The organism is Jatrophihabitans sp. (assembly GCA_036389035.1).
Taxonomy (GTDB): domain Bacteria; phylum Actinomycetota; class Actinomycetes; order Mycobacteriales; family Jatrophihabitantaceae; genus Jatrophihabitans_A.
Genome location: DASVQQ010000007.1, coordinates 461374 through 516287 on the forward strand (window position 1 = coordinate 461374; position 54914 = coordinate 516287).

Genomic DNA, 54914 nt, shown 5'->3' on the forward strand with positions numbered 1-54914 from the left:
AGAAGTCGCTGGTCCGACCGCTGCACAACCGCGGCGGCCGCAACAACACCGGCCACATCACCACCCGTCATCAGGGTGGTGGGCACAAGCGCGCCTACCGGCTGATCGACTTCCGCCGCAACGACAAGGACGGGGTGCCGGCCAAGGTCGCGCACATCGAGTACGACCCGAACCGGACCGCGCGGATCGCGTTGCTGCATTACGCCGACGGCGAGAAGCGCTACATCCTCGCGCCGCGGACGTTGAAGCAGGGCGACCAGATCGAGAACGGCCCGGGCGCTGACATCAAGGCGGGCAACGCGCTGCCGCTGCGCAACATCCCGGTCGGCACCACGGTGCACGCGATCGAGCTGCGGCCCGGTGGCGGCGCCAAGATCGCCCGCTCCGCCGGCGCCAGCGTGCAGCTGGTGGCCAAGGACGGCCCGTACGCCCAGCTGCGGATGCCCTCCGGTGAGATCCGCAACGTTGACGTGCGCTGCCGCGCCACCGTCGGCGAGGTCGGCAACGCCGAGCAGAGCAACATCAACTGGGGCAAGGCCGGCCGGATGCGGTGGAAGGGCAAGCGCCCGACCGTCCGAGGTGTGGCGATGAACCCGGTGGACCACCCGCACGGCGGTGGTGAGGGCAAGACCTCAGGTGGCCGGCACCCGGTCAACCCGGCCGGCAAGCCCGAAGGCCGTACCCGTACCCGCAAGGCGAGCGACGCGATGATCGTCCGCCGCCGCAAGTCAAACAAGAAGCGTTAGGACCAGCCATGCCTCGCTCGCTCAAGAAGGGCCCCTTCGTCGACGACCACCTGCTCAAGAAGGTGGATGTCCAGAACGACAAGGGCAGCAAGAACGTGATCAAGACCTGGTCGCGGCGCTCGACGATCATTCCGGACATGCTCGGGCACACCATCGCGGTGCACGACGGCCGCAAGCACGTCCCGGTGTTCGTGACCGAGGGCATGGTCGGCCACAAGCTCGGCGAGTTCGCCCCGACCCGCACCTTCCGGGGTCACATCAAGGATGACCGCCGGTCCCGCCGGTAGTCGCGCGCAACAGATCCGACAGTTCACCACCGATCAGCCAGATTTAAGGGATATCGCAGATGGCAGCCAACGAACCCGACGCAGATGTGCGGACCGCCTTCGCGCGGGCGTCGCAGGTCAACGTGACGCCCATGAAGGCGCGTCGCGTCATCGACCTGATTCGCAACAAGCCGGCATCGGACGCGCTCGCGGTGCTCAAGTTCGCACCGCAGGCAGCGTCGGAGCCGGTGGCGAAGGTTCTGGCCTCCGCGATCGCCAACGCCGAGAACAACTTCAACCTCGATCCCGAGACGCTGATCGTCTCGCGCGCCTTCGTCGACGAGGGTCCGACCCTCAAGCGGTTCCAGCCGCGGGCGCAGGGCCGGGCCTATCGGATCCGCAAGCGCACCAGCCACATCACCATCGAGGTCGAGAGCGTAGAGAGAGTCGCGAAGACCGGCTTGTCCTCGCGCACCACCGCCAAGAAGGGGAGCACCCGCTAATGGGGCAGAAAGTAAACCCGAACGGGTTCCGCCTCGGCATCACCACCGACTGGAAGAGTCGCTGGTTCGCCGACAAGAACTACGGCGAGTACGTCAAGGAGGACGTCGCGATCCGTCGCCTGATGTCCAAGGGGATGGAACGCGCCGGGATCGCCAAGGTGGAGATCGAGCGGACCCGCGACCGGGTCCGGGTCGACATCCACACCGCGCGGCCGGGCATCGTGATCGGCCGCCGGGGTGCTGAGGCCGACCGGATCCGCGGCGAGCTCGAGAAGCTCACCGGCAAGCAGGTCCAGCTCAACATCCTCGAGGTCAAGAACCCCGAAGCCGATGCCCAGCTGGTCGCCCAGGGTGTGGCCGAGCAGCTGTCCAACCGGGTCAGCTTCCGTCGCGCGATGCGCAAGAGCATGCAGTCGACCCTGAAGAGCCCGGGCGTCAAGGGCATCAGGGTGCAGTGCTCGGGCCGCCTCGGCGGCGCTGAGATGAGCCGCTCGGAGTTTTACCGCGAGGGCCGGGTGCCGCTGCACACGCTGCGCGCCAACATCGACTACGGCTTCTACGAGGCCCGTACCACCTTCGGCCGGATCGGTGTGAAGGTCTGGATCTACAAGGGCGAGGTTCCCACCGGTTCGCGTACCGAGCGCGAGGCCGCGGTCGCCGCCGAGGCCCTGCGCCAGCGTCGTGACCGGCCGGCTCGTCCGCGTCGTTCCGGCTCGCAGGGCACCACCGGCGTCTCGACCGAGGCAGGACGGGCAGCGGACGCCGGAGTCGAGACGCCGGCTGCCGCTGTCGCGGTTCAAGACACCGAGCCGGTTGACTCCCCGGTGGTCGACGCGCTGGCCGTAGAGGGCCGGGCCGTCGAGGCTCCGGTGACCGACACCGCCGAGACGCCGGCCGCCGGCAGTTCCGAGCCGGCAGCTGAGAACACCGAAAAAACTGAGGGCTGACATATGTTGATCCCACGGCGGGTTAAGCACCGCAAGCAGCACCACCCGGATCGCACCGGGCCTGCCAAGGGTGGCACCCGTGTCACCTTCGGCGAGTACGGCGTTCAGGCGCTCGAGCCTGCCTACATCACCAACCGGCAGATCGAGTCGGCGCGTATCGCCATCAACCGGCACATCCGCCGTGGTGGCAAGGTCTGGATCAACATCTACCCCGACCGGCCGCTGACCAAGAAGCCTGCCGAGACCCGGATGGGCTCGGGCAAGGGCTCGCCGGAATGGTGGATCGCCAACATCAAGCCGGGACGGGTGCTCTTCGAGCTGTCCTACCCGGATGAGAAGACGGCCAGGGAGGCCCTGACCCGGGCCATCCACAAGCTGCCCATGAAGTGCCGGATCGTGAAGCGGGAGGAGTTCTGATGGCTACCACGTCCAACACCAGCGAGCTTCGCGAGCTACACGACGAGGAACTGCAGACCCGGCTGCGGGAGTCCAAGGAAGAGCTGTTCAACCTGCGCTTCCAGATGGCTACCGGGCAACTGGACAACAACCGGCGGCTGCGCGTCGTGCGCCACGACATCGCTCGGATCTACACGATCCTGCGTGAGCGCGAGCTCGGCCTGTCGGTAGCACCTGAAGGAGGCGCTGCATGAGCACGGACGCAACCCCGGCCACCACCGGATCCGTTCGCGACGCCGACCGCAAGGTCCGTGAGGGCCTGGTCGTCAGCGACAAGATGGACAAGACCGTGGTGGTCGCGGTCGAGGACCGGGTCAAGCACCCGCTCTACGGCAAGGTCATCCGGCGCACCAACAAGCTCAAGGCTCACGACGAGGCCAACTCGGCCGGCGTCGGCGACCGGGTGCTGTTGATGGAGACCCGCCCGCTGTCGGCCACCAAGCGCTGGCGCGTGGTGGAGATCATCGAGCGCGCCAAGTAGTAAGGCTCGACGTCCTGCCCGGCTACCCGGGCAGGAGCAAGACGGCATAGTAAGGGCCCGCCACGAGGCCTGGTTAGCCACGATTTTGGGAGTAAGGCTGTGATTCAGCAGGAGTCGCGACTGCGCGTCGCCGACAACACCGGTGCCAAGGAGATCTTGTGCATCCGGGTGTTGGGCGGCTCGGGCCGTCGCTATGCGGGCATCGGCGACATCATCGTCGCGACCGTCAAGGACGCGTTGCCCGGCGCCGGTGTCAAGAAGGGTGACGTCGTCAAGGCGGTCATCGTCCGGACGGTGAAGGAGCGTCGGCGTGCTGACGGCTCCTACATCAGGTTCGACGAGAACGCCGCCGTGCTGATCAAGGCCGACGGCGAGCCGCGCGGCACCCGCATCTTCGGCCCGGTCGGGCGCGAACTGCGCGACAAGAAGTTCATGAAGATCATCTCGCTGGCTCCGGAGGTGCTGTAGCCATGAAGATCAAGAAGGGCGACGAGGTCGTCGTCATCGCAGGTAAGGACCGCGGCAAGTCCGGCAAGGTGATCGCGTCCTTCCCGGCTGAGAACAAGATCATCGTCGAGGGCGTCAACCGGGTCACCAAGCACACCCGGGTCTCGGCCAACGCCCGTGGCGCCAAGACCGGCGGCATCGTCAACCAGGAAGCCAAGGTCGACGCCAGCAACGTGATGGTGGTCGTGGACGGCCAGGCCACCCGGGTCGGATACCGCCGAGACGAAGAAACCGGCCGCAACGTCCGCGTTGCCCGCCGTACTGGAAAGGACCTGTGATGAGCACCGAGGCAAGCACCACCGAGGTGCCGGCGCCGCGGTTGAAGCTGCGTTACCGCAAGGAGATAGCGCCCGCGCTGCAGTCCCAGTTCTCCTACGCCAACCCCATGCAGATTCCCGGCGTGGTCAAGATCGTCGTCAACATGGGTGTCGGGCAGGCCGCCAAGGACGCCAAGCTGATGGACGGCGCGGTGCGCGACCTGACCCTGATCACCGGCCAGAAGCCGCTGGTGCAGAAGGCCCGGGTCTCCATCGCCCAGTTCAAGCTGCGCGAGGGCATGCCGATCGGCGCCAAGGTGACCCTGCGCGGTGACCGGATGTGGGAGTTCCTGGACCGGTTGCTGAGCCTGGCGCTGCCCCGGATCCGTGACTTCCGCGGGCTCTCGCCCAAGCAGTTCGACGGCAACGGCAACTACACCTTCGGTCTCAACGAGCAGTCGATGTTCCACGAGATCGACCCCGACACGATCGATCGCCCGCGTGGCATGGACATCACCATCGTCACGACGGCGACCAACGACGACGAGGGCCGCGCGCTGCTTCGCGCGCTCGGCTTCCCGTTCAAGGAGAACTAAGCCATGGCCAAGACTGCACTCAGGATCAAGGCGGCAGCCAAGCCGAAGTTCGCGGTTCGCGGGTACACCCGGTGCCAGCGCTGCGGCCGGTCCCAGGCCGTCTACAAGAAGTTCGGGCTGTGCCGGATCTGCCTGCGCGAGATGACCCATGCCGGCGAGCTGCCCGGCATGACCAAGTCGAGCTGGTAGCCCCAGACCTTCGCCTTCGCTGGCACCGCTCGATTTCTCAATCGAGCACCGATCAGGCAAACTTGTCTGGTTGTCCATGTTGCTTCGAAGCAGGCCCCGTCCGGATGCCGGATCGCAGGGGAACCGCTCCGAGAGAGGTAAGACCTTTGATGAACACGCTCTTCGCCGGCCCGAACCGCGAGGCCGCCTCATGACCATGACGGACCCCATCGCCGACATGCTGACCCGCCTGCGCAACGCCAACTCGGCGTTCCACGACACGGTGTCCATGCCGCACAGCAAGCTCAAGGCCCACATCGCCGAGATCCTGCAGCAGCAGGGTTACATCTCGGGCTTCCAGGTGACCGACACCGAGGGCGACCTGCCCGGCAAGGTGCTGACCCTGAACCTGAAGTACGGCCCCAACCGCGAGCGCAGCATCGCCGGCGTGCGCCGGGTGTCCAAGCCTGGTCTGCGGGTGTACGCCAAGTCCACCGGACTGCCGCGGGTGCTCGGTGGCCTGGGCATCGCCATCATCTCGTCCTCGTCCGGTCTGTTGACCGACCGGCAGGCCGCCAAGCGTGGAGTGGGTGGGGAAGTCCTCGCCTACGTCTGGTAGGGGAGCCCCACATGAGTCGCATCGGCAAGCTGCCGATCCCGGTCCCGAGCGGGGTGGAGGTCGCGATCGACGGCCAGCACGTCACCGTCAAGGGTCCCAAGGGCAGCCTTTCGCACGTCCTTTCCGAGCCGATCACGATCGCTCAGGAGGACGGCACGTTGAATGTGGTCCGTCCCGACGACGAGCGCGTGTCCAAGTCACTGCACGGGCTGTCCCGGACGTTGATCGCGAACATGGTGGTCGGAGTCACCTCCGGCTACATCAAGAATCTTGAGATCGTCGGCACCGGTTACCGGGTCGCGGCCAAGGGCGGTGACCTGGAGTTCGCTCTCGGGTTCAGCCACCCGGTCCTGATCACGGCGCCGGAGGGCATCTCGTTCAGAGTCGACTCCCCGACCCGGTTCGCCGTCGAAGGCATCGACAAGCAGAAGGTCGGCGAAGTGGCCGCCAACATCCGTAAGTTGCGCAAGCCTGACCCCTACAAGGGCAAGGGCGTGCGTTACCAGGGTGAGGTCGTCCGCCGCAAGGCCGGAAAGACGGGTAAGTAATGGCTGCCTCAGGAATCGTCAAGCGCGCACGGCGTTCGGCCGGAATCTCGGCCGGCCGCCGCACCAGCAAGGCCCGCCGGCACTTCCGGCTGCGCAAGAAGGTCGTGGGCACCGAAAGCCGGCCCCGGCTGGTCGTCAGCCGCTCGGCCCGGCACCTGTACGTGCAGTTGGTCGACGACAGCAAGGGCATCACGCTGGCCTCTGCCTCGACCTTCAAGCTGACCGAGGGTGACAAGACCGCCCAGGCCCGCCAGGTCGGCGCCGCCGTCGCCGAATCGGCCAAGGCGGTCGGCGTCACCAAGGTGGTGCTCGACCGTGGCGGCAACACCTACACCGGCCGGATCGCGGCGTTCGCCGACGCCGCCCGTGAAGGCGGCCTGGATTTCTGATGAGCCGCATCCTGAACAGCAACCCCATGCACATGTCCAGCAACAGTGAGGGAACAGCCTGATGGCCTCCGCAACCCAGGGAACGCAACGCGGCCCCCGCACCGGCGGCAACGAGCGCGCCGGCGGCAACGAGCGGGGTGGCCGCGACCGCCGGGACGGCCGTTCGGCTCCTGAGAAGAGCGCGCTGCTCGAGCGCGTCGTCACCATCAACCGGGTGGCCAAGGTCGTCAAGGGTGGTCGCCGGTTCAGCTTCACCGCACTGGTCGTCGTCGGCGACGGTGACGGCACCGTCGGCGTCGGCTACGGCAAGGCCAAGGAAGTCCCGGCCGCGATCGCCAAGGGCGTCGAGGAAGCCAAGAAGAACTTCTTCAAGGTGCCCCGGATCGCCCTGACCATCCCGCACCCGGTGCAGGGTGAGAAGGCCGCCGGAGTGGTGCTGCTCAAGCCGGCCAGCCCCGGTACCGGGGTCATCGCCGGTGGTCCGGTGCGCGCCGTCCTGGAGTGCGCGGGCATCCACGACATCCTCAGCAAGTCCCTCGGCTCGGACAACCCGATCAACATCGTGCACGCCACCGAGGCGGCCCTGAAGCAGCTGGTCCGTCCCGAAGAGGTGGCGGCCCGTCGCGGCCTGCCGCTGGAGGACGTGGCTCCGGCCGGTCTGCTGCGCGCCCGTGCCGGACAGGGGGGCTGAGCGATGGCCCGTCTGAAGATCACCCAGCTGCGCTCGGAGATCGGGTCCAAGGACAACCAGCGCCAGACGCTGCGCTCCCTGGGGCTGAAGCGAGTGCGCGACGTCGTCGTCAAGGAGGACCGGCCCGAGATCCGCGGCATGGTCCAGACCGTGACCCACCTGGTCTCGGTCGAGGAGGTTGAGTAGTCATGAGTGACGGTTTGCTGAAGGTTCACCACCTGCGTCCGGCGCCGGGGTCGAAATCGGCCAAGATCCGGGTCGGCCGCGGTGAGGGCGGCAGGCGGGGCAAGACCGCCGGGCGCGGCACCAAGGGCTCCAAGGCCCGGTACCAGGTCCCGGCCGGCTTCGAAGGCGGCCAGATGCCGATCCACATGCGGCTGCCCAAGCTCAAGGGCTTCCGCAACGCGTTCCGGGTCGAGTTCCAGGTGGTCAACGTCGCCAAGCTGGCCGAGCTGTTCCCCAACGGTGGAACGGTCTCGCCCGAGGCGATGGTCGAAGCCGGAGCCGTCCGCAAGGGCGCTCCGATCAAGGTTCTGGGCACCGGTGACCTCGGTGGCGTCAAGCTCGACGTGACCGCCCACGCCTTCTCGGCCAGCGCCGCGGAGAAGATCGCCGCGGCCGGCGGAAGCACGAGCACCCTGTAGCACCGGCGGCGCCGTCGCCGAATGGGCCCGGTTGCGCACCCGTAGCAGGGCCGGACAGGCAACTGTCCGGCCCACTGCGTATCGTTACCGGCTGCTTACGAACCGGTGGTAGAAAGTGCTCGGCTGTTAGGCTCGCACCCGAGGACACCGACTCGGCGCCGCACAGCAAGCCCCGGGGCCGGCGGCCGGCTCGGACCCACAACAGATAGACCTCGACCCACGCGCAGGAGGATGTGTGCTCAGCGCTTTCGCGTCTGCTTTCCGGACGCCAGACCTGCGTAAGAAGCTGCTCTTCACCCTGGCCATGATCGGGCTGTACCGGCTGGGTGCCGCCATACCGACGCCCAACACCGACACGGTCGCGATCAACCAGTGCATCAAGACGGCCAGTGGCGCCAGCCAGACCGCATACGCGCTCATCAACCTGTTCTCCGGTGGAGCGCTGCTGAAACTGTCGGTGTTCGCGCTGGGCATCATGCCCTACATTACCGCCAGCATCATCATCCAGCTCCTGGTCGTGGTGATCCCCCGGTTCGAGGCGCTGAAGAAAGAGGGCCAGTCCGGTCAGCAGAAGCTGACCCAGTACAGCCGGTACCTCACCATCGGCCTGGCGGTGCTGCAGTCCGCCGGTTTCATCGCCCTGGCACGCTCGGGCCAGCTGTTCTCGGGCTCGGTCAACTGCGAGCCGCTGTACCGCGAGTCGATCTTCGCCATGGGCACCATGGTCGTCATCATGACCGCCGGCACCGCGGTGGTGATGTGGCTCGGCGAGCTGATCACCGACCGGGGCGTCGGCAACGGCATGTCGATCCTGATGTTCGCCTCGATCGCCGCCCGGATCCCGTCCGAGGGCCAGGCGATCCTGAAGAACTCCGGCGCCTTCGCCTTCGTGCTGATCCTGATGCTGGGCTTCGCGATCATCGCGGCCGTGGTGTTCGTCGAGCAGGCGCAGCGCCGGATCCCGGTGCAGTACGCCAAGCGGATGATCGGGCGCCGGATGTACGGCGGCACCTCCACCTACCTGCCGATGAAGGTCAACATGGCCGGTGTCATCCCGGTCATCTTCGCCTCGTCGCTGCTCTACATCCCGCAGCTGCTTTCCCAGCTCAACGGCAACAGCACGTCCGGCCTGCAATTGTGGATCACCAACCACCTGCTCGATCAGCAGGATCCGATCCACATCATCATCTACTTCCTGCTGATCATCTTCTTCACCTACTTCTACGTCGGCATCACCTTCAACCCGGAGGAGCGGGCCGACGACATGAAGAAGTACGGCGGCTTCATCCCCGGCATCCGCCCGGGCCGCCCGACCGCGGAGTACCTGCAGTACGTGCTGTCCCGGATCACGCTGCCCGGCGCCCTCTACCTCGGCATCGTCGCCGTGATCCCGAACTTCTTCTTCTCGATGACCGGCGGCAACAACCAGAACTTCCCGTTCGGCGGCACCGCTGTGCTGATCATGGTGGGCGTGGCCCTGGACACGGTCAAGCAGATCGAAAGCCAGCTCATGCAACGCAACTACGAAGGGTTCTTGCGTTAATGGCAGGGCGTCGGCCCTGCCGGCAGCCGCGCCGGCCAGCGCGGACGCTGACGAGGCGGAGCGGGCCGGTGAGAACCTAGTGCGACTCGTCCTCGTAGGACCTCCGGGCGCGGGCAAGGGCACCCAGGCCGGCTTCATCGCCGAGCGCTTCTCCATCCCCCAGATCTCGACCGGCGACATCTTTCGGGCCAATGTCTCCGGCGGCACCAAACTAGGCAAGCTCGCGAAGTCCTTCATGGACGCCGGTGACCTGGTTCCCGACGCGGTGACCATCGCGATGGTGCGGGACCGGCTGGACGAGCCGGACACCGCCGCCGGCTTCCTGCTCGACGGTTTCCCGCGCAACGTGGCCCAGGCCTACGAACTCGACTCGGTGCTCGGTGACCTGGGCGCCTCCCTCGACGTCGTCTTAGAACTCGAGGTCGACAACGACGAGGTCGTGCGGCGGCTGTCCGGACGCCGGATGTGCCGCAAGTGCGGTCACATCTGGCACATCGAGTACGACCCCACCCAGTCCGGCGGTCGCTGTGACCTGTGCGGCGGCGAGCTGTTCCAGCGAGACGACGACCAGGCCGACACCGTCCGGCACCGGCTGGACGTCTACGCCGAGCAGACCGCGCCGCTGATCCAGTTCTACGACGGCCGCGGTCAGCTGGTGGTCGTGGACGCCCTGGGCCCGGTCGAGGATGTCACCGAGCGCGCCATCGCGGCCCTGACCAAAGCGATATCCTGACCCATCGTGCGCCGCCGTCGGGACGACATCGAGCTCAAGACCCCTGACCAGATCAGGTCGATGCGGGCGGCCGGCCTGGTGGTCGCGGCCGGCCTGGCGGCGATGACCGAGGCGGCCAAGCCCGGGGTGTCGACTCACGAACTCGATCAGATCGCCCGCCGGGTGCTGGCCGAGGCCGGAGCGGTGTCCTCCTTTCTCGGATACTCCGGCCCGCCGCCGTTCCCCGGCGTCATCTGCTCCTCACGCAATGCGAACGTGGTGCACGGCATCCCCAGCCAGGACGACCTGCTGGCGGACGGCGACCTGATCTCGCTGGACTTCGGGGCGATCGTCGACGGCTGGCACGGCGACGCCGCGGTCACCGTCGCGGTCGGCGAGGTGGTCGCTGACGCGCGGGCCCTGTCCGAAGCCTGCCGTACCGCGCTGTGGGACGGCATCGCCGCCGCCCGGGTCGGTGGCCGGCTCACCGACATCTCCCATGCGGTGCAGACCTCGGTGGGCAGGTCGGGCGAATTCGGCATCGTGGCCGGCTACGGCGGCCACGGCATCGGCACCTCGATGCACATGGACCCCCACATCCTCAATTACGGCAAGCCCGGCAAGGGGCCACAGCTGGTCGCCGGGATGACGCTGGCCATCGAGCCGATGATCACCCTCGGCTCGGCCCAGACCCGGCAGCTACCGGACAACTGGACGGTGCGAACCGCCGATGGCTCGCTGTCGGCCCACTGGGAGCACACGGTCGCGTTGCTGCCGGACGGGCTGTGGGTGCTGACCGCCCAGGACGGCGGCCGGGCCGAGCTGGGCGCCCGCGGCGTACCGATCAGCGCCCTTGCCGATTGAGCCCTGCCAGCTTCCGCACGGTGGCCGTTGTCAGGGTCGCGCGATAGGTTGGCTCTACCATCCGCCCAGCGAACGGAGACGGCCATGAGCATCGCCACGCCCGGCATGCAAGATCCTCAGCCGATCCGGACCATCGCCGAAGCAGGCAGCTACATCACTCGCGTCTGCTTCAAGCACGGTCCTCCCGCCAAGACCGGCATCGAGCTGGAATGGCTAGTGATCGACCCGCACGACCCCGACCGGCGACCGGACGCTCAGACGCTCGCGACGCTGCTCGGCCCGCACGCCCCCACCACCCTGGTTGCGAACAGCCCCGCCACGGCGCTGCCCCACGGTGGCTCGGTCACCGTCGAACCAGGCGGTCAACTCGAGATCTCCTCGCTTCCCGCAGCTTCGGTCACCGACCTCATCACTGCCATGTGCGCTGACATCCAGGCCCTGCGCGGGTTGCTGGCCCCGGCCGGGTTCGAGCTCTCCGACCTGGCGACAGATCCGTACCGGCACCCGCACCGCATCCTCCGGACCCCCCGCTATGACGCGATGGCCGACCGCTTCGACGAGTTCGGCCCGGCCGGACGGGTGATGATGTGCTCCACCGCGGCCACCCAGGTCTGCCTGGACCTCGGCACCCGCGCCGACGCCGCCGATCGGTGGCGGGCGGCCCACCAGCTCGGCCCGGTGCTGCTGGCCGCCTTCGCCAACTCCCCTCGAACGGCTGGTGAGCTGGTGCCCGACGCGGCCTCGACCAGGATGTCGTCCTGGTGGCAGCTGGACCCCGAGCGCACCCAGCCGCCGAAGTCGGCAGAGCTGGACGGCTATGCCCAGCGAGTCCTGGACTCCCGGGTGCTGGCCCGGCGGCGAGTGACCGGCGACTGGCGTCTGGAGCAGCCGCTGACACTGCGGGAGTGGATCGAGTCCGGTGAGCTGCTGAGCACCGCCGACATCGACCTGCACCTGTCCATGTTGTTCCCGCCGGTGCGCCCGCAGGGGTACCTGGAGATCCGCTATCTCGACGCCCAGCCCGGTGACGAATGGATAGCGCCGCTGGCGCTGCTGGCGGCGCTGTTCGCCGGTCCGCAGTCAGTCCGGCAGGTGCTGCGCTGCTGCGCCGAAGGAGCTGATCGCTGGCAGCAGGCCACCGAGCACGGACTGGCCGACCCGGTGCTGCGGGACAGTGCCGCTCGACTGCTCGACATCGCCACTCCGGGCCTGGACGGCCTCGGCCTGCCACCGGCGGTCCGGCAAAAGGTCGACCGGGTGCTGCACCGCCGGCTCTGCCAGGCGATCAGCCCAGCCTCGGAGGCGCTGGTCGCGGAGGGCCGCCGATGACCCCGCCGACCGGCGGCGCCGACCTGAGCCTGCTCAGTGACGCCGCCCTGCGTGAACACATCGCCGCCGAGCTGACCCGGACCAGGCTGCGCAGCGCGGCGCTGACCGAGGCGGTGGACGAGCCGGAGCTGGTCAGCCAGCACTCGCCGCTGATGTCGCCGCTGGTGTGGGACTACGCCCACATCGCCAACCAGGAGGAGATCTGGCTGGTCCGCGACGTCGGCGGCCGTGAGGCGGTCCGCGCCGACATCGACCAGATGTATGACGCGTTCAAGAATTCCCGCGCCGACCGTCCGTCGTTGCCGTTGCTGTCACCCACCCAGGCCCGCGGCTATGCCGGCCAGGTCCGGCAGAAGGTGCTCGACGTCCTGGATCGGGCGCCGTTGAACGTCAGCCGGCTCACCGAGTCCGGTTTCGCGTTCGGCATGGTGGTGCAGCACGAGCAGCAGCACGACGAGACCATGCTGGCCACTCACCAGCTACGCCGCTCCGGGCCGCCGTTGCAGGCCGCGCCGCCGCCGCGGCCGGCTGTCGCGCCGGCGCTGGCTGAGGAGGTGCTGATACCCGCGGGTGAGTTCACGATGGGCACCTCGACCGAAGCCTGGGCGCTGGACAACGAGCGACCGGCCCATTCGGTGCACGTCGACGCCTTCTTCCTCGACACGACTCCGGTGACCAATGGCGACTACCTGCGGTTCATCGACGCCGGCGGCTATGACCAGCGGCGCTGGTGGACCGCGCCGGGTTGGGAGCATCGTCAGCGGGCGGGGTTGACCGCGCCGCTGTTCTGGAGCAGGGACGGCAGCGGCTCGTGGTGGCGGCGCAGCTTCGGCAACCTGATCCCGGTCGGCGACGACGAGCCGGTGCTGCACGTGTGCCTGTACGAGGCTCAGGCCTATGCCGCGTGGGCCGGCCGCCGGTTGCCTACCGAGGCCGAGTGGGAGAAGGCGGCCCGGTGGGATCCGGTCTCGCAACGGTCGCGTCGCTACCCCTGGGGCGATGAGGACCCGACGCCGGAACGGGCCAACCTTGGCCAGCGGCATCTGCGGCCGGCGCCGGCCGGCAGCTATCCGGCAGGCGCGTCGGCCTATGGAGTGCACCAGCTGATCGGCGACGTCTGGGAATGGACCTCCTCCATCTTCGCCGCCTATACCGGCTTCGAGGTGTTCCCGTACGCCGAGTACTCCGAGGTCTTCTTCGGCGAGGACTACTACGTGCTGCGGGGGGGCTCGTTCGGCACCGACCAGGCGGCCTGCCGAGGCACCTTCCGCAACTGGGACTACCCGATCCGGCGGCAGATCTTCGCCGGGTTTCGGACTGCCCGCGACGCCGAGCCGAGCTGATCTCCAGCGATGTGTCGTCATTTCGGTTATCTCGGGCCGCCCGTGAGCTTGGCAGAACTGGTGCTGGACCCGCCGCACTCGCTCGCCGTGCAGAGCTATGCCCCCACTGACATGCGCGGTGGTGGCAAGGTCAACGTCGACGGCTTCGGAGTCGGCTGGTTCAGCGCCGAGGCCGAGGCGCCGCCCGGCGCCCGGCGTTACCGGCGAGCGGTGCCGATCTGGCAGGACGCGGCGTTCGCCGAGCTGGCGCGGGGCACGGTGGCCGTCGGCGCGCTGGCCGCCGTCCGCAACGCCACTGCCGGCATGCCGGTCGCCGAGGCCGCCTGCGCCCCGTTCACCGACGGGCAGTGGCTGTTCAGCCTCAACGGCCGGATCGCCGGCTGGCCTGACACCGCGGTCTGGCTTGCCGACAGCGTGCCCCGCCGCGAGCTGCTGGGCATCCAGGTGCTGACTGACGCCTCGCTGCTGTGGGCGCTGCTCCGCCAGCGGCTGGCAGCCTCCCATGATCCGGCTGCGGCGCTGGCCGGCCTGATCACCGAGGTGCTGGCGGCGGCGCCGGGCTCCAGGCTGACCACCCTGCTCACCGACGGCCGGCAGATCCTCGGCACCACGGTGACCCATTCGCTGTGCTGGCGCCGCTCGTCAGCGGGCGTGCTGGTCGCCAGCGAACCGTTCGATGACGACCCGGGATGGCAGCCGATCCCCGACGGCCAGCTGGTCGTGGCCGACCGGAGCGGGGTGCGATACCGCCCGCTCAAGTCCGATCGTGACGACACAAGCAGTGACGACACAAGCAGTGACGACACAGAGAGTGAGAGCCATGTCCATCAGCGTCGATGACAGCTTTCTCGATTCGGCTGGCGCCACCGACGAGCTGGCCTCCGATGCCCGAACCGGGCTCACCAGCATCCCCAAGTCGTTGCCGCCGCGGTGGTTCTACGACGCCCGCGGCAGCGAGCTGTTCGAGCAGATCACCGAGCTGCCGGAGTACTACCCGACCCGGACCGAGGCGCAGATCCTGCACGCCCACGCCCGCGACATCGCGGCGGCCGCACCGGTCGAGACCGTGATCGAGCTGGGCTCGGGGTCATCGATCAAGACCCAGCTGCTGCTGGACGCCTGGCAGCAGGGCGGCACGCTGCGTCGGATCATCACGGTGGACGTCTCGGCGAGTGCGCTGGCCGAGGCCGCGGTCGGCCTGGCAGATCGCTATCCGGCGGCCGACGTGCTGCCCATCAGGGCGGATTTCACCCGGCATCTGGACGGGTTGGCCAAGTCCGGGCGCACCGCCATCGTCTTTCTCGGCTCCACCATCGGCAACCTCGACCCAGCCGAGCGGGCCGCCTTCTTCAGTGGTGTTCGAGCGGCACTCGAGCCCGGTGACGTGCTGCTGCTGGGCACCGATCTTGTCAAGCCCGCCGAGATCCTGGTGCCCGCCTATGACGACGCTGCCGGTGTCACGGCGGAATTCAACCTCAATGTGCTGCGGGTGCTCAACCGCGAACTCGACGGCGACCTGCCGATCGAGGCGTTCCATCACCGGGCGGTGTGGAATCCGGTGGCCGAGCGGATCGAGATGCGCTTGCGAGCCGCCCGCGAGATCCAGGCCCGGTTCCACGCGATCGGCTTGGACGTGCACTTCGATGCGGGGGAGGAGTTGCTCACCGAGATCTCCTCGAAGTTCCGCCGGAACGGCATTACCGCTGAGCTGGCCTCGGCAGGGCTTGACCTGACGCACTGGTGGACCGACCCGGCCGATCTTTTCGCCCTGAGCCTCTCGCAGTGACCATCGGCCCTGAGCGCACCCCACCGGCCCGGTAGCGGGCGGCATGGCACCGGCGGCCGATCGTCGCCCGCCCGCGATCGACGCCACTCAGCGCGCCGATTACCACCATGCCGCCCGGCCCTCCCCCGAGGCTGGTGACGCATCCCCGCCGCTATCGGGGACTGCTGCTGTATGACATCTTGTCATCCAACAGACATAAGATGCCTGGTGGACGTGGCGTTGTCAAGCTCATGACCCTAGCTGCCCAGGCCATCGACCACAGCCGCTAGACCACAGCCGCTAGGCCCGACCACAGCCGCTAGACCACAGCCGCTAGGCCCGACCACAGCCGTTAGACCACAGCCGCTAGGCCACCGACCACAGCAAGGTCTGGCGGGCCAGTGAACGGCGCAGCGCCGTGCGTTCGGAGCTGCTCATCCGGCTGAGGCGGATCGTCAGCGTTTCGCTGTCCACATCGAGCCATTGCGCGAGCGCCGCCCGATCGTCGGCGCCGCCCAGTGCCCGGATCGCGGCGGTGAGGCTGGCCAGCGGGATCAGGCGCCGGCTCACTTCGGCGTGCACCAGCCCCTCCTCACGCTGGAGCCAGGGACCGCAGTCGAGGATGCCCCGCTCGAGGTGGACCAGCTCATGGGTCAGGGTGCACCTGCGCTGGGCCGCCGAGGTGTCGGCGCGCAACGCGATCAGCCGGCCGTCGTCACGCACCTCACCCAGCAGATCACCGGTCATCTCTTCGATGACGACCCTGACGTGGGGCCAGTTCTGCCGGAGATCGGCCCACGGGTCGTAAGGGCAAGCCAGGCGGGCGGCGCTACTGGGACGAGGTGGGCTGCCGGGGTGCGAGGTCATGCGGGCAGTATTGAGTAGGCCTCTGACGATCCTGTGGGGTCGTGGGGCTCAGCGTTGAGGTGGCTCCACCGTGCCGCGCCGGGCTGCTCGCGGCGTTGCCTTCTTGGCGCGTGAGGTGTCGAGGTCGGTGACCCGCTTGCTGGCCGTGGTCGGCTGCAGCATCGCCCGGATGATCTCGTCCACCGCGCGTCGTTGCCGGCGGCTGAGCCGGCTGGACTCCGCCGGTGGCCGGTAGGGCTCGGTCACCTCGTTCGGCAGGGCGGCCGCGGCCCGGAGCTTGGTCATCGGCACCTTGAGGACCTTCGACAGGGCCAGCAGCGTGGATTCGTCCGGGCTGCCGTGGTTTCCCCTCAGGTACCTGGCCGCGGTGTCATGGTTGAGGCTGAAGCCGAGTTCGCGGGCGTTTCGAGCGATGGTGCGGGCGCTCAGGTTGGTGCTGTTCGAGGCCTGTAACAGTTCGGACAGGGCGGTCACCGGGCGGCTCCGAGCGTGATCGCCCTGCTCGGCCTACCGCCGCTGACATCCGTTAGCGCAGCCATGCTGTAGACAGTAGCTGTTCAGCTGCTCCTGGATGTGCGCGATCCAGCGATCCGCGGCGTCAGCCCGTGTCGCCGCGGCGCAGACGCCGGCAGGCCCGCCGAAGGGGCGTTACCGCAAGCGCGGTCAGCGCCCGGGCGGCTCGGCCGGACCACGCCTGGCGGCCTTGCCGCGCGTCGGCTGCTTGCCGCGACGAGTGGCGAGGTCGGTGATGGGCTGGCTGGCCGGCGGGGCCTGCAGCATCGCCCGGATGACCTCGTCGACCGCCCGGCGCTGCCGGCGGCTGAGCCGGTCGGCCTCGGCCGGCGGCTGGTAGGGCTCGGTGACGTCGGCGGGCAGCGAGGCAGCCCGGCGCAGCTTGGCGAGTGAGACCCCCAGCACGGCGGAGAAGGCCCGCAACGTCGACTCGTCCGGCTTGCCGTGCTCACCTCTCAGGTAGCGCGCGGCGGTGTCATGGTTCAGGGTGAATCCGAGCTCTCGCGCCGCCTGTGAGATGGCGCGGGCGCTGAGGCTCTTGGAGTTCTCGGCCTGCAGCAGTTCCGACAGCGCGCTCATCGCGGTCCGGCGGGGTGCGGGGGCGCGGCGCGGCCGGCGGGGGATCCGGTACCTGCAGACATGATGTAGACACTATCCGCTCGTGCTGACCGACGATCCAGTGGGCGACCGCCCAGCGGACCGGCGTCGGGGTGGTGGCGGGATGGGTGCGGGGGGCAGGGCCAGGTTCGACACCGGAAATCCGAGGGGGTGACGGTCAGGGCGCGGGTCGCGCCCGTGCGCGGTGGAGCTGGTTATTGATCAGCTACCAGTGACAGACCATTTGCCGTGATGTACCGTCGGTCCCACTTCAAAACCTACCGCTCGGAATTTTCTCAACATTTTCTCAACCGGAAGCAGGGGTAACGGTTGGAATGACCACGCACCCCCGCCACCGGGTCCGTCAGATCAGGGCCATTCGATGCTGTTCATTCTCGCCACCTCCCTTGGTTAGCGCCCCGTGCTGGCCGGCATGACCCTCTATCAGCTAGGTGTGTTCGCCCTCCTGGCCGGGCTCAGTGTCTCCTACTCACTGTCAGCTCGGCATGTTGAGCGGCTCCGGCGCGGGTTCACCGGGGGCAAGGCGCACAACCTGCTGGACGTGTGGACCATAGCGGGAGCGCTGCTGCTCCCGGTCCCGCTGGTCGTGCCGCTGGTCCTGGTCTGCTACGCCGCCGAATGGCCCTCCCGCAAGAGCGTCAGCGGTGGCCGGCCCATGCGTTATGTCATCACTGTTGCCATCGTGGCTGCCGCGGCCAGCACCGCCTCGGCCGTTCACCGGCAGGTCGGCGGGCCGCTGGGCATCCTGGCGGCCGTCCTGTCGTGGGTCGTGATCAACTCGGCGTTGATCGCGGCAGTGGTCTGGCTGTTCGACGATCGCCGGGTGATCCGGCAACTCCTGGGTCCCCGCAACCAGGTGGCGGACTCGATCACCAAGGTGACCGGAGTCGCCGTTGCCGTGCTGGCGAGCTGGCGTCCGGCCGCAACCCTCGTGGTGCTTCCGATCGTCCTTGCCGGGCACCGGCTGGCGCTGTGGGACTCGATCAGGACCACGGCGGCCTACGACTCGGACGCGGGCATGTGGGCCGAGCCGGGCTGGCGGGTGCAGGCCACCGAGAGCATCGCGACCGCGCCGGGCTTTGTGGCGCTGGTGCTGATCGATCCCGAGCGACCGCACAGCGAGGTGTCGATCGCCCGGTGCCTGACCGGGGTGCTGCGCCCCACCGATCCGGTGGGCCGGTACGGGACCCGCCAGGTCGCGGCGTTGATCCAGGTGGATATGGCGGCGGTCGGCGTCATCGTCGCCGAGCGGGTTCGCGCCAGGCTGGACCGGGCCGGCATCGTCTGCGTGGTCGGCGTCTCGATCAGCCTGGGTGAAGGTCTGGACGAGCTGCTGATCCGGGCGGGATCAGATCTGATGGCACGCCGGGAATCGGCGGGCATATCCGCCCGGTGGTGAACTCAGGCCCGCCTGGCGGTGACCGCGGGTGGGGGCGCGCCGATCGGCCTGATTCGCCGCCGGTAGTGGACGAACCGTCCGCCACCGATAGCCGAACTGCTGGAATCTTGGACTGTCCGCCCGTCACATAAGGGGGCAGCCGCAGACGACACGGCCATAGTGTCTGATAACTGACAGGACGTCAGACATTTCAGGTAGCTTGAGTCCCGAATCCGGCCGGTGCCGGATGCATTGTGTCGAACGGGGGATTCATGCAATTAAGAAGCCGGCGAGCACTCGCTGACTACATCGATCTGTTGGGGGTTTCGGAGCGGCAACTGGCGCGCAGCGCCGGCTTGAGCCATTCCACGGTGAACCATCTCGTGACCGGTCGGCGCAACAGTTGCTCACTGCGCACCGCCGTTGCCATCGAACGAGCATTGGACTGCCCGCCCGGCCTGCTCTTCTCGCCGGACACCGACGCAGACCGGTTGGCGATGTATCGGCTGTGGGCCGACTCCGAAGCCAAGGCGGGCGAGCGGGCCGGAGGGCACGGTGACCACTGATCGACAGCAACCACTGACGCGCGGCGTCGACCCCGTCACCGGCCGGTGACATCACAAGGCACTCAGCGACGTCACAAGGTACTCAGCAGCGGCATCACAAGGTAAGGCACAGCGAACCGGCGGGACCGACGGCCGGCCGCTCGCTCAGCTCAGCGATCAACTGGTACGAGCGAAGCCGGTCGGCCAACTCGTAGACCTGGTTGGTGAGCATCAACTCGTCGGCGCCGGTGCGTCCGAGCAGCTCGCTGAGCTGGCCGGCCACCGTCGCCGGCGAGCCGAGCGCCTGACCGATCCGGCGCTGCTCGACGAAAGCGCGCTCGGCCGGACTGAATTGATAGGCGGCGGCCTCCTCCGGGGTGGGTAGCCGGATCGGCGCACCGGCGCGCAGCCGCAGGAACGCCAGCCAGCCCGGCTTGGCCAGGTACTCGGCGTATTCATCGGTGTCGGCGCAGGTCGCGCTGACCGCGACCATGGCGTACGGCTCGTCCAGCCACTGCGAGGGCCGGAAGCTCTGGCGATAGACGGCCAGCGCCGGCTCGGTGCTGGCGGCCGAGAAGTGATGGGCGAATGAGAACGGCAGACCCAGCAGCCCGGCCAGCCGCGCGCTGAAGTCGCTGGAGCCCAGCAGCCACACCTGGGGCAGCCCGGCCGCGGTCGGCACGGCCTGCGGCCTGGTCGGGTCGCCGGCCAGCATGGCGATCAGCTCGGTCAGCTCGGCGGGGAAGTCCTCGGCCGACAGGCCCTGCATCGTGCGGCGCAGTGCCAGGGCGGTCCGCTGGTCGGTTCCCGGCGCCCGACCGATCCCGAGGTCGATCCGGCCGGGGTGCAGCGACTCCAGGGTGCCGAACTGCTCGGCCACCACCAGCGGCGCGTGATTGGGCAGCATCACGCCGCCGGAGCCGACCCGGATGGTGCGGGTCATCGCCGCCAGGTGGGCCAGCAGCACTGCCGGTGACGAGCTGGCGATCGCCGGCATGTTGTGGTGCTCCGCGACCCAGAAGCGCTGGTAGCCCCAGGCCTCGGCCCGGCGCGCCAGTTCGGTGGTGTTACGCAGGGCTTCGGAGGTGTCGGCGTTGCTGCTGACCGGCGCCAGATCCAGGATGGACAACGGAACATGCTTCACACTGGTTGCAACTCCGGGGCCCGCGGTGATCTTCCCGCCGGTTGAGCATCGCTCGCCCGTTTTGGTATCGGGCTGACTCGTGAGTAAACTCAACCGGTGGCGCATGCCGCCGGTTTCCATGCCCAGAAATCTTGGGTGTCTCGCTGTGGCCGCGAGTGGTGATCGGCCCTCATCGACAAGCGCCGGACGCAGTTCGTCGATGCGGTGATTTCCGTGCCTGCTGGCTGCGCCCGAACTGAACAGACGATACATAACGAAAAGCGGAGGACATGGCCAAAAAGGACGGGGCCATCGAGGTCGAGGGCAAAGTGGTCGAGCCACTGCCCAACGCGATGTTCCGGGTGGAGCTGAGCAACGGGCACAAGGTGCTCGCTCACATCAGCGGCAAGATGCGCCAGCACTACATTCGCATCCTGCCCGAAGACCGGGTCGTGGTGGAGCTATCGCCCTACGACCTCACCCGCGGGCGGATCGTCTACCGCTACAAGTAAGCCGACCGATGAAGATGGCCGCGCCGGGTGCGGCGGCCATCGCGTTCGAAACCAGGAGTACAGGCGTGAAGGTCAAGCCCAGCGTCAAACCGATCTGCGACAAGTGCAAGGTCATCCGTCGCCACGGTCGGGTCATGGTCATCTGCGAGAACCTGCGCCACAAGCAGCGCCAGGGCTGAGCGGTAGCACCCAAGCAGTACCGGCATCACCCAGCACCACCCCAGCACGCGCAATCCTCCCCGCTGAAACCGGTGTGAATCCGGCGCAGTGGGGCCACCCCCGGTCGGAGGCCGGGGCCGCTACATCGGAGCTGAACCCAGCCCCGAGTGGGCAGTAGCGGACGGATGCGCACAAGACCTCCGAAGGAACGAAGGAGAACGCCCCGAATGGCACGTCTTGCCGGCGTTGACCTGCCCCGCGAGAAGCGGATGGTCATCGCGCTCACCTACATCTACGGCGTCGGACCGACCCGCGCGAAGGAAACCCTCGAGGCCACCGGCATCAGCCCGGACCTTCGGGCCCGTGACCTGAGCGACGAGGACCTGGTCAAGCTGCGCAACCACCTCGAAGGCAATTACAAGGTCGAGGGTGACCTGCGCCGTGAGGTGGCCGCCGACATCCGCCGCAAGATCGAGATCGGCTGCTACCAGGGTCTGCGGCACCGCCGTGGCCTGCCGGTGCACGGCCAGCGCACCAAGACCAACGCGCGTACCCGCAAGGGCCCGAAGAAGACGATGGCCGGCAAGAAGAAGGCCAAGAAGTAACTCGTCGCCGGGTCCCCGGCCCACGCCGGGCGTCACGCAGTTCACACTTCGTTCCGAACAACCCTCAGGAGCTAAAGGCAGATGCCTCCCAAGACCCGCGCCGCAGGCGGCGTGAAGAAGGTCCGTCGCAAAGAGAAGAAGAACGTCGCGCACGGCCACGCTCACATCAAGAGCACGTTCAACAACACGATCGTGTCGATCACCGACCCCCAGGGCAACGTGATCAGCTGGGCCTCGGCCGGCCACGTGGGCTTCAAGGGCTCCCGCAAGTCGACTCCGTTCGCCGCCCAGATGGCCGCCGAGAACGCCGCCCGCAAGGCGCAGGAGCACGGCGTCAAAAAGGTCGACGTGTTCGTCAAGGGCCCGGGATCAGGCCGTGAGACCGCGATCCGCTCGCTGCAGGCCACCGGGCTCGAGGTCGGCACCATTTCTGACGTCACTCCTCAGCCGCACAACGGTTGCCGTCCGCCCAAGCGCCGCCGGGTCTGACGAGAATCACGTAAGGGAGAAGAACTGAAATGGCTCGTTACACCGGACCCGCGACCCGCATCTCGCGTCGCCTCAACGTCGACCTCGTCGGTGGTGACGCCGCCTTCGAGCGTCGCCCCTTCCCGCCCGGCCAGCACGGCCGCGCGCGCATCAAGCAGAGCGAGTACCTGCTCCAGCTGCAGGAGAAGCAGAAGGCCAAGTACTCCTACGGCGTGCTGGAGAAGCAGTTCCGCAACTACTACCAGGAAGCCACCCGCCGCAACGGCAAGACCGGTGACAACCTGCTGCAGATCCTCGAGTCCCGGCTGGACAACGTCGTGTACCGGGCCGGTTTCGCCCGGACCCGGCGCGCGGCCCGCCAGCTGGTGAATCACGGGCACTTCCTGGTCAACGGCCACAAGGTCGACATCCCCAGCTACCGGGTCTCACCGCTGGACATCATCGACGTCCGGCCGAAGTCGCTGGAGACCACCCCGTTCCTGATCGTCCGGGAGACCCTGGGCGAGCGGCCGACGCCGGCCTGGCTGCAGATCGTGCCGTCCAAGCTGCGGATCCTGGTCCACCAGCTGCCTGAGCGCTCGCAGATCGACATCCCGATCACCGAGCAGCTGATCGTCGAGCTCTACTCGAAGTAGCGATTCGGCCGGCAGGGCGTCTCAGTTCGGAACGAGACGCCCTGGCCGGCTCGTGCCCGGCAAGACCCGCGTGACCACAACTGAATACCTCACCCGAGCGTCATATAGCGGTCGCTCACGAGTGTGCGAAGGAGCACCACCTTGCTGATTTCACAGCGCCCGGCCCTGACTGAAGAGGTCATCGCCGACAACCGTTCCAAGTTCGTCATCGAGCCCCTCGAGCCCGGCTTCGGCTACACGCTGGGCAACTCGCTGCGGCGCACCCTGCTGTCCTCCATCCCGGGGGCGGCGGTGACCAGCATCCGGATCGACGGCGTGCTGCACGAGTTCACCACCGTCGAGGGTGTCAAGGAAGACGTCACCGACCTGATCCTGAACCTCAAGGAACTGGTCGTCTCCTCCGACTCCGACGAGCCGGTCGTGATGTACCTGCGCAAGCAGGGCCCCGGCGAGGTCACCGCGGCCGACATCGCGCCGCCGGCCGGTGTCGAGGTGCACAACCCCGACCTGAAGATCGCCACGATCAACAAGAAGGGCCGGCTCGAGATCGAGCTGGTCGTCGAGCGGGGCCGCGGCTACGTCACCTCGGTGCAGAACAAGCAGCCCGGCCAGGAGATCGGCCGGATCCCGGTCGACTCGATCTACTCCCCGGTGCTGAAGGTGACCTACGCCGTCGAGGCGACCCGGGTCGAGCAGCGCACCGACTTCGACCGGTTGGTCGTCGACGTCGAGACCAAGTCCTCGATCAGCCCGCGCGACGCGGTCGCCAGCGCCGGCCACACCCTGGTCGAGCTGTTCGGCCTGATGCGCGAGCTGAACGAAGAGGCCGAGGGCATCGACGTCGGCCCGTCGCCGACCGAAGTCGCCGACATCGCGGCGTTCTCGATGCCGATCGAGGAGCTCGACCTCACCGTCCGGTCCTACAACTGCCTCAAGCGCGAGGGCATCCACACCGTGGGAGAACTGGTCGGGCGCAGCGAAGCCGATCTGCTCGACATCCGTAACTTCGGCTCGAAGTCCATCGACGAGGTCAAGGTCAAGCTGCACGGCCTGGGCCTGGCGCTGAAGGACAGCCCGCCCGGATTCGACCTGAACGCGGTGGTCGACTCCTACGGCGGCGAGGAGTTCGGCGACGACACCGACTACGCCGAGACCGAAGAGCTCTAACTCACGTTGAACGTCATCGGGTCCGCCGTCCGCGGCGGCCCGGTGCCCGAGAAACCTTTCCTCTAGGAGCAAGTCATGCCCACGCCTACCAAGGGACCCCGCCTCGGCGGTGGTCCGGCACACGAGCGGCTGCTGCTCGCGAACCTCGCGACCGCACTGTTCGAGCACGACCGGATCACCACCACCGAGGCGAAGGCCAAGCGGCTGCGCCCGCTGGCCGAGAAGCTGATCACGTTCGCCAAGCACGGTGAGCTGCACGACCGGCGCCAGGTTCTCAAGGTCATCCGCAACAAGGACGTGGTGCACAAGCTGTTCGCCGAGATCGGCCCGAAGTTCTCCGAGCGGCCCGGCGGCTACACCCGGATCATCAAGGTGAACCCGCGCAAGGGCGACAACGCCCCGATGGCGGTCATCGAACTGGTCGAGGAGCTCAGCGCGGCGGCCAGGGTCGTCCGCGAGGCAGAGCGCTCCCGTGGCACCAAGGTCGCGCCGTCCAAGGCTCCGACCGGCCGTACCGCCGAGATCGCCGAGGATGCTGCGGCCGAGTCGCCGACCGCCGCCAGGGTGGCCGGTGACGCCGCTGCCGCCAAGCAGGACTCCGAGGACGCCGCCGCCGAGACCGTCGTCGATGAGAGCGGTGCGGTCGACGCCGAGGCGCCGGCCCAGGATGGTGCCACTGACGCGGTCGAGTCCGGCACGGCCGATGACGCTGTCGCGGATGCGTCACTCACCGGTGACGCGGCAACCGAGGAAGCAGTGGCCGATGACGCCGCCGCGACCGAGGCTGCCGAAGAAGAGGGCAAGGGCAAGTAGGGCGACTGTCTATCTGGTGCAGTCAAGATCATGAGTGAGCCGACCGAGCCCGCTTCCCCCGCTGGGGGAGGCGGGCTCGTCCGGTTGCGACTGGAGCTGGGCTACGACGGGACCGACTTCGCCGGTTGGGCCATCCAGCCGGGGCTGCGGACGGTCCAGGCGGTCCTGGAAGGTGCGCTGAGCACGCTGTTCCGGGTGCCCCGGGTGCCGGTGGTGGTTGCCGGGCGCACCGATGCCGGCGTGCACGCCAGCGGTCAGGTCTGCCACTGTGACGTCGAGGCGGCCCGCTGGGAGCAGGAGCGGGACCGGATCGTCCGGCGGCTGGCCGGGCTGCTGCCGCCGGATGTCCGGGTGCATGCGGTGGCGGTTGCGCCGGAACACTTCGACGCCCGGTTCGGCGCGCTCTGGCGCCGCTATCGCTACCGGATCTGCGACGCCGACTACGGCGTGCCGGCGTTGCGCCGGGTGGACACCGCCGGCTGGAAACGGGCTCTGGACGCGGCCGCCATGCACCTCGCGGGCCAGCGGCTGCTGGGGCTCCACGACTACGCCGCCTTCTGCCGGCGTCGTGAGGGCGCCAGCACTGTGCGCCACCTGCGGCAGCTGACGGTGACGCGCACCGGTGAGCTGGTCGAGATCGAGGTGCAGGCCGACGCCTTCTGCCATTCGATGGTCCGCTCGGTGGTCGGCGCGCTGGCCGCGGTCGGCGACGGTAGCAAGGACGCGGACTGGCCGCAGCGGCTACTGACCCTGGGCCGGCGCAGCGACGAGGTCACGGTGGCCCCGGCGAAAGGGCTCACCCTGCTGGCGGTGGGTTACCCACCTAACGCCCAGCTGGAGGCTCGTGCGCAGGAGGCCCGGGCCAAACGAGATGCACCCTTGATCAATAAATAGCTGGCTTGCAACATATTGTGTTTAAGCCCGTTTCGAGTACCGTCTGCTAGTAGACACTTCGTCTAGTGCAGGGGCTCGGTGGTCGCATGATCCCGATGTTGAAGCCGCTCGGTTGGGAACCGGTCGAGGCAGGCGTGCGGGTAGTGCTGGACCCGAGGGAATCGATCGAGCTGGCTGACGAGGACGGCTCGATCGCTGCTCTGCTGACACTGTTGGCCGAGGGCCGGCACGATCTCGAAGGTCTCTTCCACACCCTGAGCCCGGCCTTTCCGGCAGTGTCGCGGGAGGATGTGCGGGACGCGATCGAGGCTCTGGACGAACTGCGCCTGCTCGAGGACAGTGACCAGACCGCCGACCTGACCGAGGACGAGCGGTTACGCCATTTCAGCAACCTGGCCTTTCTCCGGACGTTCTCCACCCTGGAGGCGAGCGCTGAGACGATGGTCCGGCGGGTCCGCGACTCGCACGTCCTGGTCCTCGGTGTCGGTGGCCTAGGTTCCAACGTCCTGCAGAACCTCTGCGGCCTAGGCGTCGGCCGGCTGACGCTGGTGGATCGCGACGACGTCGAGCAGCGCAACTTCGCGCGCCAGTTCGTCTACCGCGCGCAGGACATCGGCCGGTCGAAGGTGGAGCGGGCCGCGGACTGGGTACGGGAGTTCGATCCGCGGATCGAGGTGCAGACCATCCGCGCCGATTTCGCCGGCCCAGCCGATGTCGCCGAGGTGCTCGCCTCGACGCGGCCGGATGCCGTGTCTGCAGGGGTGGACGATCCAATCGGGATCGATGAGTGGGTCAATGCCGCCTGCGTCCGGGCAGGTGTCCCCTACGTACGGGGCGGCATGACGGTCACCGAGGGTGTGATCTGGTCGGTGCACCCGGGTCACAGCGCATGCCTCGCGTGCCCGCCGGACTCGGACGACAGCTCCGGTCGGGTGGTCAACTCTGCCTTGCACCAACAGGGCGTGGCCCGGATTAATCGAGGCGCCGGACCGGTCGCGACCCTGCTCGGCTCGCTCGTCTCATTCGAAATCCTGCGATTCCTCACCGGGTTCACCGCTCCGCGCTACGCCGGCGCAATGGCGGTCCTCGACCTGGCCGGCGACTGCGGCCTCACCATCAATGCTCGTTCACGCCAGCCGGACTGCCTGGTATGCGGCTCGGATCTACAGGCGCCGGAACCCGAAGCGGTCACGGCTGTAGCTGCCGGCGGATAGGCCGACGAGAACAAGCGCTGGTGCTGGTTTAGACCCATAGAAGGAGGTGATTTCACATGAAGCTCCAGGTACGGAAGGTCGAGCAGACCCGCTTGACATGGTGTAACCCCTACACAGGGAATGCAGCAGCTGATCGCCAGCACGGCCACGAGCGGGGAGATCGCACTGCGGTCTCACTGCTTGAACCTTGACCAGTCGGTCACTCGTCCGCTCCGCGCTATGCACGTGTGCCATGTGGACAGCTAAATCGCAAGCAAGGTCGGACCTCGAAATCCAGTCCAGTGCGTTACTCGTCCGCTCCGCGCTATGCGGGCGTGATGTGCGGTGGTCGCCCCTAGCTGTCGGCGGATAAGTCGACCTGGTGGTCGAGCGCTGGTACCGACCCCATAGAAAGGAGGTGATTCCACATGAAGATCCAGGTACGGAAGGTAGAGCAGACCCGCCTGACGATTGGTTGTGACCCGGATTTTGGCTGCTTCCCCAGTGACAGCTGATCGCCGTAACGCCTCGGGGCGGTGAGACCGCACTGCGGTCTCACCGCTCGAATTTCCCGAGCCAAGGATGGATATGACGACCTCTCAACGGCAAGCATCTGCCGTGCAGGCGGCTGCCGCCCGGCTTTCTCTCGTCGCCGAGGGCGATGACGTCATGGTTGGCAACCCCGCCACCGCCACCTTCGTCGCCGTCCCAGCGGTAGGCGGGGTAGTGCTGTCGGCACTCGCGGCTGGGCGCTCGATCCCCGAGGCAGCCGCCGCCGCCTTCGAGCACAGCCAGGTCGAGGTGGACGTCGAGGATTTCCTCGCCACCCTTGAGGAAACCGGCATCCTGGTGTACGAGCAGGGTGTCGCGCTCCCAGGTGAAGTCCGTTGGGTCAGCGGTGTGCCGTCGTGGCTGGCACGTCCCCTGTTCGGCAAGGTGGCGTGGTCTTGCTATGCCCTTGCCTTCGTCTTCGTGGTGGTGGCGTTGGCGGCTGAGCCGGCGCTGCGGCCGTCGTTCGAGGATTACCTGTTCCTGCCGGATCCCATTCTGTCGATCCTCTGCGTGTACGCCATGTCGGTGGTCATCGTCATCACGCACGAGAGTTGGCACTGGTTGGCGGGACGGGCGATTGACGTGCCGGCGCGGTTTCGGTTCAGCTACCGGGGCGCCTTCCTCGTGGCAGAGACTGACCTGTCACTGCTGCTGACCCGACCGCGCCGTCAGCGGTACGGTCCGATGCTGGCGGGGCCGGCGTTCGATACCAGCCTGCTCGCGCTGGCACTCGGCCTGCGCTGGGCCTATTTCGACCTGGGCCTACCGCTGCCCGACGTTCTGGCGCGGCTGCTCGGCGTGCTGATCCTGATGATCGTCGGCAACTTGGTGCTGCAGTGTGCGGTTTTTCTGCGCACCGATCTGTACGCGGTGCTGGCCTGCGCGCTGCGTTGCGACAACCTGTACCGGACCAGCTGGCTGACCATGAAGAAACGGTTGCTTCCGATGACTGCCGGTGAGTCGGCAGAACTGGAATCGGCCGGCCGGCGCGATCGCTCGGTCGCCCGGTGGTTCAGCGTCCTCTACCTGGTAGGCATGTTAGGCGTGTTCTGGTTCATGCTGACCTACATCTTGCCGGCCGCCGCTGGAGGGTTCTCCTGGATGGTGCCCAACATCATGAGCCTGAACACCGGCAGCCTCGCCTTCTGGGAGTCGGTAGCGGTCGCGCTGCTGAGCGCGGCGAGCACCCTCGCGCCTCTCCCGCTGGCGCTTCGGGAGCGACGCCTGCGGCGTCTGGGCAGGCTGTCGTGAAGGCGGTCACGATCCGCCGCCTCGGCTGGTGGCTGGTCACCGTCGGGCTGTTGTGCGCCGCGGTCGCCGGCGCGGTGAAGCAGCAGTTGCCGCGGCTGACGGGGTCGGCGGTCGGCTCGGCGCCTGCGTCCGACCGAAGCGAGCCATGCTTGCCAGGCACCCCTATCGCCATTCTGAAGAGCCCGCACGTGTCGACAGCCGCGTTGCGGACAACCGACTACAACTCCGTTCCGCCGACCTCCGGACCGCACTTCGGCATCGCCCCATCTCCGGGGATCTATGACACCCCTCTGCAGCCAGGTGCCTTCGTGCACGCCGAGGAGCACGGTCACGTCGTCTTCGCCTACTCGCCCTCGCTGCCGGCCGCCCAGGTGTCGGCGCTCAAGGACATCGCCAAGGCTTACTCAGGCGACGTGCTGATGACTCCGTACCCGCCCCTCGCGGACGGACTCGCGCTGGCAGCGTGGGGGAGGCTGCAGCGCTTCGAGCAGGTCGACCGGCCGGGCATCGAGCGGTTCATCGATGCTCTGGCCGGCCGGTACGACCACCGCTGGACGGGCCCGCCACGTTGCTGAGCGCCCGCGGCGCTGAGTCCCCCGCGGTGCCCACGACGCTCGGCTAAGCCAGGAAGGCCAGGTTGTCCCGCCCGCACCAGTCCAGCACCGCTGGCCAGGGCCCGTAGCCGTCGGCGGCGGTGAGCGAGCCGGCGCCGGCGATCACGGTGGCCGCCATCTTCAACGGCGCGCCATAGACCGGCGCCACTCCGCCCGGGCAGTGCGGGTCGTTGTCGCCGCCGACCAGCACGGTGCCGTCGGCGGCCCGGCGCAGCGCGTCCACCGCCAGGGGCGCCGGCCGCAGAAAATCCCAGGCCGGCAGTGGCCGGTCCGGCGCCGGTGGAGCCACCAGGGCCACCCGGGACGGCCTGGGTGAACCGGACGCGGCGCTCGCGGTGTCAGCGGCCCTGGTGTCGGCAGCATGGTGCAGCCACAGCAGGCAGGCTGCCGAGTGCGCCAGGACGTCGAAGCCGTCGTCGGGAAGTCCGGCCATGCTCTGGCGCAGCGCCGCCAGGCAACCGGCCAGGTCCGCTGATTCCGGAGGCGGCCAGGCAGCCACTCGGACCACGCGGCCGGCGGCGCTCAGCTGACCGGCCAGCCAGTGCTGCCAGTCCTGCTCGGCAGCGCCGAACGGGTCCGGCAGCAGGACGGTTGGCACGGTTCGGGTCGGTCGGCGGGGCATCAGCGCAGCTTACGGCGCGCTCAGTGGACCAGGCCGACCAGCAACAGCGTCTGGGCCAGGTGGTAGGTGATCGCGACCGTGAGCGGAGCCCAGCCACGCCGCGCCACGAACCGGTCGCTGGCCAGCACCAGGTCCGAGATCGCGAAGGCGAGGATGCCGTAGGCCACCCACAGCGAGGTGGTGCCGATGCCGAGCACCACCGTCGAGCCGAGGGCGGCGATGTAGGCGGCGACCGCGATCGCGAGCGAGTTGCCGCCCTGGCGCTGCGCGCCGGTCAGCACCCGGTGGCCGAAGGCGAGCAGTGCCAGCAGCACCAGCACCAGGCCGAAGCCGAGGCTGAGCTGGTCGGTGCCGTAATTCAGCATGGCCGCGCAGTAGCAGAGGTGGCCGAGCAGGAAGCAGCCCAACCCGGCGGCGAACAGAGCGCTCGGCTGCTGCTCGGCGCGAGTCCGGCCGGCCGAGGCAGGTGGCCGAGCACGGTGAGCGCCACCGGCCGATGCGGTCGGGCTCGACCCGGCCGTGGCCGGCACGGCTGGAATCGACCCGGCTGGGATCGACCCGGCTGGGATCGACCCGGCTGAGACAGGGGAGGTCGTGGTCGGCGCGGCTGTTCCTGGTGCGAGCGGCTGCTGCCCGGTGCTCGCCGGTTCCAGTGCCGCGGCCGTGCCGACCGGCTGCCCGACGGCCTGGTCGGCCGACTGATCGGCCGGCTGCCCGACCGGGTGTCCGGGCGCGGCGAAGGACAGCGCGACATCGCCGATCAGCCCCAGGCACAGCGCCAGCACCAGCCAGCCGTGCACCCCGTCCTGCTGGGGTTGGGCGGTCACCGCCGCGGCCAGCAGGGCCAGCAGCACGGCGGGCTTGGCGCAGCGCTCCCACAGCCGGGACCCGGCAGCCACCGCTGCCCAATCCAGGACCGCCAGCCCGGCGGCGACGGCCACCCAGATCCATCCAGCCGCTGTCATGTGGCGACAGACTAGCCAGCTTCGGGTCAAGGCAGCGCGATGTGGGCACTCAACACAGCTCCCGGATCGGGCACTACAACACAGCTCCCGGATTCAGAATGCCGAGCGGGTCCAGAGCATCCTTGATCCGGTGCGTCAGCGCCATCACGTCCGGGCCCAACTGGTCGGGCAACTGCGCCTTCTTCAGCCGGCCGACGCCGTGCTCGCCGGTGATGGTGCCCTCCAGCGAGATGGCCAGTGCCATGATCTCGGTGAAGGCGGTGGCAGCCCGCGCGGTCGAGGCCGGATCGGCGGCGTCATAGACGATGATCGGGTGGGTGTTGCCGTCGCCGGCGTGCGCGACGGTGGGAATCTCGGTGTCGTTGCGCCGGGCGATCTCGGCGATGCCGGCCAACAGCTCAGGCAGCCGGGGCACGGCGACCCCGACGTCCTCGAGCATCAGCGAGCCGCGCCGCTCGATCGCCGGGAAGGCCGCCCGCCGGGCCATCGCGAAGGCCTCGCCCTCTGCCGGATCAGCCGTGCTGAACACCTCGTCGGCGCCGCAGCCGGCGCACGCCTCGGCGATGACCGCGATCTCGGCCGCGGCCCCGGCGCCGGCGTCGGACTGGGCCACCAGCAGCGCGCCGGCCGTCCGGTCCAGCCCCATCGACAGGTAGTCCTCGACGGCGTTGATCGAGGCCTGGTCCATCAGCTCGAGCATCGCGGGCCTTGCCAGCCGGCTGATCCGCACCACCGCCTCGGCGGCTGCCGGCACGCTGGCGAACAGGGCCACCAGGGTGCTCGGCGGCTGCTGGGCGGGCACCAGCCGCAGGATCGCCCGGGTGATCACCCCGAGGGTCCCCTCGCTGCCGACGAACAGCTTGATCAGCGACAACCCGGCCACGTCCTTGAGCCGGGCGCCGCCCAACCTGATCGCGGCGCCGTCGGCCAGCACCACGTCAAGGCCCAGGACGTAGTCGGTGGTCACCCCGTACTTGACGCAGCACAGCCCACCGGCGTTGGTGGCGATGTTCCCGCCGATCGAGCAGATCTCGAACGAGGACGGATCCGGCGGGTACCACAGGCCGTGCTCGCGGGCGGCCGCCTTCACCTCCGCGTTCAGCGCTCCCGGTTCGACGATCGCCACCCGGTAGTCCGGGTCCACCCGGACCGCGCGCATCCGGTCCAGGCTGATCACGATGCCGCCGGCCACCGCCGACGAGCCGCCGGACAGCCCGCTGCCCGCGCCCCGGGGCACCACCGCGATCCGGTTCTCACTCGCCCACCGCATCGCGGTCTGCACCTCGGCGGTGGTCCGGGGGCGCACCACCGTCAGCGGCGTGCCGGCGCCGGGGTCCCGGGCCCAGTCATAGCGGTAGTTCTGGATCAGCACCGGGTCGGTGACCAGGGTGTCGGGAGGCAGTTCGGCCGCGAGCGTGTCGAGCAGGGTGGTCATGGTGGTTGATTGTGCCCAGCGATTTGCGATTGCGCGGTGATGCAGACTGCTTGCGTGGGCTATCTGGACGTGCAATCGATCCGCCATCAGCTTTCCGATGGCCGGATCCTGCTTTCTGATGTCAGCTTCCGGATCGGTGAGGGCGCCAAGGCTGCCCTGGTGGGGGCCAACGGAGCCGGCAAGACGACGCTGCTCCGGTTGATCGCCGGTGACCTGGCCCCGCAGAGCGGCGCGGTGGCACGCTCGGGCGGCATGGGAGTGATGCGGCAGTTCATCGGCTCGGTTCGCGACAGCACCACGGTGGAGGAGTTCCTGGTCGGCCTGGCCGCGCCGGCGGTCGGGCAGGCCTGGGCCGACCTCAACGCCGCGGAGCTGGCGATGATGACCGCCGACGACGAGAAGACCCAGCTGCGCTATGCCCATGCGCTGACCAACTGGGGCGACGCCGGCGGCTATGACGCGCAGGTGCTGTGGGACACCGTGACGGTGGCCGCGATCGGCATCCCGTTCGACAACTGCAAGTACCGCGAGATCTCCACCCTGTCCGGCGGCGAGCAGAAGCGGCTGGCGCTGGAGGCGCTGCTGCGCGGGCCGGCAGAGGTGCTGTTGCTCGACGAGCCGGACAACTACCTCGACGTGCCCGGCAAGCAGTGGCTGGAGGAGCGCCTGAACTCGACGTCCAAGACCGTGCTGTTCGTCAGCCACGACCGGGAGTTGCTGGCCAACACCGCCGACCGGGTGGTCACTATCGAAGGCGGCACCAGCTGGGTGCACGGCGGCGGCTGGGCGACCTACCACGAGGCGCGGCTGCATCGCCACGAGCGGATGGCCGAGCTTCGCCGGCGCTGGGAGGAGGAGCACGCGCGGCTCAAGGAGCTGGTGCGCACGCTGCAGCAGCAGGCCAAGTACTCCGAGGCGATGGCACAGAAGTACCGGGTGATGTGCGGGCGCCTGGAGCGCTTCGAAGCCGCCGGCCCACCCCCGGACAAGCCGGAGGAGCAGAACGTCACCATGCGGCTGCGGGGCGGCCGGACCGGCAAGCGCGCCGTGATCTGCGAGCAGCTGGAGCTGTCCGGGCTGATGAAGCCCTTCGACATCGAGGTCTTCTACGGCGAGCGGCTGGCGGTGCTGGGTTCCAACGGTGCCGGCAAGTCCCATTTCCTGCGGTTGCTCGGCGGCGAGCGGGTGCCGCATTCCGGTGACTGGCGACTCGGCGCGCGGGTCGCGCCGGGCCTGTTCGCCCAGACCCACACCCATCCCGAGTGGGCCGAGAGGACGCTGGTGGACCTGCTCTGGCACGGTGAGCCGGGCCGTCCCGGGGTGGACCGGGGCCGGGCGATGGCCGCGCTACGCCGTTACGAGCTCAACGGACAGGGCGATCAGACCTTCGGCACGCTCAGCGGCGGGCAGCAGGCCCGGTTCCAGATCCTGCTGCTGGAGCTGTCCGGCGCGACCCTGCTGCTGCTCGACGAGCCGACCGACAACCTTGACGTGCTCTCGGCCGAGGCTTTGGAGGACGCGTTGGAGACCTTCGAGGGAACGGTGGTCGCGGTGACCCACGACCGGTGGTTCGCCCGCCGCTTCGACCGGTTCCTGATCTTCGGCGCGGACGGGGTGGTGGCCGAGTCCACCGAGCCGATCTTCGACGCCGGACGGGTGATCCGACCGCGCTGAGGCACGACCGGACCGCCCGCCCTGCCTGGCCCGTGGGCGGTTGCCTCGATTTGGAGGCGTACCCCGCGGGCGGTATCGTGCTCCCTTGGCACGCGTTCGCCCTGCGGCGCGTGTGGACGGCCATGTTCCGGGGTCGGCCGCCGAGAATCCTCGGCGGGACCGCGGGAGCGACGCCCAGCCACTGGCTGAGAAGTCGTGAAGACCGACGAGAGAGAGTGCGCCTTGCCTACTTACACCCCCAAGCCCGGTGACGTGGTCCGGTCCTGGCACGTCATCGACGCCAGCGACATCGTCCTGGGCCGGCTGGCCAGTCAGACCGCCCGGCTGCTGCGTGGCAAGCACAAGCCGCAGTTCGCCCCCCACGTCGACACCGGTGACTTCGTCATCATCGTCAACGCCGAGAAGGTCGCGGTCGCGCCGCAGAAGCTCGGCGAGTTCCGCTACCGGCACTCGGGCTACCCGGGCGGGCTGTCCAAGCGGACCGTCGGCGAACTGCTCGAGACCAAGCCCGAGCGCCTGGTCGAACTCGCGGTCAAGGGCATGCTGCCCAAGAACACCCTCGGGCGCGCGCAGCTGAAGAAGCTCAAGGTCTACAGCGGACCGAGCCACCCGCACGCCGCGCAGACGCCGAAGGAATTCACGATCACGCAGGTCGCGCAGTAGCGCGGATCAGGCAAATAGGAGAATTCGCGTTGACTACCCCAGTTCCCGTCGTAGGCCGTCGCAAAGAGGCCGTCGTCCGGGTCCGGCTCGTTCCGGGCACCGGCGTCTTCAAGCTCAACGGTCGCACTATGGACGACTACTTCCCCAACAAGGTGCACCAGCAGCTCATCCGTGAGCCCCTGGTGACCCTGGAGAAGGACGGCCAGTACGACATCACCGCCTCCCTGGTCGGCGGCGGCATCACCGGCCAGGCCGGCGCGCTGCGGCTGGCCATCTCGCGGGCCCTGATCGGGCTGGAGCCCGATGACCGTCCGGCCCTGAAGAAGGCTGGCTTCCTGACCCGGGACGCCCGGATCAAGGAGCGCAAGAAGTACGGCTTGAAGAAGGCCCGCAAGGCTCCCCAGTACTCCAAGCGTTAACCAGCCACCGTTCGTGGCCCGGTATTTCGGCACGGACGGGGTTCGCGGTCGCGCGAACGCCGACCTGACACCCGAGCTGGCGCTGGCCGTGGCCAGCGCCGCCGCTCGGGTGCTGGCCAACCATGACGGCTCGCACCGGCCGGTGGCCGTGGTCGGTCGCGACCCCCGCGTCTCCAGCGAGATGCTCGAAGCGGCGGTGGTCGCCGGCCTGACCTCGGCCGGCGCCGACGTGCGGCTGGCCGGGGTGCTGCCCACCCCCGCGGTGGCCTACCTGACCCAGCTGTATGCCGCTGACCTCGGCGTGGTGCTCTCAGCCAGCCACAACCCGATGCCCGACAACGGCATCAAGCTGTTCGCCCGGGGCGGGCAGAAGCTGCCCGACGACATCGAGGCCGAGATCGAGGCCGAGATCGAGGCCGGCTGGCGCAGGCCGCGACCCACCGGGGCGGCGATCGGCCGGGTCACGGCGTCCCAGCACGGGGCGGCCCAGTACGTGGCGCACCTGCTGGCCGCGGCGCCGACCTCGCTGGCCGGCCTCAAGGTGGTCGTGGACTGCGCCAACGGGGCGGCGTCCTCGGTGGCCGGCGAGCTGTTCCGCCGGGCCGGCGCCGAGGCGATCGTGGTGGCCGGCGAGCCCGACGGGGAGAACATCAACGACGGCGTCGGCTCCACCCACATCGACTCGCTGTCAGAGATCGTGCTGCGGCACCAGGCCGACCTCGGCATCGCCCTCGACGGTGACGCAGACCGCTGCCTGGCTGTCGACGCTGCCGGCGCCGTGGTCGACGGCGATCAGATCCTGGCCATCTGCGCCCGCTCCTTGAAGGATCGATCGTTGCTGGCCCAGGACACCGTGGTGGCCACCGTGATGAGCAACCTCGGCTTCCACCACGCGATGCGCGAGGCCGGCATCAAGGTGCTGACCACCGCGGTGGGGGACCGCTACGTCCTGGAGAGCCTGCTCAGCAACGGCCTGAGCCTGGGCGGCGAGCAGTCCGGCCACGTGATCTTCACCGACGCCGCGACCACCGGTGACGGCCTGCTCACCGCGCTGCGGCTGATGTCGTGCATGGCATCAGCCGGTCAGCCGCTGGCCGAGCTGGCCGCGATCGTGCAGCGGCTGCCGCAGGTGATGATCAACGTCAAGGTCGCCGACCGCGAGACGGTCGCCGCCTCGCCCGACGTCCGGGCGGCGGTGACGGCGGCCGAGGCCGAACTCGGCGAGGCCGGCCGGATCCTGCTGCGGCCCTCGGGCACCGAGCAACTGGTCCGGGTGATGGTGGAGGCCGCCAGCCAGGAACGCGCCGAGCAGATCGCGCGCCGGGTGTCCGAGGTCGTCGGCGCCGTCTAGCTGTCCGTCACGCCGTCCCCGGCTGGCAGCGTGGCCCCCGGCGCCGGGACACCTGGCGGCAGTTGACCCGTGCGGCTTCACAATTCCCGTACGCTCTAGCGCATGTGCGGCATCGTTGGCTACGTCGGTCCCAGGTCTGCCCTCGAGGTGGTGATGCAGGGTCTGCGCCGACTGGAATACCGCGGCTACGACTCCGCGGGCGTGGCGGTGATCAGCGAATCGGGGGAGCTGCGGACGGCCAAGAAGGCCGGCCGGATCGAGAACCTGGACGCCGAGCTGGCCTCGGAGGCCAGCCGGTCCGATGACCCGAACGGCGCGATGGCCGGGCACACCGGGGTGGGCCACACCCGCTGGGCCACCCACGGCGCGCCCAATGACCGCAACGCCCACCCGCACTCCGACACCGCCCACCGGATCGCGGTGGTGCACAACGGGATCATCGAGAACTTCAGCGAGCTGCGCTCCGGGCTCGAGGCCGCCGGGGTGGAGCTGACCTCCGAGACCGACTCCGAGACCGCGGCGCACCTGGTCGCCGCTGAGCTGGCCGACGGCGCGCCGGGGCTGGCCGAGGCCGTCCGGCGGGTCTGCTGCCGGCTGGAAGGCGCCTTCACCCTGGTGGTGCTGGACCGCGACCATCCCGAGACGGTGGTCGGCGCCCGGCGCAACTCACCCCTGGTGCTCGGCCTGGGCGAGGGCGAGAACTTTCTCGGCTCCGACGTGGCGGCCTTCATCAGCTACACCAAGGAAGCCGTCGAGCTGGGCCAGGACCAGCTGGTAGAGATCTCCCGCGAGGGTTACCGGATCATCGGCTTCGACGGCGCTCCCGTCCAGGGCAAGCCGTTCACCATCGACTGGGACCTCGCCGCCGCCGAGAAGGGCGGCTTCGACTACTTCATGCTCAAGGAGATCCAGGAGCAGCCGACCGCCGTCGCCGACACCCTGCGCGCGCACTACCTGGACGGCCGGATCGCCCTGGACGAGCAGCGCCTGGACAGCTCGGTGCTGCGCGAGATCGACAAGGTCTTCGTTGTCGCCTGCGGCTCGGCCTACCACGCCGGCATGCTCGCCAAGCACGCCATCGAGCACTGGACCCGGATCCCGGTCGAGGTCGAGATGGCCTCGGAGTTCCGCTACCGGGACCCGGTGCTGGACCAGCAGACGCTGGTGGTGGCGATCAGCCAGTCCGGCGAGACCGCCGACACCCTGGAGGCGGTCCGGCACGCCAAGGAGCAGCGGGCCACCGTGCTGGCCATCTGCAACACCAACGGCGCGCAGATCCCGCGGGAGGCCGACGCGGTGCTCTACACCCACGCCGGTCCCGAGATCGGGGTGGCGGCCACCAAGACCTTCAGCGCCCAGGTGGTCGCGGTGCTGATCCTGGGGCTGGCGCTGGCCGAGGCCCGCGGCACCAAGTACGGCGACGAGATCGCGGCCGAGTACGAGTCCCTGCAGGCGATGCCGGCGCTGATCACCGAGACCCTGACGGTGATCGAACCGGTCCGGGTGCTGGCGCGCGAGATCGCCGACTCCAAGGCGGTGCTGTTCCTGGGCCGGCACGTCGGCTACCCGGTGGCCCTGGAAGGCGCGCTGAAGCTCAAGGAACTGGCCTACATGCACGCCGAGGGCTTTCCGGCCGGCGAGCTCAAGCACGGCCCGATCGCCCTGATCGAACCCGGCCTGCCGGTGGTGGTGGTGATGCCGTCCCCGGTCGGTCGGCCGCTGCTGCACCAGAAGATGCTGTCCAACATCGCCGAGATCTCCGCCCGCGGCGCCCGCACCATCGTGATCGCCGAACAGGGTGACCTGCTGGCCGCCAAGCACGCCGCGCACCTGATCGAGCTGCCGGTCGCGCCGACCCTGCTGTCACCGTTGCTGACGACCATCCCGCTGCAGGCCCTTGCGGCTGAAATTGCCCAATGCCGCGGATTTGACGTCGACAAGCCTCGTAATCTCGCTAAGTCGGTCACCGTGGAATAGGTTCTGAACTCGTGAGCCCAGCTGAGCAGACCTCTGTCGACGTCCTCATCGTCGGAGCGGGCCCCGTCGGCCTGTTCGGCGCCTATTACGCCGGGGTTCGGGGGTTATCGACCGCGATCCTCGACTCGCTGCCCGAACCGGGTGGCCAGATCACCGCGATGTACCCGGAGAAGGCGATTTTCGACGTCGCCGGCTTCCCGGCCATCCGGGGCCGGGAGCTGGTGTCGAACCTGGTCGCCCAGGCCGCGCCGTTCAGCCCCGCGTACCTGCTCGGCGAGCAGGCCATCGGCCTGGAGCGCGGTGAGGACTTCGTCGTCACCACCTCCTCCGGCCGGCGGGTCCGCGCCCGCTCGATCATCATCACCGGCGGGATCGGCACCTTCACCCCGCGCCCGCTGCCCACCGGTGAGGACATGCTGGGCCGCGGGGTGGTGCACTTCGTGCCCGACCCCGACGAGTACCACGGCCTGGACGTGGTGATCGTCGGCGGCGGTGACTCGGCGGTGGACTGGGCGCTGTTGCTGGAGCCGATCGCCAAGTCGGTGGCCCTGGTGCACCGGCGGGCCGCCTTCCGGGCGCACCCGCACTCGGTGGAGGTCATGCAGACCACCTCCGTCCGGGTGATCACCGACGCCCAGGTCACGGCGGTGGTCGGTGACCCGGTCAGCGAGGTGCAGGTCAGCGTCGCCGACCAGCTCACCTCGCTGCCCTGTGACCGGCTGGTCGCCGCCCTCGGGTTCATCGCCAACCTGGGCCCGCTGCTGGAGTGGGGCCTGGAGATCCAGCAGAAGCGGCACATCGTGGTCGACACCACGATGGCGTCCTCGGTGCCGGGGGTGTACGCCTCCGGTGACATCTGCGAGTACCCGGGCAAGGTGCGCCTGATCGCGACCGGTTTCGGCGAAGTGGCCACCGCGGTCAACAACGCCGTGCGTTACATGGACCCGAAGGCTTCGGTCTTTCCCGGCCACCTGTCCGACTACGCCCCGCCCGGCACGCTGGGATCGCCAGGCACCCCGACCACGGCCTCCGGCTCGCCGAGCGCCCCCACCACAGTGCCCGGGTGATCATCGGGGTGGGCATCGACGTGGTGCCGGTCGCGCGGTTCGACTCGGCCAGCGTGCGCACCAAGCGGTTGATCGAGCGGCTGTTCACCCCTGCCGAGCGGTTCAACGCCCACGGCGTGGCCCGCACCGCGGAGTCGCTGGCTGCGCGGTTCGCGGCCAAGGAGGCGGTCGCCAAGGCGATGGGCTCGCCCGGCGGCATGTCCTGGCAGGACGCCGAGGTGGTGGTCGAGGACAACGGCCGGCCCCGCCTGATCATCGCGGGCACCGTCGCGCGCAAGGCCGAGGAGCTGGGGATCCACAGCTGGCACGTGTCGCTGTCCCACGATGGCGGGATCGCCTCGGCGGTCGTCATCGCGGAGGGCTGATGCAGGGGGTCTGGCCGGTCTCGGAGATCCGGGCCGCCGAGCGGCGGGTGCTGGCCGGCCTGCCGGACGGGGCGCTGATGGCCCGGGCGGCCCGGGCGGTCACCGTCGAGGCGGTCGGAATGCTCGGCTTCAGCTACGGCGCCCGGGTGGTGCTGCTGGTCGGCCCCGGCGACAACGGCGGCGACGCGCTGTACGCGGGCGCGGAGCTGAGCCGGCGCGGGGTGGCGGTGCGGGCGGTGCTGGCCGACCCGGCCAAGGCGCACCCCGGTGGGCTGGCCGCCCTGCGGGCCGCCGGTGGCCGGCAGGTGACGCTGGCCGAGGCCGGTCCGCACGACCTGATCGTGGACGGACTGCTGGGCATCGGCGCCCGCGGCCCGGTGCGCGAGTCCTTCGTCCCGCTGGTGCGCTGGAGCCTGAACTCGGCCGCGCCGGTGCTCTCGGTCGACATCGCCTCCGGGGTGGACCCGGACACCGGCGCCGTCGCCGGGCCGGCGGTGCGGGCGGCGACCACCCTGTGCATGGGCGCGCTGAAGGCCGGCCTGCTGGTCGGCCAGGGCCGGGTGCACACCGGCCGGCTGCGGCTGATCGACCTGGGGCTGGCGCCCGAGCTGCCGGAGCCACGGCTGCACCGGCTCGAACGCGCTGATCTGGTGGGCGACCTGCGGCTGCCCGCCCCGGGCCCGCGCGATGACAAGTACACCCGCGGCGTCGTCGGGGTGGCGGCCGGCTCGCAGGCCTACCCCGGGGCGGCCCAGCTGTGCGTCGGGGCGGCCCGGCTCGGCGGCGTCGGGGCGGTGCGTTACGCCGGCCACGCGGCGGCCGAGGTGGTCAGGCGCTGGCCCGAGGTGATCGTCTCCGACAGCGTCTACCGCGCCGGCCGGGTGCAGGCCTGGGTTCTCGGGCCGGGGCTGGGCGACACCGGCGAGGCCGTCGAGTCGCTGCGCCAGGTGCTGGCCAGCGAGGTCGCGGTGGTGATCGACGCCGACGGGCTGAACCTGCTGGTCGAGCGCCGGGAACTGCTGGCCGAACGCACGGAGGCCACCGTGCTGACCCCGCACGACCGCGAGTTCGAGCGGCTGTTCGGTGAGATCGGCGAGGACCGGATCAGCGCCGTCCGGCGGGCCGCCGCCGACACCGGGGCGACGGTGCTGCTCAAGGGCTTCGCCACGATCGTGGCCGAACCGTCCGGGCACTGCTATCTGAACCCGGTCGGGGCCGCGGCGCTGGCCACCGCCGGCAGCGGCGACGTGCTGGCCGGCCTGATCGGCTCGTTGCTGGCTGCCGGCCTGCGGCCCGGCCTGGCAGCGGCCACCGGCGCCTACCTGCATGCGGCTGCCGGGGCGCGAGCCGCGGCGGCCGGCCCGGTGGTGGCCGGGGATCTGCTCGGCGCGCTGCGCGAGGAGATCGGCGCGCTGCGCGAGGAGATCGGCGCGCTGCGTGCAGGGACCGGCGAGCCGTGCGAAACGACCGGCCAGCCGCGCGGCGTTTGACAGACTGGAGCCATGCTGCGCACCGAGGCCGTCGTCGACCTGGCCGCCATCGCCGCCAACGTCGCCACCCTGAAGTCCAACACCGCCGCCGAGCTGATGGCGGTGGTCAAGGCCGACGGGTACGGCCACGGAATGGTCGCCTCGGCGCGGGCCGCGCTGGTGGGCGGCGCCAGTTGGCTGGGAGTGGCGATGCTGGAGGAGGCGCTGGCGTTGCGCGCCGCCGGCATCACCGAGCCGGTGCTGGCCTGGCTGTGGACTCCCCGCGAGACCGAGGAGCTGCGGGCCGCGCTGGCGGCCGGAGTGGACATCTCGGTGTCCTCGCAGCAGGGTCTGGACCTGGTGGTGGCCACCGCCGCCGAGCTGGGCAGCCCCGCCCGGGTGCACCTCAAGATCGACACCGGCCTGTCCCGCAACGGCATCACCGCCGAGGACTGGCCGCAGCTGCTGGACGCCACCGCCAAGGCCGCCGCCACCGGCGTGATCGAGACCACCGGCATCTGGAGCCACTTCGTCTACGCCGACTCGCCGGGCCATCCCACCATCGCCCGCCAGATCGAGCGGTTCGGCGCCGCGCTGGACACCGCCCGCGGCTACGGGGTGGTGCCGCAGTTGCGCCACCTGGCCAACTCCGCCGGCACCGTGACGCTGCCGCAGTGCCACTTCGACCTGGTCCGGCCCGGGGTGGCGATCTACGGGCTGTCACCGGTTCCGGAGAAGGGCGACTTCGGGTTGACGCCGGCGATGACGCTGCGCACCTCGATCGCCAACGTCAAGCGGGTCTCGGCCGGCGAGGGGGTCAGCTACGGCCACCAGTACGTCACCGACCGCGAGACCACGCTGGCGCTGATCCCGGTGGGCTACGCCGACGGCGTGCCGCGGGCGGCCACCAACGTCGGACCCGTGACGATCGGCGGCAACCGCTACACCGTCAGCGGCCGGGTCTGCATGGACCAGTTCGTGGTCGACCTCGGTGGGGCCGAGGCCAGCGCCGGCGACGAGGTGGTGCTGTTCGGCCCCGGCAGCGCCGGCGAGCCGACCGCGCAGGACTGGGCCGACGTGCTGGACACCATCCACTACGAGATCGTCACCCGGATCGGGTCGCGGGTGCCGCGCAGCTACACCGGCGGGGCTGCCTGATGCGGCTGGCCAGGGTCGCAGCACTCGTCGGTGGCGGCGTCGGCGTGCTCACCGCGGTCTCGGCGGCCGCGGTGTCCCAGCAGCGCCGGACGGCGGCTCGCGAGCGCAGCCGGATCGAGGCCGGCTCGGCCGCGCTGTTGTCCCAGCCGCCGATCTCCGACGAGGGACTGGTGCTCACCGACGACGGGATCGAGCTGCATTACGAAGAATGCGGCGGGCCGGCGGGCGGCAAGAAGGCCGCCGGCCTGACCGTGCTGTTCGTGCACGGCTACACCCTCAACCTGGGCTCGTTCCTCTTCCAGCGGCGGGCCCTGACCGAGGCGTTCGGGACAGGAGTCCGGCAGGTGTTCTACGACCAGCGCTCGCACGGCCGGTCCGGGCGCGCGCCGTCGCAGTCCTGCACCATCGAGCAACTCGGACACGACCTGCACAGCGTGATCGACCAGCTGGCGCCGGCCGGGCCGATCGTCCTGGTGGGCCATTCGATGGGTGGCATGACGGTGATGGCGCTGGCCGATCAGCATCCCGAGCTGTTTCGCGACGGCGGCCGGGTCCGGTCGGTGGTGCTGATCAACACCTCGTCCGGCGAGCTGAAGAACCTGACCCTGGGACTGCCCAACGTGCTGGCCCGGCTGCACGCCCCGATGGTGCCGATCGTGCTGCGCCGGGCCGCCAAGAACGCCGCGCTGGTCGAGCAGGCCCGGACGATGGGCCGCGACCTGGCGTGGGTGATGACCAAGCGCCTCAGCTTCGCGGCCAAGGACGTCGACCCGGCCGTGGTCCAGTACTGCACCACCATGATCTCGGCGACCCCGGTCGACGTGGTCGCCGACTTCTACCCGACCCTGATGGCCTACGACGGCAGGATGGGGCTGCGCAACCTCAAGGACTGCCCGGTGCTGGTGATCGGCGCCGACTCCGACGCGATGACGCCGCTGGAGCATTCGAAGGCGATCGCCCGGGAGCTGCCCGAGGCCCGGTTGATCGTCGCCGAGAACTCCGGGCACCTGCTGATGCTCGAGCATCCCGAGCTGGTCAACTCCCCGCTGGTCGCCGTCGTCGAGGCGGCGTTGACCGGCCGGCCCGGCATGTCCGGCACCGGCCAGCCGGTCAGCGCCTGATGGTGTCGCTGCCCACCCCGGCCGACACCTTCGACTTCGGCCGCCGGCTGGCGGAGCTGCTGCGTCCGGGTGACCTGCTGGTGCTGACCGGCCCGCTGGGCGCGGGCAAGACCGCGCTGGCCCAGGGCATCGGCGCGGGGCTGGGGGTGCCCGGCCGGGTGGTGTCACCGACCTTCGTGATCGCCCGGGTGCATCCCGGTGGCCGGATCCCGCTGGTGCACGTCGACGCCTACCGGCTCGGCTCGCTTGCCGAGGTGGACGACCTCGACCTGGACGTCGACCTGGCCGACTCGGTGACCGTGGTGGAGTGGGGCGCCGGCCTGGTCGAGCAGCTGGCCGAGGACCGGCTGCGGATCGAGATCAGCCGGCAGCCGGACTCCGAGGCGCGCGAGGTGCGGCTGGTGCCCGAAGGCGGCGACTGGGCCGATCGGCTGGGCAGGCTGGCGCACTAGGCTGGCCGGGTGCTGGCTCTGGTTCTGGACACCTCGTCCGCGGCGGTGACGGCGGGCCTGGTGGAGTTCGCCGACGGCGCGGACCCGGTCGTGCTGGCCGAGCGGGTGACGGTGGACGCCCGGGCGCACGCCGAGCAGCTCACCCCGTCGCTGCGGGCCTGCCTGGCCGAGGCCGGGGTCGGGATAGCTGACCTGTCGGCGGTGGTGGCCGGCCTGGGCCCCGGCCCGTTCACCGGCCTGCGGGTCGGCTTGATGACCGCCGCCGCGCTTGCCGACGCCACCGGCCGGCCCGGTTACGGCGTCTGCTCGCTGGACGCGATCGCCGCCGCGCACCCTGAGCGGGAGGACCTGCTGGTGGCCGGTGACGCCCGCCGCAAGGAGGTCTACTGGGCGCGCTACCGCCACGGTGGGCGGATCGGCGAGCCGGCTGTCTCCAAACCGGCCGAGCTGGTCACCGAGCCGGGTGGCGGGCTGGTCGGCGGGACGCCCGCGATGGCCGGGGCCGGCGCCCGGCTGTACGCCGACATCCTGGGGCTGCCGTTGCTGGCGGGCGACTACCCGGGCGTCGCCGGGCTGGCGGCCTGCGCGGCCGGCCGGGTGCTGAACCGGGCCCCCGGCGAGGCGCTGACCCCGCTGTACCTGCGCCGCCCAGACGCGGTGGCGCCGGCCGCCCGCAAGCCGGTGGGGACATGAGCGAGGATCGCAGCGAGCGCGCTGAGGACATGAGTGCCGCGGCCGGGCCGCTGACGCCGGAGGTCCGGTTGCGGCGGATGCGGATCTCCGACCTGGACGTCCTGCTGCGGTATGAGCAGGAGATGTTCGGCCCCGAGGCCTGGTCCCGGCGGGGTTACCTCGAAGAGCTGTCCGACCGGAAGCAACGCCATTATCTGGTCGCGGAGAAAGTCGCCGAGAGCGTCGCGGAGAAAGTCGCCGAGAGCGTGGCCGAGGAAGCCGCCGAGCCTCCCGGCAGCCACCTCCTGGGCACCGGCGGGCTGCTGACGATCGGCGAGACCTCTCAGATCCTCACCCTCGCGGTGCTGCCGCCCGCCCGGCGCACCGGGGTAGGCCGGCTGCTGGTCCGGGCGCTGATCGCCGAAGCACGCCGGCGCCGCGCCGGCGAGGTGCTGCTGGAGGTGCGGGAGGACAACGAGCCCGCCCAGCGGCTGTACGCCACCGAGGGCTTCACCGTGCTCGGTCGGCGGCGCGGCTACTACGAGCAGGGCCGGGTGGACGCGATCACCATGCGCTATGAGATCGAGCGTCCTGCGCCGGAGGTGACGGGCGATGAGGGCTGACCAGCCGCTGGTGCTCGGCATCGAGACCTCCTGCGACGAGACCGGGGTCGGCATCGTCCGCGGCACCGAGCTGCTGGCCGACGCGGTCGCCTCCAGCGTCGCCGAGCACGCCCGCTTCGGCGGGGTGGTGCCCGAGGTGGCCAGCCGGGCGCACCTGCAGGCGATGGTGCCGACCGTGCACCGGGCCTGCGCCGAGGCCGGGGTGGCGCTGGGTGATATCGATGCCATCGCGGTCACCGCCGGTCCGGGCCTGGCCGGCGCGCTGCTGGTCGGGGTGGCGGCGGCCAAGGCCTACGCGCTGGCCCTGGACAAGCCGCTGTACGCGGTGAACCACCTGTCGGCGCACGTCTCGGTGGACCTGCTGGACAACGGCCCGCTGGAGCAGGCCTGCATCGCGTTGCTGGTCTCCGGCGGGCACTCCTCGATCCTGCGGGTGCCCCGGGTAGGCGGGCAGGAGCTGACCGAGCTGGGCGCCACCCTGGACGACGCCGCCGGCGAGGCATTCGACAAGGTGGCCCGGCTGCTCGGCCTGGGCTTTCCCGGCGGGCCGCTGATCGACCGGGCCGCCCGGGACGGCGACCGGGACGCCATCGCCTTTCCGCGTGGCCTGACCGGGGTGCGCGACGACCCGCTGGCGTTCTCGTTCTCCGGCCTGAAGACCGCCGTGGCCCGCTGGGTGGAGGCCCGGGAACGGGCCGGTGAGCCGGTGCCGGTGGCTGATGTGGCGGCCAGCTTCCAGGAGGCGGTGGTGGACGTGCTGAGCGCCAAGGCGGTGCGCGCGGCCACCGAGGCCGGCATCGAGTACCTGCTGCTCGGTGGCGGGGTGGCGGCCAATTCGCGGTTGCGGGAGCTGACCGCGCAGCGCTGCGAGCGGGCCGGGCTGCGGTTGCGGGTGCCCCGCCCGGGGCTGTGCACCGACAACGGCGCGATGGTGGCTGCCCTGGGCGCGCAACTGGTCGCCCATGGCGCCACTCCGAGCCGGCTCGACGTCCCGGCCGACTCGTCCATGTCGATCACCGAGGTGCTGTTCTGATGGCCTGTCCCTTGCTGCTGCGGTCCCCGCCCGCGCCGTCCCCGGCGGCGCGTTGCGCCCGCAGAACTGCCACCGCGTTCCGATGACTGTCACCATGTGGGAGGTCCGGGCCGCCGACGGGCAGCTGGAGCAGTTGCTGGCCTGGCTGCTGCCCCGGCTCGACGGCAGCGCCCAGGTCTATCGCAGCGCCGGTGGCGAGCCGCGGGTGGTGGTGCTGGACCCGACCGGTGAGGTCATCGACCGGCTGGCCGGCGTCCCGCCGAATCTGATCGCGCGGCCGGCGCACGCATGGCAGTTCGACGAAGTAGGCAATGGTTGGGCCGGGTCGTCGCATCAAGAAGAGTGAGGAGGCTGGGATGGATTCGGACGAGCGTTTCACGGCGTTCGTCCGCGAACACACCCCGGCGCTGCTCAAGACCGCCTACCTGCTGACCCGCAATGCGGGCGAGGCCGAGGAGCTGGTGCAGGACACCCTGGCCTGGCTCTACCCGCGCTGGCAGCAGGTGGAGTTCGCCGATCACCAGCTGGCCTACGTCCGCAAGGCGGTGGTGAACCGGTTCCTGGCCGGTCGGCGGCGGATGTCGGCGACCGAGGTGCGTTTCGACGCGGCCAAGGAGCGGGTCTCGGATCGCCCGGTCGTCCGGGACCGGACCGCTGAGGTGGACGAGCGGATCGCCCTGTGGACGCTGATGGGCGAGCTGTCCGAGCGGCAGCGGGCGGCGTTGGTGCTGCGGTTCTTCCACGACCTGCCCGATGACGAGGTCGCCGGCGTCCTGGAATGCCGGGTGGGCACCGTACGCAGCCTGATCAGCCGGGCTCTGAGCACCTTGCGCACGGCCGGGAACTTCGCTGACGACACCGTCAGCGCGCGGTATCTGAGGAACGTGACATGAACACGACAGGCGTGGAGCACTGCCATGACCGCTAAGACCTTGACGGACGAGCTGCGCTCGGTGCTGCTGTTCCACGCGCTGGAGGCCCCCGAGCCCAACGCGACGGTCGACCGGATCCTGGCCGAGACGGTGGGCACGGTGACAGCGCTCGGCCTGCACGACGAGGCGCCCGAATCCAGCGCCGAGCCGCGCCCGCGACGCCGGTTGTCCTTGCAGCACCTGATGGCCGCCGCGGTCGTCGGGGTGCTGCTGATCTCGGTTGCCGGCATCAACTCCTTCCGTAACCGCAACGCGGGCCAGACGGCCACCGAGGCGAGTCAGGACCAGGTCAGCCAGCGGCAGCAGGATGACGCGGCGGCCGGCGGCGCAACGGCCGGGTCAGCGGGGCAGCCGGCGCCGGGGGCGGACCTCTCGGCCGAGGCCAAGCCGGTGGCGCCCCCGGCCTACGCCGGCCAGCGGTTGGACTGCGCCACGATCCCGGGCAGCAAGCTGACGGTCGGCCAGTCCGACCGCTTCAAGCTGTTGAGCGACGTGGAGGGCTATCTCTTCGAGTACCTGTGCGTCGCGCCGGACGGTCGGCGCTCGGCCAGCGAGGTGCAGATGTTCCAGCTGGCCGCGGGCAAGTGGCAGTACATGCAGACCCTGCCGCACCCGAACGCCTACGAGCATCTGGAATCCCTGAGCGCCGGGGCGACGGCGTACATCCAGTTCTCGGTCCACCGTCCCGGCGGCGTGCCCGGCGAGATCCGCCGGGCGGTGGTGGACCTGTCCAATCCCACTGACGACTCGAGCTATTTCGTGGTCGAGCCGTGCCTGCGCGAGCACCTGGAGGTGACGCTGACCCCGCTGCCCGATGCTGCCGCGCCGGCCTGGCGGCTGTCGCTGCGCAATCAGGGGCGGACGGATCCGGTCACCGGTAGCCGCAGCGACGCAGCTTGCGCGCTGGAGGGCTTTCCGCGGGTGAGCGCGCAGCGCGACGGCGACATCCTGAGCACGGCGACGCCCACCATGAACGGGCCGGCCGGCGGTGTCAGCCGGCAGAAGGCGCCGCCGATCATCATCCTCACCCGGGGTGCTACCGCGTCGGCGGTCATCGAGCAGAGTTCGCGGGCGGCGGCCGGCTCCTGCCTGCGCTCGGATCAGCTGGCGGTGACCCTGCCCAACGGGGTGTCGCTGGACCGGCTGCCGGCCGAGGTGGCCGGCTGCGGGCTGGTGGTGCACCCGCTGGTCGGCAATGCCCGGGGCTCGGACTGACCGATGGCCACCGGGTCACCGTTCACCGGGTCACCCGTCACCCGATCACCCAGTCACGGTCACGGGTCACCGTCACCGGGTCACTGGCTCGGCCAAGATCGCCAGGTGCTTCTCGCCGACCCGGGCCAGCAGCACCGTGATCGAGTTCGGCCCGGCCGGCTTGAGCTCGCGACGCAGCACGGCCGGGTCGATGTCCACGCCGCGTTTCTTGATCTCGAGGACCCCGACCTGCCGCCGGGCCAGCTCGGCTCGCAGCCGCTTGAGCGAGTACGGCAGCACGTCCAGCACCTCGAAGCCCCTGGCCAGCCCCGCCGCGGGGCCGCCGGCGGGCGCGTCGGCCGACAGGTAGGCCAGCTGCTCGGCGATCCGGCGGCCGCCGGGCAGCAGCGCGGCCAGTTGCCGCACCAGCCCCGCCCTGATCACCGCGCCGTCGGGCTCGTAGAGGTAGCGACCCACCGGTCCGACCCGCGGCTCGGCGGGGTCGGCGTCGGTCAGCCACAGGCCGGCCGGCAGTACCGTGGCACGGCGCCGGATGCCAGCGGTGGTGAACCCCGCCGACCACAGCACCGCCTCCTTCACCCCGCCGCCGAAGGACACCCACTCGGCCTCCAGGTCCGGCGGTATCAGGGCGTGCCCGATACCCGGGCCGAGCTTGGCCGCCGCCGGCCGCTCGCCGTCCAGCACCCGCAGCACGAACTCGAAGCTCGGCGAGTAGGCGGCCGGGTCGAAGGTGCGCCCGTGGGCGCCGCGCCTGGCCGGATCCAGGAACACCGACTCGGCGTGGCGCCAGCCGGCCTGCTCGGCCGAACCGAGGCTGATCCGCACCGGTTGCCCGGCGGTGTTGGCGGCGGCCAGCGCCGCGGTGGCCGGGTCCCGCTCGATCCCCTCGACCCGCAACCCGGCCCGGGCGAAGGCCAGCGCGTCGGAGCCGATGCCACAGCACAGGTCCAGCACCGAGCCCAGCCCGGCGGCGGCGAACCGGGCGGCCCGGTGGTCGGCGACCTCGATCCGGGTGGCCTGCTCCAGGCCGTCGGCGGTGAACAGCATCGTCGCGGCCAGGTCGCCGAACTTCGCCCTGGCGGCGGCCCGCAGGCGGGCCTGGGTCAGCGCCGCGGTGGCCAGCTCCGGCGGCAGCAGCCGGCGCACGGCGGCCGCCCGGCGGACCGGGTCGGTCTCGGTCACCGACTCGGCCAGCCCGATCGCCCGCTCCAGCTCAGCCCGGCCGGCGGGGCCGGTGAACTCGAGGACCTGGTCACTGGACTCGGGGAGCACCCGGCAAGTGTGTCCTATTCCAGTTGACCGGCCGCCGCGTGAGGCGTGGCGCACCCGGTGTTGAGCGCTGGCACTCTCAGGGCTAGAGTGCTAGTCAAGGCATGGCTGACCCCCGCGACGGCAGCCCCGGCCGACATCCGAACACAGACATCTCCATTACCCGTAAGACCCCAGGAGGGGAGCTGAGCGTGACCGCCACCAAGGTCAACATCAAGCCGCTTGAGGACCGCATCGTCGTCCAGGCTCTGGAAGCCGAGACCACCACCGCTTCCGGCATCGTCATTCCCGACACCGCCAAGGAGAAGCCCCAGGAGGGCACCGTCCTCGCGGTCGGTCCCGGTCGTGTCGACGACAAGGGCAACCGCATCCCGATCGACGTCTCCGAAGGCGATGTCGTGCTGTACTCCAAGTACGGCGGCACCGAGGTCAAGTACGCCGGCCAGGAGTACCTGGTCCTGTCGGCGCGCGACGTCCTCGCTGTCATCGTCAAGTAACACCTTCTGAGATGCCCCGGAGCGCGCTGCGCCCCGGGGCGTTCTCGGCTTAGCGATCCCGCCGGCCCTTTGGCCGCCTCGGCCGCCTTGCCGCCTTGCCGCGAGCCTGGCTGACAGCCGCGGATCCACCTCGCCGCCTCACAGCACGCGAGACCCACAGCACAGAGAGGAACCATTCATGGCGAAGCTCCTCAGCTTCAACGAGGACGCCCGGCGTGCGCTCGAGCGCGGCGTCGACAAACTGGCCAACACCGTCAAGGTCACGCTCGGCCCGCGAGGCCGCAACGTGGTGCTGGACAAGTCCTACGGCGCGCCGCTGATCACCAACGACGGCGTCACCATCGCCCGTGAGATCGAGCTGAGCGACCCGTTCGAGAACCTGGGCGCGCAGTTGGTGAAGTCGGTGGCCACCAAGACCAACGACGTCGCCGGTGACGGCACCACCACCGCCACCGTGCTGGCCCAGGCCATGGTCAACTCAGGCCTGCGCAACATCGCCGCGGGCGCCAGCCCGGGCGGCCTGAAGCGCGGTATCGACCTGGCCGTCGACGCGGTCTGCAAGGCGCTGGACGCGGCCGCCACCCCGGTCGAGGGTGAGCAGGGCATCGCTCACGTCGGCACCATCTCCGCCCAGGACGCCCAGATCGGCGCCCTGATCGGCCAGGCCATGACCAAGGTCGGCAACGACGGCGTGATCACCGTCGAGGAGTCCAACACCCTCGCCACCGAGCTCGAGTTCACCGAGGGCATGCAGTTCGACAAGGGCTACATCTCGCCCTACTTCGTGACCGACATGGAAAACCTCGTCGCCTCCTTCGACGACCCGTACCTGCTGATCACCACCCAGAAGATCTCCTCGATCGCCGACCTGCTGCCGGTGCTGGAGAAGGTCATCCAGGCGAACAAGCCGCTGCTGATCCTGGCCGAGGACGTCGACGGCGAGGCGCTGTCCACCCTGGTGGTCAACGCCATCCGCAAGACCTTCTCGGTGGTCGCGGTCAAGGCGCCGTACTTCGGCGACCGCCGCAAGGCCTTCCTGCAGGACCTGGCCATCGTCACCGGAGCCCAGGTCATCTCGCCCGAGGTCGGGCTCAAGCTCGACCAGATCGGCCTGGAGGACCTCGGCTCAGCCGGCCGGGTCGTGGTCACCAAGGACCTGACCACGATCACCCATGGCGCCGGCAGCCAGGCCGACATCGAGGCCCGGGTCGCTCAGATCAAGGCCGAGATCGAGTCCACCGACTCTGACTGGGACCGCGAGAAGCTCCAGGAGCGCCTGGCCAAGCTGGCAGGCGGTGTCGGCGTCATCAAGGTCGGCGCTTCCACCGAGGTCGAGCTCAAGGAGAAGAAGCACCGCATCGAGGACGCGATCTCGGCGACCCGCGCCGCGGTGGAGCAGGGCATCATCGCCGGCGGCGGCGCCGCGCTGGTGCACGCGCTGCCGTCCCTGACCGAGCTGGGCCTGACCGGCGACGAGGCCACCGGGGCCAACATCGTCCGCGACGCCCTGGTCGAGCCGCTGCGCTGGATCGCCAACAACGCCGGCCACGAGGGTTACGTGGTGGTCAGCAAGGTCCGTGAGCTGGAGCAGAACTTCGGGCTCAACGCCGCGACCGGCAAGTACGAGAACCTGCTCGAAGCCGGCGTCGTGGACCCGGTCAAGGTCACCAAGGCGGCGCTGGCCAACGCGGCCTCGGTCGCCGGGCTGCTGCTCTCGACCGAGTCCGCCATCGTGGAGAAGCCGGCCGAGCCGGAGCCCGAGTCGCACTCGCACGGCCACGGCGGTCACTCGCACAGCCACTAGCCAGACGCACCGCACTAGCCAGACGCACCGCCACTAGTCAGACCAGGGCCGAACTCACACCCGGGCCGAAAGAACTCCCCGCTCGCATCGTCCGCCATGCGAGCGGGGAGTTGGTCTTTCGGGCCGCCCTCAGCTGGCGTAACTGGCCTGCATCCTGATCAGCTGAGCGCGCTCCTCGGTGGACTTGCCTCCCCAGACCCCGTAGGGCTCCCTGGTCTGCAGCGCCCAGTTCAGGCACGCCTGAGCCACCGGGCACTGGGCGCACACCTGCTTGGCGGCTCGTTCCCGCCGTACCCTGGAGGGCCCTCGTTCGTTTTCAGGGTGAAAGAACGTTGAGGAATCCAGGCCCCTGCAGGCGCCTTGCATCTGCCAGTCCCAGTCCTCCGCACGCGGCGCTGGTAAGCGGGACACATCCGCCATCGTTACCTCCCGAGCCGAACCGCACTGGCAGAAAAGTGCCAAGTGCTCGATCCAACGACCGGGGGCGGGAAAGGTGACGCAGAGTATGCAACCAGTAGCAGAAATTTTTCACCCGCTGTCAGTGAGCTGTCCGGAAGCGCCTGGTTTGACGGCATAGCGGGACCGAAAGCGCTTCACGGCGACTGGCAGCACATTGCCAACGGCGTCAGTCAGGGATCGGTCAGGGCGATGAGCGCGCGGCTCACCCGAACGAGGCTGGCCCGAACGAGGCTCAGCTGCGGTGAGCCAGCGCGTCGGTGAACCCGCGCGCGTAGTCCCAGCTGACGTAGGCATCGGTCAGCGGCTCGGCGGCGGGCTCGTGCACCCCGGTCCGGCCGTTGCCCAGCAGGCTGCGCAGGTTGGCCGCCATCAGCGCCCAGGAGAAGTAGTGCTGCTCGCCGCAGTCGGCGCAGTCGACGACGATCCCGTGAATCTCGTGCGGGCTCAGAGCCGCTTCGAACTCGGTCAGCTCGGCCAGATCGGCGGCGATCTCTTGCAGATCGGTGTCGGTCAGCGGCTCGACCGGGTCAAGATCGTCCAGCAAATTGGACGGGTCGTTGGGGTCCCCCAGGAACGGATCTACCGGTCCGCTGTGCGGATCGAAGTACGAATCGCGAGAGGTCACCCGTCAAAGGTAACGCTCGTTGGCCGCTCCGTTCTAATTCTTGCCAATTCTTTTCCTCTGGTTTTTCGCAACTTCGTCCGTCCGGGCGAGCCCGAAGGCCGGCCTGCCGGCCCCGTTCGGGGCAGCAGGCCGGCCTCGGCGCTGGGGTTCGGGCGGTGGGCTACAGGTCGGCGATCGCGGCCAGCGGGGGCGTCCGGGCCGCCCGGACGGCGGGCCACAGCGCGGCCAGCACGCCGACGACCGCGGCCAGCACCAGCATCAGAACCGCCTGGCCGATCGGCACCGAGACCTGGTCCAGGCCCTGCTCGCGCAGCGTCCGGACGAACAGCGTGCCGAAAGTCAGCCCCATCGCCACCCCGACGATCGCCCCGAACACCGCGATCAGCATCGACTCCAGGTAGATGGTGCGCCGCAGCTGCGGTCGCAGCACGCCGACCGCCCGCAACATGCCGATCTCGCGGCGGCGCTCCACCACCGACAGCGCCAGGGTGTTGATGATGCCCAGCACCGCGATCACGATGGCCAGGGCCAGCAGCCCGTACAGCACCGCCAGCAGCGCGTTGATCTGGCTGGCGCCCTCGCCCTTGAACTCCTCACGGTCCTGCACCTGGACGACCACCAGCGGGTCGGTCGCCTCCTCCAGCCCGGTGCGCAGCGCGGCCAGGTCAGCGCCCGGGGCGGCCTTGACCAGCACCACCTCGTCGGACAGCAGCCGGCTCGGGGTCAACTCGCGGTACAGGGCGTCGGAGGCCAGCCAGTTGCCCAGCAGCTGGCTGTCGTCGTAGATGCCGCCGATCCTGGTGCTGACGGTTTTCTGGTCGGCGCTGAGCATCGCCACCGTGCTGCCCACGCTCCAGTTGTTGTCCTCGGCCCACTTCTGCGACACCAGCAGGTTGCGGGCGCTCAGGTCGGGGCTGCCCTGCAGCATCTGGACCCGCAGCACCTGCTGCAGCGGGCCGCTCACCCCGGTGCCGTACTCGGTGCGGCCGTCGATCTTGACCTGCACCGTGTGCAGCGCCACCGTGGCGGCCACCCCGTTGACCTTGGCCGCCGCCTGCGCGGCCGCCACCGGTAGGCCGATCATGTCGGGTCCGGTGAGGATGTAGTCGGCGGTGACGCCGTTGTCGATCAGGCCGTTGATGCTCTTCTTGGCCGAGGCGCCGAACACCGCGATGGTGGTGACCAGCATCAGGCCCAGGGTCAGGGCGAAGGCGGTCGCCGCGGTCCGCCGGGGGTTGCGCACCGCGTTGGTCCTGGCCAGCCTGCCGACCGTGCCGAAGACCGGCCCCAGACCGGCGCCGATCACGGCGATCACCGGCCTGGACAGCGCCGGCGCCCCGAGCAGCACTCCCAGGATCAGGCCGAGCGCGCCCAGCCCGATCAGCGCGGCCGCGCCACCGCCCGGGTCGGCGACCGCTCCGGCCACCAGGCCCAGGGCCCCGAGCAGGGCGGCTACCGCCCCGAACGCGGTGCGCCGGCGCAGCGAGGTCCCGGTCGAGGCGAACTCCTCGCGCATCGCCGCCACCGGAGCGATCTTGGCGGCCCGCCGGGCGGGGGAGTAGGCGCTGAACAGGGTGACGCCGATGCCGATGGCCAGGGCGATGATGATCGTGCGCGGCCGCAGTTGCAGCGGGCCCTCGGGCAACCCGACGTTGAAGGTGTTGAGCAGCTCCCGCAGGCCGTAGGCCAGGCCCACGCCGCCGGCGATCCCGATGGCGCTGCCGACCAGCCCGACCAGGCTGGCT

General features: G+C 69.7%; 66 protein-coding genes and 1 pseudogene (2 of these 67 only partly in view). 56 read left to right on the forward strand and 11 right to left on the reverse strand.

What is annotated here, in order from left to right; all coding sequences use genetic code 11:
• From rplB to egtD, 24 genes and pseudogenes are all read left to right on the forward strand, one after another.
• Positions 1 to 746: the 3' portion of a 50S ribosomal protein L2 gene (rplB, locus tag VF557_04745; GenBank protein ID HEX8079493.1), read on the forward strand. 88 nt of this gene lie to the left of the window's left edge; the window shows 746 of its 834 coding nt (coding positions 89–834); its start codon lies off the left edge, out of view; its stop codon occupies positions 744 to 746.
• Positions 747 to 754: 8 nt separating this feature from the next.
• Positions 755 to 1033, forward strand: a complete 279-nt coding sequence (gene rpsS / locus VF557_04750) for a 30S ribosomal protein S19 (GenBank protein ID HEX8079494.1) — start codon at positions 755 to 757, stop codon at positions 1031 to 1033.
• A 59-nt stretch (positions 1034 to 1092) separates the two neighbouring features.
• Positions 1093 to 1515, forward strand: coding sequence for a 50S ribosomal protein L22 (gene rplV / locus VF557_04755; protein HEX8079495.1), 423 nt, complete (start codon positions 1093 to 1095; stop codon positions 1513 to 1515).
• Positions 1515 to 2135 (forward strand): annotated as a pseudogene (gene rpsC / locus VF557_04760) (30S ribosomal protein S3). The gene rplV and the pseudogene rpsC overlap by 1 nt, the downstream one beginning before the upstream one ends.
• Before the next feature lie 330 nt (positions 2136 to 2465).
• The gene (gene rplP, locus VF557_04765; protein HEX8079496.1) at positions 2466 to 2879 is read left to right on the forward strand and encodes a 50S ribosomal protein L16; all 414 of its coding nucleotides are present in this window, start codon (positions 2466 to 2468) and stop codon (positions 2877 to 2879) included.
• Positions 2879 to 3112 carry a 50S ribosomal protein L29 gene (gene rpmC / locus VF557_04770; protein HEX8079497.1) on the forward strand — a complete coding sequence of 78 codons (234 nt, stop codon included), beginning with the start codon at positions 2879 to 2881 and terminating at the stop codon, positions 3110 to 3112. The genes rplP and rpmC overlap by 1 nt, the downstream gene beginning before the upstream one ends.
• Positions 3109 to 3399, forward strand: a complete 291-nt coding sequence (gene rpsQ / locus VF557_04775; protein HEX8079498.1) for a 30S ribosomal protein S17 — start codon at positions 3109 to 3111, stop codon at positions 3397 to 3399. The genes rpmC and rpsQ overlap by 4 nt, the downstream gene beginning before the upstream one ends.
• A 99-nt stretch (positions 3400 to 3498) precedes the next feature.
• Positions 3499 to 3867 carry a 50S ribosomal protein L14 gene (gene rplN, locus VF557_04780; GenBank protein ID HEX8079499.1) on the forward strand — a complete coding sequence of 123 codons (369 nt, stop codon included), beginning with the start codon at positions 3499 to 3501 and terminating at the stop codon, positions 3865 to 3867.
• 2 nt (positions 3868 to 3869) lie between these two features.
• Positions 3870 to 4184 (forward strand): 50S ribosomal protein L24, encoded by a 315-nt coding sequence (rplX, locus tag VF557_04785; protein HEX8079500.1) that lies wholly within the window; start codon positions 3870 to 3872, stop codon positions 4182 to 4184.
• Positions 4184 to 4759 carry a 50S ribosomal protein L5 gene (gene rplE, locus VF557_04790; GenBank protein ID HEX8079501.1) on the forward strand — a complete coding sequence of 192 codons (576 nt, stop codon included), beginning with the start codon at positions 4184 to 4186 and terminating at the stop codon, positions 4757 to 4759. The genes rplX and rplE overlap by 1 nt, the downstream gene beginning before the upstream one ends.
• A gap of 3 nt (positions 4760 to 4762) precedes the next feature.
• Positions 4763 to 4948 (forward strand): type Z 30S ribosomal protein S14, encoded by a 186-nt coding sequence (locus tag VF557_04795; GenBank protein ID HEX8079502.1) that lies wholly within the window; start codon positions 4763 to 4765, stop codon positions 4946 to 4948.
• Between the two features lie 190 nt (positions 4949 to 5138).
• Positions 5139 to 5546 (forward strand): 30S ribosomal protein S8, encoded by a 408-nt coding sequence (gene rpsH, locus VF557_04800; GenBank protein HEX8079503.1) that lies wholly within the window; start codon positions 5139 to 5141, stop codon positions 5544 to 5546.
• A gap of 11 nt (positions 5547 to 5557) precedes the next feature.
• Positions 5558 to 6094: a 50S ribosomal protein L6 gene (gene rplF / locus VF557_04805; GenBank protein ID HEX8079504.1), complete on the forward strand. Its 537-nt coding sequence runs from the start codon at positions 5558 to 5560 to the stop codon at positions 6092 to 6094.
• Positions 6094 to 6483 (forward strand): 50S ribosomal protein L18, encoded by a 390-nt coding sequence (gene rplR / locus VF557_04810; protein ID HEX8079505.1) that lies wholly within the window; start codon positions 6094 to 6096, stop codon positions 6481 to 6483. Before rplF ends, rplR begins: the two co-directional genes overlap by 1 nt.
• 61 nt (positions 6484 to 6544) lie before the next feature.
• Positions 6545 to 7174, forward strand: a complete 630-nt coding sequence (gene rpsE, locus VF557_04815) for a 30S ribosomal protein S5 (protein ID HEX8079506.1) — start codon at positions 6545 to 6547, stop codon at positions 7172 to 7174.
• A 3-nt stretch (positions 7175 to 7177) separates the two neighbouring features.
• Positions 7178 to 7360, forward strand: a complete 183-nt coding sequence (rpmD, locus tag VF557_04820) for a 50S ribosomal protein L30 (protein HEX8079507.1) — start codon at positions 7178 to 7180, stop codon at positions 7358 to 7360.
• Positions 7361 to 7362: 2 nt separating this feature from the next.
• Positions 7363 to 7818, forward strand: coding sequence for a 50S ribosomal protein L15 (rplO, locus tag VF557_04825; protein HEX8079508.1), 456 nt, complete (start codon positions 7363 to 7365; stop codon positions 7816 to 7818).
• A gap of 235 nt (positions 7819 to 8053) precedes the next feature.
• Positions 8054 to 9361, forward strand: a complete 1308-nt coding sequence (gene secY / locus VF557_04830) for a preprotein translocase subunit SecY (GenBank protein ID HEX8079509.1) — start codon at positions 8054 to 8056, stop codon at positions 9359 to 9361.
• Between the two features lie 79 nt (positions 9362 to 9440).
• Positions 9441 to 10094 (forward strand): adenylate kinase, encoded by a 654-nt coding sequence (locus tag VF557_04835; protein HEX8079510.1) that lies wholly within the window; start codon positions 9441 to 9443, stop codon positions 10092 to 10094.
• 6 nt (positions 10095 to 10100) lie between these two features.
• Entirely contained in the window at positions 10101 to 10937 is an 837-nt protein-coding gene (map, locus tag VF557_04840) for a type I methionyl aminopeptidase (protein HEX8079511.1), read from the forward strand.
• An 84-nt stretch (positions 10938 to 11021) separates the two neighbouring features.
• Positions 11022 to 12266 carry a glutamate-cysteine ligase family protein gene (locus tag VF557_04845; protein HEX8079512.1) on the forward strand — a complete coding sequence of 415 codons (1245 nt, stop codon included), beginning with the start codon at positions 11022 to 11024 and terminating at the stop codon, positions 12264 to 12266.
• On the forward strand, positions 12263 to 13609 hold the full coding sequence (egtB, locus tag VF557_04850; GenBank protein ID HEX8079513.1) for an ergothioneine biosynthesis protein EgtB: 1347 nt from the start codon (positions 12263 to 12265) through the stop codon (positions 13607 to 13609). Before VF557_04845 ends, egtB begins: the two co-directional genes overlap by 4 nt.
• 9 nt (positions 13610 to 13618) lie before the next feature.
• Positions 13619 to 14449, forward strand: coding sequence for an ergothioneine biosynthesis protein EgtC (gene egtC / locus VF557_04855; protein HEX8079514.1), 831 nt, complete (start codon positions 13619 to 13621; stop codon positions 14447 to 14449).
• Positions 14430 to 15395 carry an L-histidine N(alpha)-methyltransferase gene (egtD, locus tag VF557_04860; protein ID HEX8079515.1) on the forward strand — a complete coding sequence of 322 codons (966 nt, stop codon included), beginning with the start codon at positions 14430 to 14432 and terminating at the stop codon, positions 15393 to 15395. The genes egtC and egtD overlap by 20 nt, the downstream gene beginning before the upstream one ends.
• 345 nt (positions 15396 to 15740) lie before the next feature.
• Here egtD and VF557_04865 read toward each other — a convergent pair whose 3' ends face one another.
• The 3 genes from VF557_04865 to VF557_04875 form a co-directional block, all read right to left on the reverse strand.
• Positions 15741 to 16121, reverse strand: a complete 381-nt coding sequence (locus tag VF557_04865; GenBank protein HEX8079516.1) for a hypothetical protein — start codon at positions 16119 to 16121, stop codon at positions 15741 to 15743.
• Positions 16122 to 16289: 168 nt separating this feature from the next.
• The gene (locus VF557_04870; protein HEX8079517.1) at positions 16290 to 16715 is read right to left on the reverse strand and encodes a hypothetical protein; all 426 of its coding nucleotides are present in this window, start codon (positions 16713 to 16715) and stop codon (positions 16290 to 16292) included.
• A gap of 189 nt (positions 16716 to 16904) precedes the next feature.
• Positions 16905 to 17333, reverse strand: a complete 429-nt coding sequence (locus VF557_04875; protein HEX8079518.1) for a hypothetical protein — start codon at positions 17331 to 17333, stop codon at positions 16905 to 16907.
• A 451-nt stretch (positions 17334 to 17784) separates the two neighbouring features.
• Here VF557_04875 and VF557_04880 point away from each other — a divergent pair, with 451 nt between their 5' ends.
• The gene (locus VF557_04880; GenBank protein ID HEX8079519.1) at positions 17785 to 18771 is read left to right on the forward strand and encodes a hypothetical protein; all 987 of its coding nucleotides are present in this window, start codon (positions 17785 to 17787) and stop codon (positions 18769 to 18771) included.
• Between the two features lie 251 nt (positions 18772 to 19022).
• Positions 19023 to 19316, forward strand: coding sequence for a helix-turn-helix transcriptional regulator (locus VF557_04885; GenBank protein HEX8079520.1), 294 nt, complete (start codon positions 19023 to 19025; stop codon positions 19314 to 19316).
• Positions 19317 to 19410: 94 nt separating this feature from the next.
• Here VF557_04885 and VF557_04890 read toward each other — a convergent pair whose 3' ends face one another.
• Positions 19411 to 20424, reverse strand: coding sequence for an LLM class flavin-dependent oxidoreductase (locus VF557_04890; GenBank protein HEX8079521.1), 1014 nt, complete (start codon positions 20422 to 20424; stop codon positions 19411 to 19413).
• A 284-nt stretch (positions 20425 to 20708) separates the two neighbouring features.
• Between VF557_04890 and infA the strand changes: the two genes are divergently transcribed.
• The 11 genes from infA to VF557_04945 all read left to right on the forward strand — a co-directional run bounded on the left by infA (position 20709) and on the right by VF557_04945 (position 29263).
• Positions 20709 to 20930, forward strand: a complete 222-nt coding sequence (gene infA, locus VF557_04895; GenBank protein HEX8079522.1) for a translation initiation factor IF-1 — start codon at positions 20709 to 20711, stop codon at positions 20928 to 20930.
• Between the two features lie 65 nt (positions 20931 to 20995).
• A complete protein-coding gene (gene rpmJ / locus VF557_04900) occupies positions 20996 to 21109 on the forward strand; it encodes a 50S ribosomal protein L36 (GenBank protein ID HEX8079523.1) in 114 nt (37 codons plus the stop codon).
• A 207-nt stretch (positions 21110 to 21316) separates the two neighbouring features.
• Positions 21317 to 21694, forward strand: a complete 378-nt coding sequence (gene rpsM / locus VF557_04905) for a 30S ribosomal protein S13 (GenBank protein HEX8079524.1) — start codon at positions 21317 to 21319, stop codon at positions 21692 to 21694.
• An 81-nt stretch (positions 21695 to 21775) separates the two neighbouring features.
• The gene (gene rpsK / locus VF557_04910) at positions 21776 to 22183 is read left to right on the forward strand and encodes a 30S ribosomal protein S11 (GenBank protein HEX8079525.1); all 408 of its coding nucleotides are present in this window, start codon (positions 21776 to 21778) and stop codon (positions 22181 to 22183) included.
• 29 nt (positions 22184 to 22212) lie between these two features.
• The gene (rpsD, locus tag VF557_04915; protein ID HEX8079526.1) at positions 22213 to 22818 is read left to right on the forward strand and encodes a 30S ribosomal protein S4; all 606 of its coding nucleotides are present in this window, start codon (positions 22213 to 22215) and stop codon (positions 22816 to 22818) included.
• Positions 22819 to 22959: 141 nt separating this feature from the next.
• Positions 22960 to 23985: a DNA-directed RNA polymerase subunit alpha gene (locus VF557_04920; protein HEX8079527.1), complete on the forward strand. Its 1026-nt coding sequence runs from the start codon at positions 22960 to 22962 to the stop codon at positions 23983 to 23985.
• A 75-nt stretch (positions 23986 to 24060) separates the two neighbouring features.
• Positions 24061 to 24798, forward strand: coding sequence for a 50S ribosomal protein L17 (rplQ, locus tag VF557_04925; protein ID HEX8079528.1), 738 nt, complete (start codon positions 24061 to 24063; stop codon positions 24796 to 24798).
• Between the two features lie 30 nt (positions 24799 to 24828).
• The gene (truA, locus tag VF557_04930) at positions 24829 to 25692 is read left to right on the forward strand and encodes a tRNA pseudouridine(38-40) synthase TruA (GenBank protein HEX8079529.1); all 864 of its coding nucleotides are present in this window, start codon (positions 24829 to 24831) and stop codon (positions 25690 to 25692) included.
• 95 nt (positions 25693 to 25787) lie between these two features.
• Complete coding sequence (locus VF557_04935) at positions 25788 to 26906, forward strand: ThiF family adenylyltransferase (protein ID HEX8079530.1); 1119 nt, start codon at positions 25788 to 25790, stop codon at positions 26904 to 26906.
• A gap of 567 nt (positions 26907 to 27473) precedes the next feature.
• The gene (locus VF557_04940; GenBank protein HEX8079531.1) at positions 27474 to 28688 is read left to right on the forward strand and encodes a hypothetical protein; all 1215 of its coding nucleotides are present in this window, start codon (positions 27474 to 27476) and stop codon (positions 28686 to 28688) included.
• Positions 28685 to 29263: a DUF3105 domain-containing protein gene (locus tag VF557_04945; protein HEX8079532.1), complete on the forward strand. Its 579-nt coding sequence runs from the start codon at positions 28685 to 28687 to the stop codon at positions 29261 to 29263. Before VF557_04940 ends, VF557_04945 begins: the two co-directional genes overlap by 4 nt.
• A gap of 43 nt (positions 29264 to 29306) precedes the next feature.
• Here VF557_04945 and VF557_04950 read toward each other — a convergent pair whose 3' ends face one another.
• The 3 genes from VF557_04950 to VF557_04960 form a co-directional block, all read right to left on the reverse strand.
• Entirely contained in the window at positions 29307 to 29924 is a 618-nt protein-coding gene (locus VF557_04950) for an alpha/beta hydrolase (protein ID HEX8079533.1), read from the reverse strand.
• 20 nt (positions 29925 to 29944) lie between these two features.
• Positions 29945 to 30889, reverse strand: coding sequence for a lysoplasmalogenase family protein (locus tag VF557_04955; protein ID HEX8079534.1), 945 nt, complete (start codon positions 30887 to 30889; stop codon positions 29945 to 29947).
• A 73-nt stretch (positions 30890 to 30962) separates the two neighbouring features.
• On the reverse strand, positions 30963 to 32324 hold the full coding sequence (locus tag VF557_04960) for an FAD-linked oxidase C-terminal domain-containing protein (protein ID HEX8079535.1): 1362 nt from the start codon (positions 32322 to 32324) through the stop codon (positions 30963 to 30965).
• A 54-nt stretch (positions 32325 to 32378) separates the two neighbouring features.
• Between VF557_04960 and VF557_04965 the strand changes: the two genes are divergently transcribed.
• From VF557_04965 to VF557_05045, 17 genes are all read left to right on the forward strand, one after another.
• The gene (locus VF557_04965) at positions 32379 to 33998 is read left to right on the forward strand and encodes an ABC-F family ATP-binding cassette domain-containing protein (protein ID HEX8079536.1); all 1620 of its coding nucleotides are present in this window, start codon (positions 32379 to 32381) and stop codon (positions 33996 to 33998) included.
• A 222-nt stretch (positions 33999 to 34220) separates the two neighbouring features.
• Complete coding sequence (rplM, locus tag VF557_04970) at positions 34221 to 34661, forward strand: 50S ribosomal protein L13 (protein ID HEX8079537.1); 441 nt, start codon at positions 34221 to 34223, stop codon at positions 34659 to 34661.
• A 29-nt stretch (positions 34662 to 34690) separates the two neighbouring features.
• Positions 34691 to 35080 (forward strand): 30S ribosomal protein S9, encoded by a 390-nt coding sequence (rpsI, locus tag VF557_04975; protein HEX8079538.1) that lies wholly within the window; start codon positions 34691 to 34693, stop codon positions 35078 to 35080.
• Positions 35081 to 35093: 13 nt separating this feature from the next.
• Positions 35094 to 36431 carry a phosphoglucosamine mutase gene (gene glmM / locus VF557_04980; GenBank protein ID HEX8079539.1) on the forward strand — a complete coding sequence of 446 codons (1338 nt, stop codon included), beginning with the start codon at positions 35094 to 35096 and terminating at the stop codon, positions 36429 to 36431.
• Positions 36432 to 36533: 102 nt separating this feature from the next.
• Positions 36534 to 38408, forward strand: coding sequence for a glutamine--fructose-6-phosphate transaminase (isomerizing) (gene glmS / locus VF557_04985; protein HEX8079540.1), 1875 nt, complete (start codon positions 36534 to 36536; stop codon positions 38406 to 38408).
• 11 nt (positions 38409 to 38419) lie between these two features.
• On the forward strand, positions 38420 to 39475 hold the full coding sequence (locus tag VF557_04990) for an NAD(P)/FAD-dependent oxidoreductase (GenBank protein HEX8079541.1): 1056 nt from the start codon (positions 38420 to 38422) through the stop codon (positions 39473 to 39475).
• Complete coding sequence (locus VF557_04995) at positions 39472 to 39840, forward strand: holo-ACP synthase (GenBank protein ID HEX8079542.1); 369 nt, start codon at positions 39472 to 39474, stop codon at positions 39838 to 39840. The genes VF557_04990 and VF557_04995 overlap by 4 nt, the downstream gene beginning before the upstream one ends.
• Positions 39840 to 41330, forward strand: coding sequence for an NAD(P)H-hydrate dehydratase (locus tag VF557_05000; protein HEX8079543.1), 1491 nt, complete (start codon positions 39840 to 39842; stop codon positions 41328 to 41330). Before VF557_04995 ends, VF557_05000 begins: the two co-directional genes overlap by 1 nt.
• A gap of 12 nt (positions 41331 to 41342) precedes the next feature.
• Positions 41343 to 42467, forward strand: a complete 1125-nt coding sequence (gene alr / locus VF557_05005; protein ID HEX8079544.1) for an alanine racemase — start codon at positions 41343 to 41345, stop codon at positions 42465 to 42467.
• On the forward strand, positions 42467 to 43588 hold the full coding sequence (locus tag VF557_05010) for an alpha/beta hydrolase (GenBank protein HEX8079545.1): 1122 nt from the start codon (positions 42467 to 42469) through the stop codon (positions 43586 to 43588). Before alr ends, VF557_05010 begins: the two co-directional genes overlap by 1 nt.
• Positions 43588 to 44040 (forward strand): tRNA (adenosine(37)-N6)-threonylcarbamoyltransferase complex ATPase subunit type 1 TsaE, encoded by a 453-nt coding sequence (tsaE, locus tag VF557_05015; GenBank protein ID HEX8079546.1) that lies wholly within the window; start codon positions 43588 to 43590, stop codon positions 44038 to 44040. The genes VF557_05010 and tsaE overlap by 1 nt, the downstream gene beginning before the upstream one ends.
• A gap of 9 nt (positions 44041 to 44049) precedes the next feature.
• Positions 44050 to 44733: a tRNA (adenosine(37)-N6)-threonylcarbamoyltransferase complex dimerization subunit type 1 TsaB gene (gene tsaB / locus VF557_05020; protein ID HEX8079547.1), complete on the forward strand. Its 684-nt coding sequence runs from the start codon at positions 44050 to 44052 to the stop codon at positions 44731 to 44733.
• The gene (locus VF557_05025; GenBank protein HEX8079548.1) at positions 44730 to 45335 is read left to right on the forward strand and encodes a GNAT family N-acetyltransferase; all 606 of its coding nucleotides are present in this window, start codon (positions 44730 to 44732) and stop codon (positions 45333 to 45335) included. Before tsaB ends, VF557_05025 begins: the two co-directional genes overlap by 4 nt.
• Entirely contained in the window at positions 45325 to 46368 is a 1044-nt protein-coding gene (gene tsaD / locus VF557_05030; GenBank protein HEX8079549.1) for a tRNA (adenosine(37)-N6)-threonylcarbamoyltransferase complex transferase subunit TsaD, read from the forward strand. The genes VF557_05025 and tsaD overlap by 11 nt, the downstream gene beginning before the upstream one ends.
• Before the next feature lie 82 nt (positions 46369 to 46450).
• On the forward strand, positions 46451 to 46714 hold the full coding sequence (locus tag VF557_05035; GenBank protein HEX8079550.1) for a hypothetical protein: 264 nt from the start codon (positions 46451 to 46453) through the stop codon (positions 46712 to 46714).
• A gap of 10 nt (positions 46715 to 46724) precedes the next feature.
• Complete coding sequence (locus VF557_05040) at positions 46725 to 47261, forward strand: SigE family RNA polymerase sigma factor (GenBank protein ID HEX8079551.1); 537 nt, start codon at positions 46725 to 46727, stop codon at positions 47259 to 47261.
• Positions 47262 to 47285: 24 nt separating this feature from the next.
• Entirely contained in the window at positions 47286 to 48515 is a 1230-nt protein-coding gene (locus VF557_05045) for a DUF4232 domain-containing protein (protein ID HEX8079552.1), read from the forward strand.
• Between the two features lie 72 nt (positions 48516 to 48587).
• On the opposite strand, the gene VF557_05050 is transcribed toward VF557_05045, so the two are convergent.
• Positions 48588 to 49787, reverse strand: a complete 1200-nt coding sequence (locus VF557_05050; GenBank protein HEX8079553.1) for a hypothetical protein — start codon at positions 49785 to 49787, stop codon at positions 48588 to 48590.
• A gap of 182 nt (positions 49788 to 49969) precedes the next feature.
• Here VF557_05050 and groES point away from each other — a divergent pair, with 182 nt between their 5' ends.
• Together groES and groL are read left to right on the forward strand one after the other, a co-directional pair.
• A complete protein-coding gene (gene groES, locus VF557_05055) occupies positions 49970 to 50281 on the forward strand; it encodes a co-chaperone GroES (protein ID HEX8079554.1) in 312 nt (103 codons plus the stop codon).
• A gap of 178 nt (positions 50282 to 50459) precedes the next feature.
• A complete protein-coding gene (groL, locus tag VF557_05060) occupies positions 50460 to 52085 on the forward strand; it encodes a chaperonin GroEL (protein HEX8079555.1) in 1626 nt (541 codons plus the stop codon).
• 129 nt (positions 52086 to 52214) lie between these two features.
• Here groL and VF557_05065 read toward each other — a convergent pair whose 3' ends face one another.
• From VF557_05065 to VF557_05075, 3 genes are all read right to left on the reverse strand, one after another.
• Positions 52215 to 52505: a WhiB family transcriptional regulator gene (locus VF557_05065; protein ID HEX8079556.1), complete on the reverse strand. Its 291-nt coding sequence runs from the start codon at positions 52503 to 52505 to the stop codon at positions 52215 to 52217.
• Positions 52506 to 52776: 271 nt separating this feature from the next.
• The gene (locus VF557_05070) at positions 52777 to 53169 is read right to left on the reverse strand and encodes a DUF5319 domain-containing protein (GenBank protein HEX8079557.1); all 393 of its coding nucleotides are present in this window, start codon (positions 53167 to 53169) and stop codon (positions 52777 to 52779) included.
• A gap of 160 nt (positions 53170 to 53329) precedes the next feature.
• On the reverse strand, positions 53330 to 54914 hold the 3' portion of the coding sequence (locus VF557_05075) for an FtsX-like permease family protein (GenBank protein ID HEX8079558.1). The gene runs 1019 nt beyond the window's last position; 1585 of the gene's 2604 nt are visible here — the last part of the coding sequence; the start codon falls outside the window, past its right edge — the gene reads right to left on this strand; it ends in the stop codon at positions 53330 to 53332.

Bases quoted from the DNA above. Each gene is read 5' to 3' on its own strand.
- rpsS (HEX8079494.1), top strand. From the start codon at position 755: ATGCCTCGCTCGCTCAAGAAGGGCCCCTTCGTCGACGACCACCTGCTC.
- rplV (HEX8079495.1), top strand. From the start codon at position 1,093: ATGGCAGCCAACGAACCCGACGCAGATGTGCGGACCGCCTTCGCGCGG.
- rplP (HEX8079496.1), top strand. From the start codon at position 2,466: ATGTTGATCCCACGGCGGGTTAAGCACCGCAAGCAGCACCACCCGGAT.
- rpmC (HEX8079497.1), top strand. From the start codon at position 2,879: ATGGCTACCACGTCCAACACCAGCGAGCTTCGCGAGCTACACGACGAG.
- rpsQ (HEX8079498.1), top strand. From the start codon at position 3,109: ATGAGCACGGACGCAACCCCGGCCACCACCGGATCCGTTCGCGACGCC.
- rplX (HEX8079500.1), top strand. From the start codon at position 3,870: ATGAAGATCAAGAAGGGCGACGAGGTCGTCGTCATCGCAGGTAAGGAC.
- rplE (HEX8079501.1), top strand. From the start codon at position 4,184: ATGAGCACCGAGGCAAGCACCACCGAGGTGCCGGCGCCGCGGTTGAAG.
- VF557_04795 (HEX8079502.1), top strand. From the start codon at position 4,763: ATGGCCAAGACTGCACTCAGGATCAAGGCGGCAGCCAAGCCGAAGTTC.
- rpsH (HEX8079503.1), top strand. From the start codon at position 5,139: ATGACCATGACGGACCCCATCGCCGACATGCTGACCCGCCTGCGCAAC.
- rplF (HEX8079504.1), top strand. From the start codon at position 5,558: ATGAGTCGCATCGGCAAGCTGCCGATCCCGGTCCCGAGCGGGGTGGAG.
- rplR (HEX8079505.1), top strand. From the start codon at position 6,094: ATGGCTGCCTCAGGAATCGTCAAGCGCGCACGGCGTTCGGCCGGAATC.
- rpsE (HEX8079506.1), top strand. From the start codon at position 6,545: ATGGCCTCCGCAACCCAGGGAACGCAACGCGGCCCCCGCACCGGCGGC.
- rpmD (HEX8079507.1), top strand. From the start codon at position 7,178: ATGGCCCGTCTGAAGATCACCCAGCTGCGCTCGGAGATCGGGTCCAAG.
- rplO (HEX8079508.1), top strand. From the start codon at position 7,363: ATGAGTGACGGTTTGCTGAAGGTTCACCACCTGCGTCCGGCGCCGGGG.
- VF557_04845 (HEX8079512.1), top strand. From the start codon at position 11,022: ATGAGCATCGCCACGCCCGGCATGCAAGATCCTCAGCCGATCCGGACC.
- egtB (HEX8079513.1), top strand. From the start codon at position 12,263: ATGACCCCGCCGACCGGCGGCGCCGACCTGAGCCTGCTCAGTGACGCC.
- egtC (HEX8079514.1), top strand. From the start codon at position 13,619: ATGTGTCGTCATTTCGGTTATCTCGGGCCGCCCGTGAGCTTGGCAGAA.
- egtD (HEX8079515.1), top strand. From the start codon at position 14,430: ATGTCCATCAGCGTCGATGACAGCTTTCTCGATTCGGCTGGCGCCACC.
- VF557_04865 (HEX8079516.1), bottom strand. From the start codon at position 16,121: ATGACCGGTGATCTGCTGGGTGAGGTGCGTGACGACGGCCGGCTGATC.
- VF557_04875 (HEX8079518.1), bottom strand. From the start codon at position 17,333: ATGAGCGCGCTGTCGGAACTGCTGCAGGCCGAGAACTCCAAGAGCCTC.
- VF557_04880 (HEX8079519.1), top strand. From the start codon at position 17,785: ATGACCCTCTATCAGCTAGGTGTGTTCGCCCTCCTGGCCGGGCTCAGT.
- VF557_04885 (HEX8079520.1), top strand. From the start codon at position 19,023: ATGCAATTAAGAAGCCGGCGAGCACTCGCTGACTACATCGATCTGTTG.
- infA (HEX8079522.1), top strand. From the start codon at position 20,709: ATGGCCAAAAAGGACGGGGCCATCGAGGTCGAGGGCAAAGTGGTCGAG.
- rpsM (HEX8079524.1), top strand. From the start codon at position 21,317: ATGGCACGTCTTGCCGGCGTTGACCTGCCCCGCGAGAAGCGGATGGTC.
- rpsK (HEX8079525.1), top strand. From the start codon at position 21,776: ATGCCTCCCAAGACCCGCGCCGCAGGCGGCGTGAAGAAGGTCCGTCGC.
- rpsD (HEX8079526.1), top strand. From the start codon at position 22,213: ATGGCTCGTTACACCGGACCCGCGACCCGCATCTCGCGTCGCCTCAAC.
- rplQ (HEX8079528.1), top strand. From the start codon at position 24,061: ATGCCCACGCCTACCAAGGGACCCCGCCTCGGCGGTGGTCCGGCACAC.
- truA (HEX8079529.1), top strand. From the start codon at position 24,829: ATGAGTGAGCCGACCGAGCCCGCTTCCCCCGCTGGGGGAGGCGGGCTC.
- VF557_04935 (HEX8079530.1), top strand. From the start codon at position 25,788: ATGTTGAAGCCGCTCGGTTGGGAACCGGTCGAGGCAGGCGTGCGGGTA.
- VF557_04940 (HEX8079531.1), top strand. From the start codon at position 27,474: ATGACGACCTCTCAACGGCAAGCATCTGCCGTGCAGGCGGCTGCCGCC.
- VF557_04950 (HEX8079533.1), bottom strand. From the start codon at position 29,924: ATGCCCCGCCGACCGACCCGAACCGTGCCAACCGTCCTGCTGCCGGAC.
- VF557_04955 (HEX8079534.1), bottom strand. From the start codon at position 30,889: ATGACAGCGGCTGGATGGATCTGGGTGGCCGTCGCCGCCGGGCTGGCG.
- VF557_04960 (HEX8079535.1), bottom strand. From the start codon at position 32,324: ATGACCACCCTGCTCGACACGCTCGCGGCCGAACTGCCTCCCGACACC.
- glmS (HEX8079540.1), top strand. From the start codon at position 36,534: ATGTGCGGCATCGTTGGCTACGTCGGTCCCAGGTCTGCCCTCGAGGTG.
- VF557_05000 (HEX8079543.1), top strand. From the start codon at position 39,840: ATGCAGGGGGTCTGGCCGGTCTCGGAGATCCGGGCCGCCGAGCGGCGG.
- alr (HEX8079544.1), top strand. From the start codon at position 41,343: ATGCTGCGCACCGAGGCCGTCGTCGACCTGGCCGCCATCGCCGCCAAC.
- VF557_05010 (HEX8079545.1), top strand. From the start codon at position 42,467: ATGCGGCTGGCCAGGGTCGCAGCACTCGTCGGTGGCGGCGTCGGCGTG.
- tsaE (HEX8079546.1), top strand. From the start codon at position 43,588: ATGGTGTCGCTGCCCACCCCGGCCGACACCTTCGACTTCGGCCGCCGG.
- VF557_05025 (HEX8079548.1), top strand. From the start codon at position 44,730: ATGAGCGAGGATCGCAGCGAGCGCGCTGAGGACATGAGTGCCGCGGCC.
- tsaD (HEX8079549.1), top strand. From the start codon at position 45,325: ATGAGGGCTGACCAGCCGCTGGTGCTCGGCATCGAGACCTCCTGCGAC.
- VF557_05035 (HEX8079550.1), top strand. From the start codon at position 46,451: ATGACTGTCACCATGTGGGAGGTCCGGGCCGCCGACGGGCAGCTGGAG.
- VF557_05040 (HEX8079551.1), top strand. From the start codon at position 46,725: ATGGATTCGGACGAGCGTTTCACGGCGTTCGTCCGCGAACACACCCCG.
- VF557_05045 (HEX8079552.1), top strand. From the start codon at position 47,286: ATGACCGCTAAGACCTTGACGGACGAGCTGCGCTCGGTGCTGCTGTTC.
- groL (HEX8079555.1), top strand. From the start codon at position 50,460: ATGGCGAAGCTCCTCAGCTTCAACGAGGACGCCCGGCGTGCGCTCGAG.
- VF557_05065 (HEX8079556.1), bottom strand. From the start codon at position 52,505: ATGGCGGATGTGTCCCGCTTACCAGCGCCGCGTGCGGAGGACTGGGAC.